Origin of the sequence: Dactylosporangium sp. NPDC000521 (assembly GCF_042898305.1) — a bacterium.
Classification (GTDB): domain Bacteria; phylum Actinomycetota; class Actinomycetes; order Mycobacteriales; family Micromonosporaceae; genus Dactylosporangium.
On sequence record NZ_JBIAYW010000004.1, the window covers coordinates 226,826 to 282,103 of the forward strand.

The window sequence follows — 55,278 nt, forward strand, 5'->3', positions numbered from 1 at the left end:
CCACCGGGCGGGACGGCAGGTCCTCGGCGAGGCGCGTGCCGTAGCCGTGCAGCGCGGGCACGAGCGACGCGGCGGCGAGCAGCAGCGCGAGCGGCAGGTCCCGGACCATGACGTCGAGGCCCGCCCACCGCTCACGGAGCCGCTGGACGTCGATCACCGGGCGAGCGTAGCGGGCTCGCGGCGCGGCAGCACGCGACCCCGGCGCCGGGCGAGGGTCATGAAGGCCACGGTGGCCGCCAGCCCGGCGACGACCGACGCCAGGCTCGCCTCGGGGCCGAACGCGCCGCCGGACAGCAGCACCGGCCCGGACAGCGCGCCGTCGAGCAGGCCCTGCGCCGTGTCGTTGCCGGAGACCTCGGTGCCGAAGACGCCCGCCTCCGCGAAGTTCCATGCCCAGTGCAGGCCGATCGGCAGCCACAGGGTCCGGGTGGCGGCGTAGGCGGCGCCGAGCATGCCGCCCGCCTCGATCGCGATGGCGACCGCGCCCCACAGGCTGGCGTGCGGGTTGAGCAGGTGCATGAGGCCGAAGATCGCGCCGGTGAGGGCGAGGGCGGGCCAGGTGCCGGTGCGGGCCTCGACGACGCGGAACAGCACGCCCCGGAAGATGAGCTCCTCGGTGACGGCGGCCGCGAGCATCAGTCCGAGCAGGGCGGCGGCGCCGGACAGCGATCCCCAGCCTTCGACGCGGTACCCGCCGAGGAGCGCGATCACCGCGATGACCGCCGTGAACAGGGCCGCGCCCAGGACGGCGCCGCGGCCGAACGCGGTGGACGCTCCCTCGCGGGGCAGGTCGGGTGACGGGCGGCGGCCGATCAGGACGTACGCGACGAGCGCCAGGACCGCGGTGCCGGCGCCGGCGAGCAGGGTGAGCCACGGGCTGCCGCCCGCGACGAGACTGCCGAGGAACGAGACCGCGAAGACGGCGGCGAGCTGCAGGAAGGATCGCATGCAGTGAACGGTATGGATTCCCGCCCGCCGGCGCGTCACCGCGCGGTGGACAGCTGCCCGTAGCTCGCACGGGGGACGTGGCCGGCGTCAGGCGAGTGCGGCGACACCGCGTTCGTCGCGCCGAGGACCTGCAGCACCTCCGCCTGTCCGTCGAGGCCGATCCGGAGCCGCTGCGCGTCCTGCGCGGCCTCCCGGGCCTCGAGGGAGTCGAACGCCCCGGTGGTGATCTGCTGCATGACCAGGAACGCCGCGGCGAGCCCGGCCAGCGGTCCTGCGAAACGTGTCAGTCCTGCCATATCGGGTCGTTCGGCGCCTGTTCGGACGACTTGAGGCCAAAAACGATGTTTACCACGTGTGCGGTGTCATGGACCGCACCGAACCGCGGCAGTGTGACGGTGAGCGCGTGCTCGTGCTCCGCCGCGGTCATCCCGCTCATCGCGTCGGCGGCGAAGACGACCTCGAAGCCGTGGTCGGCGGCAGCCCGGGCGGTCGACTCGACCCCCATGGTGGTGGCGATCCCCGCCATGACGACGGTGTCGACGCCGCGCTCGCGCAGCCGGTCGGCGAGGCCGGTGCCGTAGAACGCGCCGATGGTGCGCTTCACGATGACGACGTCGCCGTCCTGCGGCTCCATCTCAGGCACGAAGCCGCTGCCCGGCGGCTGCTCGGCGACGTTCGGCCGTTCGACGCGGACCAGCACGACGGTGCCGCCCGCGTTCCGCGCCGCCGTGGCGAGCTCGGCGGCCCGCGCCACGACGTCCGCGCCGCGGTGCGGGCCCATGTCCTGCTCGACGATGCGCGGCATCAGGTCCACGACGATCAGGGCGGTGCTCGATGCGGCGGACGTCATGCCCGGGAGCCTATCCGGCGTCAGAAACGGTGCCGACCGCCTGGCCGACGGGCATCGGTGACCAGGTCCGTCAGTGGCGGAACGAGGCGGCGAGGTCGCGCAGGTCACGCAGGTCACGCAGGTCGCCGGCCAAGGTGGCGAGGCCCGCCGCGGAGCGCTGCGCCGAGGTGGCCTCCGTGGTCGCGGCGGAGGCGTAGGCGGCGACGACGGCGGTCATGGTGTCTGCGGGGCGCACGGCCGAAGGCCGTCCCCGGCACTGCCGGGGACGGCCTTCAGGTCGGACAGGTCAGCCGCGCAGGCTGGTCATGCCCTTGGCGCTGATCTTGGCGAACCGCAGCGACTGGCCGGGGTCGGCGTTGCCGCCGGGGGCGTTGTCCTGCTCGTAGTTCGAGTTGTGGAAGCCCTTGGCGCCGATGTTGCGGTAGAACCCCTTGTAGTCGATGTCGCTACGGGGGTCGCCGAACGGGATCCACGAGTAGCCGTCGCCCACGCCGGGGGCCTGGCCGGTGGCGTCGCCGTCCTTGGCGTGGAACAGCGCGTACCGCTTGGTCTGCTTGGCGACCTGGGCGGTCGGGTCGAAGATGTCCTCGACGCGCTTGCCCTCCCAGTCGTAGCGCCAGCGGTGCTGGTGCTGAGCGACGTGGGCCCAGTAGACGTCCATCTCGATGACGACCAGGTCGGGGCTGGTGATGTCGAGGTAGTGCTGCATGAGCCGCTTGCCCGACTCGCCGCGGACCTGGGTCGGCGCGATCGGCGCACCGGTGATCCGGTCCTGGGTGACGGTGACCAGCGGGCCGTCCTGCAGGAAGTTGTAGGCCGGCGAGTGGTTGTGGGTGTACATGTGGATGCCCCACTGGCCCACGCTGATCTCGTTGAGCGCCGTCCACTTCTCGCCCGCGAGGGTCCACGGCTCGATGTTGCGGTTGTTGGCGCTCGTCGGGTCGCTGCCGGTGCCCATGAACGGCATGCCGAGGATCGACGCGAACTCCAGCTCGGTCTGCAGCCGGTCGTAGTCGGCGGTGGTCATCTTGCCGCCGGCGCTGCCCGGGCCGTTCCAGGTGTTCGGGACGAACCCGTGGTTGCCGATCGCCTGCAGGCCGTAGGCGTCAAGGAAGCCGCGCAGGGTGCGGGCGTACGCCAGGTAGGCCGCACGCGACTCCGGGGTGGTCACGCCGCCCGGCGCCGGGTTCGGCGCGGCGCCGCCCGGGTTCGAGGCGTGCTGGCCGTAGCCGGCGAACTCGATCTGCTTGAAACCGGCGTTCGACAGGAAGGCGAACAGCTCCAGCCAGCCACCCGGCAGCGGCACCAGCGGCCCGAGGTCGGTCGGGTCGTTGGGGAAGTCGGGACCGCCCAGGTAGCCCATCGTCGGCGCCACACCCAGCGCGGCGCTGCCGGCGATGCCGAGCCGGGTGGGGACGTCACGCTGGCTGTACGTGATGGTGCCGACCTTGCCGTCGGGGATGAGCCGGCCGTTGGCCGCGCTCGCCAACGAGGGGGAGAAGACGGAGGCCGGGCCGAGCGGGGAGAACGCGGCGGCCGCCGTGAGGCCGGCGCCGGCCAGTAACCGGCGGCGGTTGATCTTTCCGGACATTGTGTTGCTCCTTCTGGTGGTTGTGCGTGCGGTTCAGACCGGGGCGGGGTGCGGTCACTGCGGGGGTGTCGCACCCCGCCCCGGCGGGTGGTGCTAAGGCGCGCTCACGCCCTTGCCGCCGAACTCCACCCAGTTGAGGTTGAAGAAGTTGTTCGTCGGCCCGCCCGCGACGGGACGGAACACCAGGTACATCCGGTGCGCCCCGCCTGGGTCGGTGATCGGGAAGGTCTGGCTGGCGTACGTGGTCGCGTTCGCGGTGGGCGCGATCGTGACCGTGGTCAGGACCGGTCCGTCGACCGCGTCCAGGCGGACCTCGACGGATCCGGTGCCGGCCGCCCCGCTGCCGCCCGACGTGCGGAACGTCAGCGAGTTGATGTTCTGGAGGTTGACCGTGCCGTTGAGGGCGATCCAGTCACCGGCGCCGAGGCTGCCGCGCTGCAGCCCGCCGCCGGTGTCGGCGGTCGCCGCCGTGTTCGTGCCGGACTGGTCGACGGCCCACTCGACCTCCTGCTTCTTCTGCCGGATGGTCGTCTGTGCGACCGTGGTCAGCGCCGGGATGCCGCCGGGGCCACCCTTGTCGGTGTAGGAGACGCTGATCACACCGAACACGTTGCCGCCGTGGGAGACGTCCTCCTCCAGCGTGGGCAGCGTCCCGGAGCAGCCGGTCGCGGTGGACTCGGCGTGGCCGTGGGTGTCGTGCCCGAGCACGAACGTCACCTCGACCCGGGAGCAGTCGATCGCACCGTCCTGCGGGTCGGTGACCGTGACGTTGAACGGGATCGTGTCGCCGAAGGCGAACATCCCGCCCTCGACCGGCACGTTGACCTTGACCGTCGGCGAGGTGTTGCCGACGGTGATCGTCGTGTTCGCCGAGGCGGTCTTGCCGCTGGAGTCCGTGACGGTCAGCCGGGCCGTGTACACCCCATTGGTTGTGTAGGTGAACGACGGGTTGGGGTCGACGGAGTCGGTCGTGCCGTTGCCGTCGAAGTCCCAGGCGAACTTGATGGAGTCGCCCGGGTCCGCGTCGTTCGAGCCTTCGCTGGAGAACGCGACGGTCAGCGGCCCGACGCCGTCGGTCGGAGTGGCCGACAGCTTCGCGACCGGCGCCCGGGTGCCCTTCACGTAGCTGAACTTCACCAGCGCGGCGTCGGGGTTGACGTTGAAGAAGCCGTCACCGTAGGTCAGCAGGTAGAAGTTGCCGTCCTTGCCCCACTTCATGTCCATGGGGTTGTCGCACAGGAACGGGCGGGCCGCCGTCGCGGGACCCTGGCCGCAGCTGAGCAGGTCGTTGATCTTGAAGATCTGGTTGGACCCGTCCAGGCGGATCTCCCGCAGGTAGTCGCGGGTGAACTCGCCGAAGAAGATGGACTGGTCGTAGTACGCCGGGAACTTCGTCGGGTTGGGGTTCTTCGCGTCGTAGTCGTACTTGGCCGCGCCGTGCGGGCCGACGCCGCCGGTGCCGAGCTCCGGGAAGAGCTGCGGGCACTTGCCGGGCGGGTTCTGCATGTAGTACGCCGCGCAGGGCGTGCCGAGCGGGTTGGCCGCGTTGTTGTCCTGGAACGAGTACCACATGTCCGGCTGCGCGATCGGCGGCGCGTACGTCAGGCCGGTGTTCCACCGCGACGTGTTGGCCGGGCCGCGCTCCGGGTTGTTGCACTCGAACGGCTGCGCCGGGTCGTCCAGCGGCTTCGAGGTGTTGAAGTCCCACCGGTAGTACGGCAAGGACGGCGAGTAGCACAGCGGCCAGCCGTAGTTGGCCGGCTTCCGCACGATCTCCATCCGGCCGGTGCCCGCGGGACCGCGGTTCACCTGCGGCGTCGACGAGTCCGGCGAGTAGTCGGTGACGTAGGCGACGCCGTTCTTGTCCACGGTGATGCGGAACGGGTTGCGGAAGCCCATGGCGTAGATCTCGGGCCGGGTCTTGCCGCCGCCCTCCTCGTTGCCGGTGAACAGGTTGCCGGCCGGGATGGTGTACGAGCCGTCACCCTGGACCTTGATGCGCAGGACCTTGCCGCGCAGGTCGTTGGTGTTCATCGCCGAGCGCCGGGCGTCGACGTACGGGGCGTTGTACTGCCCGGTCGTGGTGAGCTGGTCGTTGAACGGCGCGAAGCCACCGGAGTTGCCGCCACCCGCCGGGGTGTCGTCGCCGGTCACCATCCAGAGGTTGTTGTCCTTGTCGAAGGTGATGTCACCGGCCACGTGGCAGCAGGCCCCGCGGTCGACCGGCACCTTCATGATCTTCTGCTCGGACGCCACGTCGAGGGTCGGGTTCGGCCCGTCGACGAACTTGAACCGGGACAGCTGGAAGTAGCCCTTCCACGGGTCCCAGACGCTCGGGTCGGCGCCCGTGGTCGGCGAGTTCGCGGTCGGCGTCGTCTGCGGGTACGGCGCCTCCTGGGTCAGCGGCGAGTAGTACACGTAGACCCAGTGGTTGTTGGCGAAGTCGTTGTCGATCGCCGGGCCGTACATGCCGTCCTCGCTGGCCATGTACACGGGGATCTGCGCCAGCAGGTGGGTGGTGTTGGTCGCCGGGTCGTGCAGGCGGACGCCGCCACGGCGGTCGGTCTGCACGACGCGGCCGTCGGGCAGCACGTCGAAGCCGATCGGCTCGCTGACGTTCGGCGGCGCGGCGATGTAGTCCATCTGGTAGTTGGCCAGCACGGTCGCGCCGCAGTCGCCGTCGGTCACGCCGGCCGCCCACTGGATCGCGCCACCGAGGTGGGCCTGCAGGTCGGGCGTGGCGAAGCTCGCCGGGGTGTCACCCAAGCCCGTGTAGAACGAGCGGCCGCCCTGGTAGTCCTTGCACCAGGTGATCGGGTGGTCGAACCCCATCGTGCCGCCGGTGTAGGTGTTCTCGTCGACGGTCGCCAGCACGTGCGAGAAGCCCCGCACGTTGGACGTGAAGTTGTACCACTGGTCGGTGCGGTTCCAGTACTCGGGCAGGTTCGCCGACGCCGGGTGCACCCGGTCCGCCACCTTGACCGTGGCCTTCGTGACGCCGGACGAGCCGGACGCCCTGGTGCCGAGGACATCGGTGAGGAACTTCCAGTTCGGCTGGGTCTCGATCGCCGAGTGGATGCCGACGAAGCCGCCACCGTCACGGTAGTACGACTCGAACGCGGCCTGCTGCGTCGCGTCGAGCACGTCGCCGTAGGTGTTGAGGAAGACGACCACCCGGAACTGCTTGAGGTGAGGCTCGTCGAACTTCCTGGCGTCGTCGGTCTCCTCGACGGTGAACCGGAGCTTGGTGCCCAGCTGCTTGAGCGCGTTGACGCCCGCCGAGGTCGCCGGGCTTTTCGCGCCGGTCGACTTGGTGAATGCCAGGACCTTGTACTGGATGCCATTGCTGGTCGGTTGGGGCGCGGCGACCGCCGGGGCGGACGCCGACACCGTCCCGACCAACATGGATGAAGCGAGCGCGAGCAGGCCGGCGTACGCGGTGGTGACGCGACGGCTCGGAGCTCTGGTCATGGGACCTCCTCCGCAGGGTGCAGGGCGAACGGACCGTCGAAGGCCGCGGCGGGGTGGCCGCGAGCGGACGACGTCCGTTCGGGTGACGGGTGTGGTGGTGCAGCACGCCCGGAGGGAGGCGTACGGGGTGTGTGTCAAACCGCAGTGGCGTGACCGAGCTGCGCGTCAGTGCTCGCCGGGATCCCGCTCAGCGGGGCGAACGTCTGGCTCGGTCAAGCTGTAGCCGACACCGTATAACTCGCCTCCATCAAAAAGAAAGAGCAGAACCAGCAAAAGTTCGGCATGATCGGTCCAAACTTTTAATCTTGCTCACAAAAGTCCCTTCATACCGGTGGCGGGGTTCACCGGTCATGAGATTGCCCCTGTTCGAAGGAGCGGAAGGCGAGCGATTCGCGTTACAGGTCGCACCGACGGATGATCGAATCCGTTGCGCCACATGGCGAACAGCCACCTGGCATTTACCGTTGAGGCCATTGGCAGTGGCGCGGACACATCGATTCCGGCGACGCCACGGACACGCCGCAGGGCGCCACCAGTGCACTTTCGCTGAATCGAACGAAAGTTGGTTCGTATCGCATCGAAGCTCTGGACATCGCGCGCAGAAGACTTCTACTGTGTCGGCCACGGGGCAGCACCGTTTCGACTATGTGAACGAGCAGCGCTGACCCGACGACCGTCCTCGAGGACGCTCCGCTGGGACCACCGCTGCGATCGACGCATGCGCACGAACCGGCGGCGCACGCGGCGGTACAGATAGCTCTCCGGCAACGCCGTCCAGAGGGTCCGGCTGTGGCTGCGCACCACAGCCGGAGGCGGCGAAGCAGGAGTGGTCGGCCGGTGCGGTCGGGGGGACGGGACCCTTCCGGCCGCACCGGAGACCGGCAGTGCCCCGTTCCCGTTCCTGAACTGGAAGGAAAGCCATGCCCAGTCAACCCCCGACCACAGGAGCCCTGGGGTCGCACCCGTTGAGCCGAGCACACAGAGACTCCCGCCGGCACCTGTTACGGTGCCTTGTCGCCGCCGTTCCGGTGGCGTCCATGTCCCTCGGGGTGCTCGTCGTCGCCACCCCGGCATGGGCCGCACCGACGAGCGCACCGGCCACCCTCACCCCGGCCACTGCCAGCGGCACCAACAACTACTACCGGGGCCCGGTCACGCTGAACCTCTCCGCGACCGACACGGCCAACGGTGTCCAGCGCCTGGAGTACCGGCTCGGCAACACGGCCCCGTTCCAGACCGTGGTGGCCGCGACCGGCTCGAACCCCACGACCCTGACCGGCTCGGTGCAGATCACCCAGCAGGGCACCACCACGGTCGGGTACCGCGCGGTCGGCGGCGACGGTGCGGCCGAGGCCGTCCGCACGATCACGGTCCGGATCGACACCGTCGCGCCGGTGGTGAGCTGGCCCGGTATCGTCGACGGGCACGTCGGCCACACCGCAACGCTGATCCCGACCCGGACCGATCCCGCACCCGGCTCCGGCGGCGTCTTCATCCACCGCATGTGGATCGACCAGACCGAGACCACCCCGCTGCCCGTCGCCACCTCCACCCTGGCCCCCGGAGCGCACACGATCAGCGCGGTGGCCAGCGACGCCGCCGGCAACGCGGCGCGGTTCGACCAGACGTTCGTGGTGACCACGTCGTTCGCCGACCTCGACACCCTGATCGGCGGCTTCGTCACCAGCGGCGCGATCAGCGCCGACCTCGGAGCCGGCCTGCGGGCCAAGCTGGCGGAGGCGGCGGGCCTCGCGGAGGCGGGCAACGCCAACCAGGCCAAGCGGGCCCTCAACCAGTTCGTCGCCGCCGCACAGGACGCATCGAGCTCCGGCGCGGCCCGGGACACGCTCGTTGGCGACGCCCGCTACCTGCAGGACAAGCTCGCCGGGAAGCTCCCCGCCGACCCGCAGACCGGCATGACGGTCACGCCGGCCATCGGGCCGAACCCGATCGCACCGGCGACGCCGCTCGCGGCCTCGACGAACTTCCCCGGCGCCACCTACCGGGTGCTGTACTTCTCGGCCACCAAGGGCTTCCGGCACGACCACATCGCGGACACCGCCCTGCTGGTCCAGCAGTGGGGTCAGCAGCACGGCTTCGACGTCGACATCTGGGACCCGAGGCTGGCCCCGGCGTCGCTGTCGAGCACGCCGTTCACCTCCGCCGCCGACCTGGCGAAGTACAAGACGATCATCTTCGGCTCCCCGGTGGACGGGACCAACCCCAACAGCGCACCGGCGGCCGACGCGCTCAACGCCGCCGAGCTGGCCGCGTTCCAGGGGTACATCCAGGCCGGCGGCGGGTTCGTCGGGCTGCACGGCGCGTCCGACGCGATCCACAACGTGCCCTGGTACCGCGACCTGGTCGGGGCGTGGTTCACCAACCACCCGGGCGGGCAGAACGGCGAGGGCACCTGCGGCAGCTGCATCAACGTGCGGGTCAACACCGAGGACCCGACGAACCCGGCCACGGCGCACCTGCCGAAGACCTGGCTCACCATCGACGAGCTGTACAACTTCGACCACAACCCGCGGGCCGAGGTGCACACGCTGCTGAGCCTCGACGAGTCGTCGTACCGGCGCAGCCTCAACAGCGGCAACGCCGCGAACAACCCGATGGCGCTGATGGGTGGCGACCACCCGATCGCATGGTGCCAGAACTACGACGGCGGCCGCGCCTTCTCGCTGATCCTCGGCCACGACCGCGCGCTGTACTACCGTGAGACCTTCACCAAGATCCTGCTGGCCGGCATCAACTGGACGGCCGGCCAGAGCGAGGCGAACTGCTCGACCTTCCGGCAGACCCGCACGCTCATCACCAACGGCGCCGGCGGCGGCACCCTGGACCCGGAGTCCGCCGCGGCGGTCACCGCGCTCCTCGACGACGCCCAGGCCGCCTACCTGCGGCTGGACTACAACGCCGCGACCACGTCGCTCAACAAGATCATCGCGCTGGCCGGCTCCCCCGCCGCCGGCACCGACGCGGCGCGTGGCGAGCTCGACCGCCAGGTCCGCCAGCTGCGGGACTGGATGATGGCCCTGAAGTAGCTCCGCACCGAACCGACCTGCCGCCGGCTCCCCAACGGGCCGGCGGCAGGTCCGTTTTTCGTGCCGGGCACGTCGGGTCGCGCCGACGGGTCCTCAGTCCGCCTTGGCCGCCTTCTCCGCGGCCCACTGGTCGAGCAGGGCCGGCAACCGGTCCTGGACCCAGGTGTAGAAGTCACGCATCCCGGCGAGCCGGGCGCCGGCGGTGGTGCCGGGTCCACCCGCCGCGGCCGCCCCCTGGCCGGCGGCGTCGGCGAGGGTCTTCAGCAGGGACATCTTGGCGACGGTCACCTCATACCAGGAATCGTCGACGAGCCGGTAGCGGTCGCGGCGGTCGCCGGGGACGTGCTCGCGGGCGATCATCGAGATCTGCGACAGGTAGCGCACGGCGCCGGAGATGGCGGCGGCGCTGACACCGAGGCGGTCGGCCAGCTCGCCGGCGGTCAGGGAACGCTCGTCGGCGGCCATGAGCGTGAAGACCACCCGGCCGGCCATGCGCGGGAAGCCCCAGTCGCCGAGCAGCCTGGCCATGTCTTCCACGAAGGCCCGTAACGCCGCCTCATCTCGCATATGGGATTCCATGAGTCAATTCTCCAACACGAACTTTCACACTTGTGTGAAACGAGTGTAGCGTCTGAAGCATGGAAAACTCCATTGAGGTCGCCGGACTGATCAAGCGGTTCGGCCAGACCACCGCGCTGGACGGCCTCGATCTGACCGTGGCGCAGGGCGAAGTGCACGGGTTCCTCGGTCCCAACGGGGCAGGCAAGACCACCACCATCCGCATCCTGCTCGGCCTGCAGCGCGCCGACGGCGGCACCGTGCGGCTGCTCGGCGGCGACCCGTGGGCCGACGCCGTCCAGCTGCACCGGCGGCTGGCGTACGTGCCGGGCGACGTCACCCTGTGGCCCGGCCTCTCCGGCGGCGAGGTCATCGACCTGCTGGGCCGGCTGCGCGGCGGCGTCAACCGGGCCCGCCGCGACGAGCTGCTCGAGCGCTTCGACCTCGACCCGCGCAAGAAGGGCCGCGCCTACTCCAAGGGCAACCGGCAGAAGGTCGGCCTCATCGCCGCGCTCGCCTCCGACGTCGAGCTGCTGCTGCTCGACGAGCCCACCTCCGGCCTGGACCCGCTGATGGAGGAGGTGTTCCGGCAGGTCGTCGCCGAGGAGACCGAGCAGCGTGGCCGCACGGTGCTGCTGTCCAGCCACATCCTGTCGGAGGTCGAGGCGCTCTGCGACCGGGTCAGCATCATCCGCCAGGGCCGCACGGTCGAAACCGGCACCCTCACGCAGCTGCGGCACCTGACGCGCACGTCCATCTCCGCCGAGCTGAGCACCCCGCCCAACGGCCTCGCGGACCTCGCCGGCGTCCACGACCTGCACGTGCACGACCACCAGGTGCGGCTCCAGGTCGACTCGGCGCAGCTCGACACCGTGCTGCGCCAGCTGACCTCGCACGGCGTGCGCAGCCTCGTCAGCCAGCCGCCGACGCTCGAGGAGCTCTTCCTGCGCCACTACGAGACGGAGCCGGCGAAATGAGCGCGTTCACCGGCACCGGCGCCCTCGCCCGTCTGATCGTGCGCCGCGACCGGGTGCTGCTGCCGATCTGGATGCTGCTGCTGGGCCTGCTGCCACTGTCCCTCGCGTCCGGCACCGCGCAGCTGTACCCGACCGACGCCGGGCGGCAGGGGTACATCGACAACCTCGCCGGCAACCCGATGCTGCTGCTGTTCTACGGGACGAAGCCGGACAACGCGAGCCTCGGGGCGCTGATCTACTGGCGCTCCGCGACCGGCATGGTGGTCATGGCGCTGATCGGGGTGCTGTTCGTCATCCGGCACACCCGGGTCGAGGAGGAGGCCGGGCGTCGCGAGCTGCTCGGCGCGACCGTCGTCGGCCGGCACGCCCCCGTCGCCGCGGCGCTGGCCACCATCTCCTGCGCGAGCCTGCTCGTCGGCGCGCTCGTCACGCTCGGCATGATCGGCCAGCGGACACCCGCCGGCGGCGCTGTCGCCATGGGACTGGCCTGGGCGTTCGCCGGCATCCTGTTCGGCGCCGTCGGCGCGGCCGCCGCACAGCTCAGCGAGGGCGCGGGCGCGGCCCGGGGCATCGGCGTCACCGTCGTCGGCGTCGCGTTCGGGGTGCGGGGCGTCGGCGACGTCGCCGGCGGCGGACTGTCATGGCTGTCGTGGGTCTCGCCGCTCGGCTGGATCTACCACGTGCGCGCCTACGCCGGCGACCACTGGTGGGTGTTCGCGGTCATCGCCGCCGCCGCGGTCGCCGTCACCGCGCTCGCGCTGCGCCTGTCGGCCCGCCGCGACGTCGGCGCCGGGCTGCTGCCACCGAAGCTCGGCCCGGCGTCGGCCGGCCCCGGCCTCGGCAGCCCGCTCGCGCTCGCCTGGCGGCTGCACCGCGGCTCCCTGTACGGCTGGCTGATCGGCCTCGGGGTCGTCGGCGGGCTGCTCTTCGGCGGCGTCGCGAAGACCTCAGGGGACCTGCTCGCCGACAACGAGCAGCTCAAGCAGATCATGGAGCGCCTCGGCGGTGCGTCCGGCGCCGGCGACGTGTTCATCGCCGGCTCGCTCGGCCTCGGCGCGATCGCGGTCGCCGCCTACGGCATCTCCGCGGCGCTGCGGATGCGCACCGAAGAGGCGGCGCTGCGCAGCGAGGCCCTGCTCGCCACCGGCGTGAGCCGGCTGCGGTGGGCGGCCTCGCACCTTGTCTTCGCCTTCCTCGGCCCCACCCTCGTGATGGTCGTGACCGGTCTCGCCGCTGGGCTCCTCTACGGTACGGCCACCGGCGCCGTCGGGCGGGAACTCCCCCGCGTCCTGGCCGGTGCGCTGGTCCAGCTGCCCGCCATCTGGCTCCTCGCCGCGCTCACCGTGGCGGTCTTCGGCCTGGCACCCCGCCGCGCTCCCGCGATCGGCTGGTCGGCGCTGTCGCTGTGCGTGATCCTGGGGCAGATCGGCGCCGCGCTGCAGCTGAGCCAGGCGCTGCTCGACGTCTCCCCCTTCACCCACATCCCGCACGTCCCGGGCGGTCCGGTCACCGCGGCGCCACTGCTGATCCTGACCGCGCTCACCGCCGCCCTGGTCGTCGCCGGCCTGGCCGGCTTCCGGCGCCGCGACGTCCCCATCACCTGAGCGGCGCTCCCTCCGCATCACCGGCCTGCCCCGGCTCCACCGCGTCGAGCGGCGCCCGGGGCAGGACGCCCGACCCGAACGGCACGACCCGACCAGCGCGCCGCGTGCTGTTGCCGGCCGAGGCGATCCACGCCGCGCCGCACCGGCGTCCATCGCCGCCAACCTCAGCTCGCTGACGTCCGCCTACGAGGCGGTGGCGGTCACCCGGATCGGTGCCGGCGCCTACGTTCCACCACCGTCCACTGTGGACAGATCCATCGCTCCCGTCACCGTCGCATCACCGCCGCCGGGCGGCTCATCACCCGTCGAGCTCTTCCAGCCCGCTCACCGCTGGGCAGCGCGGGGACAGCCCGCAGTTCATCACCACGCTGGGCCACACCCGGGTGACCAGCGCCGCCGAGGGCCGGCCACGGACCCGGCCGGACCGAATCCTGGCCGACAAGGCATACCACAGCCGGGCCGACCGGGAGCACCTGCACCGCCGTTCGATCGGCGAGCAGTGGCCATCCACCACGACAAGCTCGCCGAGCGGCACGAAACCACCACAACCATGAGCATCATCGACATCCGGCATCGCCGCTTGACCAAGCACGCATGACCTGACCAGCACGTATCGAATCACTGCAATATTGGCCTCATCATGATCAACCGCTGTGCAAGGCTTTGGCCGAAGCCATCAAACGCCCGAATCATGCGTTGTCGGCGTTCGTCCGAACGCCGCCTGGACTGAGGATCAGCCATGCCGTTGACAACGAGTGCCCCGAACGGTCGCGCCACCGACGTCACCCGCCGCCCGAACGTCATGAAGGGCGCCCAGACCCCGCCCCGCGGTGGGCAGAAGCCCGCCGACACCGAGGCCAGCCGCCGCCAGGCCCGCTCCGTCGCCAAGCAGCAGCAGGCGGCCGAGCGCATCGCGTCGGCGACCGCGGAGATCTCGGCCCAGAACGCCGAGGCATCCGAGGCCTCCCGGCAGCTGAGCGAGTCGATGCAGCAGATCGCCGCCGGCGCCGAGGAGGCCTCGGGCGCCACCCAGCAGAGCCTGGCGGTGATGACCCAGGTCGAGGAGCGGGTCGCCCGTCAGCAGACCGTCACCCGGCGGGTCGCCGACCTCAGCCAGGCGCTGCAGACGCTGCTGGTGGAGACCCGGGTCGGCATCAGCAGCCTGCTGGCCAACGTCGACCGGGCCTCGTCGCGGCAGACGGAGTCCGTCGCGACCATCTCGGAGCTGGAGAAGCAGGCCGACGAGATCGGCGAGATCGTCAAGACCGTCGCGCACATCGCCGACCAGACCAACCTCCTCGCGCTCAACGCCGCCATCGAGGCCGCCCGTGCCCGGCAGCACGGCAAGGGCTTCGCCGTCGTCGCCGACGAGGTGCGCACCCTCGCCGAGACCAGCGAACGCAGCGCCCGGCAGATCCGCGACCTCATCGACGAGGTCCGCACCAGCGTCACCTCCATCGCCTCGGCGGTGCAGCAGTCGGCCGAGACCGCTCGCACCGAGGTCGAGAAGGGCAAGGAGATCACGGAGCAGCTGGAGGGCGTCCGTGACGACATGGCCAACATCATGACCGCCGCGACCGAGATGGCCTCCGCCGCCGTCCAGGCGCAGCGGGCCGCCGGCGACGCCAAGTCCCGCTCCGAGGAGATCGCCGCGGCCGCCGAGCAGCAGTCGGCGGCGTGCGAGGAGTCGCTGCAGACCGTGGGCCAGCAGAGCCAGGCGCTGCAGCAGAGCGAGCAGGCGGCCGAGGTCCTCGCCGAGATCGCCGAAGGGCTGCGCACCAGCACCGACATCAGCAAGAGCGCCGAGGAGGTCGCCTCGGCGGCTGAGGAGCTCTCCGCCGCCGTCGAGGAGATCAACCGCGCGGCGAACCAGATCAGCACGGCGATCAACGAGATCAGCGCCGGCGCCCGTACCGCGGCGGAGAAAGGCGCACAGACCGCCGAGGCGGTCACCCAGATCGAGCAGGGCGCCCAGCTGTCCGCGACCCGCGGTGCCGCGGCCGTCGAGCGGGCCGGCAACATGCTGACCCAGCTCGGGAGCAACAAGGAGTCGGTCGAGTCGATGATCGCGGCGATCGAGCAGGCCGCGAAGGACGGCATCGAGAACGTGCGCAAGGTCGCCGAGCTCGAGCAGATCTCCCGGCGCATCGACAAGATCGTCGACGCGATCGCCAACGTGTCGATCCAGACCAACATGCTCGCCGTCAACGGCTCCGTCGAGTCGGCCCGGGCCGGCGAGTTCGGCAAGGGCTTCGCCGTGGTGTCCACCGACATCCGCAACCTGGCCCGCGACTCCGCCGAGAACGCCGACCGCATCAAGGACCTCGTGAAGGCGGTCCAGGACCGCATCGTCGAGGTCCGCGCCGACCTCGACGAGACCAGCCGGCAGGCCCTCACCGAGGTGGAGACCGCCCGCGCCACCACCGCCCGGCTGGTGGAGATCGAGCGCGACATGCAGGAGGTCCGCTCCGGCAACGCGGAGGTCCGCGACTCCGCCGAGCAGATCGCCTCCGCCCTCGGCGAGGTCAAGACCGGCCTGGACCAGATCGCCTCGTCCGCGAACGAGGCCGAGCAGCTGGCCGGCCAGGCGTCCACCGCCGCCCGGGAGCAGGCCCAGGGCGCCGAGGAGCTCGCGGCCGCGGTCGAGGAGATCGCCGCGCTCGCCGACGAGCTGCAGAACGGCTGAGTCGGCGCATCGTGGAGGACAGAGACATGACGCTCGACGCGGACCCCGACGCGGGCACTGTCGACGACGACAGCGCTGACTACGTCACCTTCGACATGGCGGCCGAACGCTACGCGTTCCCGATGAGCCGCGTGCAAGAGATCATCCGGATGCCCAGCGTGGTGAAGGTGCCGCTCGGGCCGCCGAGCCTGGAGGGGCTGGCCAACCTCCGCGGCCGGGTGCTGCCGGTGGTGAGCCTGCGCCGCTGCTGCGACCTGGAGCAGACGGCGCACGACGAGACGACCCGCGTGGTCGTCGTGGACAGCGGCGTGCCGCTGGGGTTCGTGGTCGACCGGGTCGCCAGCGTGATCAGCGTCGACCCCGGCGCCGTCGAGCCGGCCGAGTCGGTCCAGGCGACCGTGAGCTCCGACGTCCTGGTCGGGGTCATCAAGAGCGACGACGGTGCCATGACGTCGATCCTCGACGTGGACGAGCTGATCGGCGCCCAGTTCGCCGGCGTCGCCGCCGCGGCGCGCGCCGGGTCGGACACCGCCTCGGCCACCGCCCGCGAGGACGGCCAGACGGCCGAGGACGACGGCGACGACACCCTGGAGCTGGTCAGCTTCGCGGTCGAGGGCCAGGAGTACGCGCTGCCCATCGACCAGGTGCAGGAGATCGTGCAGGCGCCGGACGCGGTCAGCCACGTGCCCAACGCGGCGTCGAAGGTGCTCGGCGTGATGGACCTGCGGGGGCGGCTGCTCCCGGTGGTCAGCATGCGCCGGGTGTTCGGGCTGCCGGCCGCCGAGCTGGAGCCGCAGAACCGCATCGTGGTGGTGTCGCTGGACGGCGGCGTCGTCGGCGTCGTCATGGACACCGTGCGGGAGGTCCTGCGGGTCCCGCACGAGCTCGTCGCGCCGCTGCCCGGCGTGGTCGCGGCCGGTGGGCGCGCCACCGAGGTCGAGTCGGTGTGCCGCCTCGAAGGGGGCAAGCGGCTGGTGTCCGTGCTCAGCGTCAACCGCATGTTCGACTCGCCGGAGGTCCGGCAGGAGCTGCAGCAGCGGCAGGACGGCGAGCTGTCACCGGAACAGACCGAGGAGCAGGACATGGCCGACGACGGGCGCGGCGACGAGGAGCTGTTCGTCGTCTTCCGGCTCGACGAGGAGGAGTACGCCGTCGACGTCGACGCGGTCCAGGAGATCATCCGCGTGCCGGAGACGCTGATCCACGTGCCGAAGACGTACAACTTCGTCGAAGGGCTCGTGAACCTCCGCGGCACCGTGCTGCCCGTCGTCGACCTGCGGACCAGGCTCGGCGTATCCCGGGCGGCCCGCGACGAACGGCAGCGCATCATCGTGCTGATCCTCGGCGGGCTGCGCACCGGCTTCATCGTCGACTCGGTCGCCGAGGTGGCGCGGGTCCCCCGGGCCGCGCTGGAGCCCGCCCCGGAGCTGTCGCCCGAGCAGGCGAAGGTCGTGTCCCGGGTGGCGAATCTGTATCAGCGGCAACGGATGCTGCTGCTCGTCCAGGTCGACCAGCTGCTCGGCGCGGCGGACACGGCGGCGCTGTCCGACGTCGTCGCCGAGCAGGACCTGGCCACCGTCTGAGGACCGGACCATGGCCGCCAAGACGGTGCTCGTCGTCGACGACTCGGCGCTCATGCGCAGGATGCTCAAGCAGATGCTCGTCGACGCCGGCGGGTTCGAGGTGCACACCGCACGCAACGGGGTCGACGCGCTCGAGCAGATCGAGCGCGTCGAACCCGACGTCGTGACCCTCGACATCAACATGCCGGAGATGGACGGCCTCACCTGCCTGGCCCACATCATGCGCGAACAGCCGCGGCCGGTCGTCATGGTCTCCTCGCTGACCGAGCACAACGCGCTGGTCACCCTGGAGGCGCTGGAGCTGGGTGCGGTCGACTACGTGCCCAAGCCGGGCGGCACCGTGTCGCTCAACGTCGCCGACGTCGAAGAGGAGCTCATCGGCAAGGTCCGGACCGCGGCGGCCGCCCGGCCCAGCCGGGCCCGCGGCCTCACCCGCCGGCTGCAGGCACAACGGGAACAGACGACGGCCGAGGCACCGCCGCCATCGCGGACCCGCACGGGACGCGTGGAGCTGATCCTGATCGGCTCCTCCACCGGCGGGCCGGCCCTGCTGTCGGAGCTGCTGCCGCAGCTCCCGGGCACGCTGGCGGCGCCGGTGGTCGTCGCCCAGCACATCCCGGCCAGCTTCACCGCACCGCTCGCCCGCCGGCTCGACGAGATCTGCCAGCTGCGGGTCCACGAGGTCACCCGGATCACCCCGGTCCGCCCGGGCAACATCTACATCGGCCGCGGCGACGCCGACGTCCTCGTGGCCCGGCGCACCGACGGCCTCGTCGTGAAGTCGGTGCCGGAGAGCGCGGACCACCGCTGGCACCCCAGCGTGGACCGGCTCGTCGCGTCGGCCCTGCGCTGCTGCGACCCCACCCGGCTCGTCTGCGCACTGCTCACCGGCATGGGCGACGACGGCGCCGAGCAGATGGCCGCGGTCCGGCAGGCCGGCGGGCGCACCATCGCCGAGGCCGAGGCGACCGCCGTGGTGTGGGGCATGCCCGGCGAACTGGCCCGCCGCGGCGGCGCCACCGAGGTCCTGCCCGCGCCGGCCATCGCCGGCCGCATCGCCGAGTGGGCCGCCTGACCGCCCCGAAGGGACAGCAACATGGGACTGGTACGACGCCAAGCCGCCGGAGACACCCAGGAAGTCGACCCCGGCACACTGCAGGACCGGCTCGCCGACCCCGACGCCGAGCAGCGCCGGCGGGCGGCGCTCGACCTCGACGGGCACGCCGAGGCCGTGCCCGCGCTGCTCGCCCGGGTGCCGGCGGAGACCGACCTCGCGGTGCGGGACGCGGTGCTGACCACCCTGGCCGCGATCGACCACGCCGACGTCGCCGCGGGCCTCGTGCCGCACCTGTCCAGCGACGACGCGGCGCTGCGCATCGCGGTCGCGGGCGCCCTCGCCACGATGCCCGCCTCCGTGCCGGCGCTGCTGCCAGCGCTGCTCGCCGACCCCGACCACGACGTGCGGATCATGACGGCGATGGTCCTCGCCGACCTGCCCCACCCCGGGACGGCCGACTGGCTCGCCGAGATCGTCGCGACCGACCAGCACGCCAACGTCGTCGCCGCAGCGATCGACGCGCTCCTGCCGATGGCCGGGCCGCAGCACGCCGCCGTGCTGCGGTCCGCCCGGGAGCGCTTCCCGAAAGACCCGTTCCTGCACTTCACGATCGACGCCGCCCTGCCTGCGCTGGCGGAGGTGGAGACATGACGAGTGCCGCAGCGCAGGACTTCCGGCTCAGCACCGCGGAGTTCGAACGGTTCCGGGAGTACTTCTACAAGCGGACCGGCATCCAGTTCACCGCGGGCAAGCGGTACTTCGTCGACAAGCGCATCGAGGCGTGCGTCCGCGCGTCGGGCCACCACAACTTCGCCGCCTGGTTCAGCTCGCTGCGCGTCGGCGACCGGCCCGAACTGCTGCAGGAGCTCACCAACCAGCTCACGGTCAACGAGACGTACTTCATGCGCGAGGACTACCAGTTCGACGCGCTGCTCGACCCGGTGCTGCCGCAGGTGCTCGCCGCCGCCACGCAGGCGGGCCGCCCGAACGGGCCGATCCGGATCCTGTCGCTGCCGTGCTCGACCGGCGAGGAGCCGTACTCGATCGCCATGCGGCTGCTGGAGGAGTGGCCGCCGATCGACCGCGTCGACGTCGAGATCCACGCCGCCGACATCGACAGCGACGTGCTGGACCGCGCACGGCACGGCAGCTACGGCGAGCGGTCCCTGCAACGGGTGCCGAAACCGTGGCTGGCCAAGTACTTCCACGCGGTCGGCGCCGGCCGGTTCCAGATCGACCAGGGCATCCGCGACGCCGTGACGTTCCACCGGATGAACGTCTGCGACACGCCCTCGATGCGCTCGTTCACCGACTTCGACATCGTCTTCTGCCGCAACGTGCTCATCTACTTCGACGAGCTGTCCAGCCGCCGGGCCGCCGAGAACCTCTTCGGCGCGATGCGGCCAGGCGGGTTCCTCTTCCTCGGCCACGCCGAGTCGATGAGCCGCATCTCACCGATCTTCACCCCGCACCGCCTGCCGCAGGGCATCGCATACCAGCGACCGATGGGAGCACGCCCATGAATGAGACCGCCGACGCCGCCCGCGTCCTGGTGGTCGACGACGCCGCCACGGTCCGGATGTACCACAGCCGGTTGCTGACCGACGCCGGCTTCCGCGTCGAGCAGGCGGCCAACGGCCTGGAGGCGGTCGAGTCCGCGATGGTCAGCCCCTTCGACCTGTTCGTCGTCGACGTCAACATGCCGAAGATGGACGGCTACGCGTGCGTCGAGGCGCTGCGTGGGGACACCGTCGCCACGTCCGCGCCCATCGTCATGATCAGCACCGAGGACAGCCCCGGCGACGCCGACCGCGCCTACCGGGCCGGCGCCAACCTGTACCTCGTCAAACCCGTCGACGCCGCCCGGCTGGTCCGGGTCGCCACCATGCTCTCCGGTGCGCCGCTGTGAATCCACTGCTCGCTCAGTTCCTCGCCGAGGCCGACGACCTGCTCTCCCAGGTCGGTGACGGCCTGCTGCAGCTGGAGCTCAGCCCCGACGACCCGAACCGCATCAACGACGTGTTCCGGGCCGCGCACACGCTGAAGGGCTCCTCCGGGCTCTTCGACTTCCCGGAGCTGACCAGCCTGACGCACGCCGCCGAGGACCTGCTCGACGCGGTCCGCGCCGGCCGGGTGCGGCTGGACCCGACGATGACCGACGCGCTGCTGTCCGCGTTCGACCTCATCCGCGGCTGGCTCGCCCACGTCACCGTCCACGAGCAGCTGCCCGGCACCGCGCACGCCGACGCCGCCGCGCTCGTCGTGGCCCTGCGGGCGCCGATCGGCGGGGGCACCGCCCCGGCCGCGGCGGCGGTGCGGCCGGCCGCCCTGGCGACGCACGCCCCGGCGTGGATCACCGCGCTCGGCGAGCCGGCCGTCGCCGGGCTCGTCGACTGGCTGCGGGTCACGTCGGCCACCATGCGCTTCGTGTGCTACCAGCCGGACGAGGGCTGCTTCTTCCGTGGCGAGGACCCGCTGCTGTTCATCCGGCAGATCCCGGCCCTGGAGCGCCTGGGGGTGCTGCGCCCCGACGCGTGGCCGGCCCCGGACGACTACGACGAGTACGCCTGCAGGCTCGGCTTCGTCGTGGCCACCCGCGCGTCGGTCGCCGAGATCGGGTACGTGCTGCGCTACGTCATCGAACAGGTGGAGATCGTCGAGCTGGACGCCACGGCGCTGGCCACCCCGCCCCCGCCGGACACCGACCTGCCCGCCGCGCCGCCGGCCGAGGGCGCCACCGACGCGCTGGGTGTCCTGGAGGCGGCCCGGGCCACGCTCGCCGGACCCGCCCCGGACGGCCCGCACCTGCGCTCGATCGGCCGGGTCGTGGCCGGCGCGGCCCGCAGTATCGGCGCCGTCGTCGACGTCGACGACGCCGGCGTGCCGGAGCTGGCCGGCATCGTCGACGGCCTCATCGGCCGGGTTCGTGCGGCCGGCCCTGCCGCCGCGGACGGCTCCCCCACGGCCGGCTCTCCCATGACCGGCGCCGCGGCCGACCGGCGCACCGGGCCGGCCGACCGGCGCGCCGCCGAGCCCGACCATGAGACCGGACAGGTCGGCACGCGGGTGCTCAAGGTCGACCAGGCCAAGGTGGACCGGCTCATGGAGCTCGTCGGCGAGCTCAACGTGGCCAAGAACGGCCTCACGTACCTCGCCGAGGCCGCCGAGGAGGAGTTCGGCAGCCGCGTCATGGGGCGGCGTATCAAGGACCAGTACGCCGGGCTGCACCGCATCGCCGAGGAGCTGCAGTCGGCCGTCATGGACGTGCGGATGCTCCCGCTGTCGGTGTCCTTCTCCCGGTTCCCGCGGCTCGTGCGCGACCTGAGCCGCCGGCTCGGCAAGCGCATCGAGCTGGTCACCGAGGGCGAGGACACGATGGCCGACAAGGACGTCATCGAGGCCCTCGCCGACCCGCTCGTGCACCTCGTGCGCAACAGCCTCGACCACGGCATCGAGACACCCGACGAGCGCACCACCGCCGGCAAGCCGCCGCAGGCGTCGATCACGCTGTCCGCGGTCGCCGACGGCGACGCCGTCGTGGTCGAGGTCACCGACGACGGCCGCGGCATCGACCCGGTCCGCGTCCGGCAGAAGGCGTACGAGCGTGGCCTCATCGGCGAGGAGCAGCTGGAGACGATGCCGGACGCCGACGCGGTCAACCTGATCTTCCAGCCCGGCTTCTCCACCGCCGAGCAGGTGTCGGACCTGTCCGGGCGGGGCGTCGGCATGGACGCCGTGCGGGCCAGCGTGGAGCGGCTCGGCGGCACGGTGACGATGCGCTCCGAGCGCGGGGCGGGCACCGTCACCCGGCTGCGGCTGCCGCTGTCGATGGCCGTCACGCAGGTCATGGTGATCAGCGTCGCCGGGCAGCGCTTCGGCGTCCCCGTCGACCTCGTCGTGGAGACCGTCCGGGTGCCCCGCGACGACGTCGGGCGGGTCCTGCACCAGGACGTCGTGGTCCTGCGCGACCAGGTCGTGCCCGTCGTCGACCTCGCCGCCGAGCTCGGCCTGCCCTGGACCCCCGACCCCGGCGCCGACCGGGCGATCCTCGTGGTCAGCGTCGGCGGCGGCAGCGTCGGCCTGCTCGTCGAGCGTTTCCACCGCGAGGTCGACGTCATCCTCAAACCGATGGAGGGCCTGCTCAGCAACGCCGGCCACTTCGTCGGCACCGCGCTGCTCGGCGACGGGCTCGTCCTGCTCGTGCTGAACCTGAAGGAGGTGCTCAGCCTTGGCGCTCGAGCTGCGTGAGCGCACCGCCGTGCTCAGCGAGGCGGTGACCGTGGAGGAGGTGGAGGAGCTCGTGGCCTGGCTGCGGCGTACCCCAGAGGCCCGGGTCGACCTGCGCAACTGCAACCATCTGCATACCGCCGCTTTCCAGGCGATCTTGGCGTTCGGGCCGAAGTTATCCGCGACGCCGGTCGACAGCTTCCTCACCACCCAGCTGCTGCCGGCGCTCGAACCGCCAAAGGCCGCTGAACACGAGGAGAACGACGATGACGACGGTGATGCTGGTTGACGACTCCGCCACCATGCTGATGAGCCTGAAGACCATCCTGACCAAGGCCGGATACTCCGTCGAGACGGCCGGGCACGGCCGGGAGGCGCTGGACAAGCTGAGCGCCGGGCTGCGCCCGAACCTCATCATCAGCGACGTGAACATGCCGCAGATGGACGGCATCTCCTTCACCCGCGAGGCCCGCAAGTCCGCGGGCATGCGCTTCACCCCGATCCTCATGCTCACCACCGAGTCCGAGCAGTCCAAGCGGACCGAGGCCAAGACCGCCGGCGCCACCGGCTGGCTGGTCAAGCCGGTCGCGCCCGACCAGCTCCTGGGCGTCATCAAGCAGGTCATGCCCAACGCGTGACGGCGGCCCGCCCATCGACTGCCGAAGGGAACACCACGTGACATCGCTCAGGGCGCGGCTCACCGCGAAACGGCCGGACGGATCCGCCGACAACGGCTCCGTCCGCGCCGTCGTCGGTGAGGCGATGGCGCCGCTACCGGCCTACTGCGACGTCATCAACGCCCACCTCGACGACGTCGTCGAGCACACCGCCGAGGCGGCCGAGTCCATCGTCGCGCGGCTCGTCCGGGTCGACGAGCTCGCCGAACAGACCGCCGGCAAGGTCTCCGGGCTGGCGGGTGCGCTCGAGCACACCCGCCGGCAGGTCGGCGAGGCGGCCGAGGCCAACGCGCAGCTGGTCGACCGGCTCGTGCGGTACTTCATCGCCCGCGACCGCCAGGTCCGTGCCCTCGTCGAGCAGATCCGCGACATGCGCAGTCACGTAGCGGCCATCGAGGAGGTCAGCCGGGCCACGAACATCCTCGCCCTCAACGCCATGATCGAGGCCGTCCGCGCCGGCGAGTCCGGCCCCGGCTTCGCCGTCGTCGCGGGCGAGGTCCGCAAGCTCGCCGAGCGCTCCGCCGACGCGGCCGGTGGCATCGGCGCCAGCATCGCCGACCTCACCGCCCGCCTCGACGCCGTCCTGCAGGACGACACCGGCTTCGACCGGGTCGCCGACCAGGCCACCGACACCGTCGGCGCCGACACCGCCATCACCCGCCGCCTCGCCGGCATCGCCGACGCGCAGCGGGGCGTCGCCGGCATGATCGAGCAGGCCCTCAACGACACCGTCCAGGCCGCCGAGGACGTCCGGTACAGCTCCGACGCCCTCACCGCCGAGACCACCGGCGCCGTCGGGCACGTGCAGTTCCAGGACATCAGCCGCCAGATGATCGAGCACGTCACCGAGGCCGTGGTCGACGTGCGCCGCGCCGCCGACGACATGCGCCGCTACGCCAACGAGGAGCTTCCCGCCGACGAGCTCCTGCGCCGCGTCCTCGACGTCGAGGACCTCCAGCGCCGCCACGTCATGGCCCAGCAACGCACCACCCACGGCGCCACCGTCGGCACGGCCGCCACCACCAACACTCCGGCGACGGCTGCGATCGAACTGTTCTGAGCCCCGGCCCGCGCCCACCCCGATCTCGCGGCGTCCTATGGTGCGCCCATGCGGCGGACGACGACGCCGAGGAGGCGGTCGGTGGTGAAGTAGCCGGAGCGGCGGGAGTCGTGGGACAGCGCGAGGTTGTCGCCGAGGAGCACGACGCGGCCGGCGGGCACGTGGCTGCCCGGCGCGGCGCGGAGCGCGGCCACCGTGTCGCGCGGGATCGGGTCGTCCGGCTGGCGGCCACCCGCTTGACGATCCACGCCGGTCGCTGGGGCGCGGGCGGAGGTGGGGGCGATGCCTCGAACACCACCACCTGGCCGGTACGCAGCGCTTCGGGGGCGATCCTGCGCACCAGGAGCCGCCCGCCCGACCGGTACGTGGGCAGCACGCTCGGGCCGTCGACGGTGACCGTCAGGTACCGCCGGCGCAGCCACCACATGGCGACGACGGCGGCCGGCACCGCCACGGTGAGCGGGATCCACATCATCCGGTCACCACCGCGGCCGTCACGTCGCCGTCGCGGTAGCCGGCGGCCTGGCGGGCGAAGAGCCGCGCGTACCCACCGCCCGCGGCGACCAGGTCGGCGTGGGTGCCCTCCTCGGCCATGACGCCGTCGGCCAGCACCACGATCCGGTCGGCGTCGCGGACCGCGCCGAGCCGGTGCGACACGACCAGGCTGGTCCGCCCGGCCCGCAGGGTACGCAGGTGGGTGTGCACCTGGTGCTCCGCCTCGGGGTCCAGCCCCGCGCTCGGCTCGTCCAGGATCAGCAGGTCCCGGTCGCGGCGCAGGAACGCCCGCGCCAGCGCCACCCGCTGCCACTGGCCGCCGGACAGCACGGAATGGTCAGGTTCAGCCCGCGTAGCACCCACGGATGGTCGGGGCTGTAGCGGAACCAAACGTCGCGCAGCTCGATCCCCCGGCGCAGCCGTGGCAGCGGGCGGGGCGATGCAGGCACCGGCAGGTCGGGCTCGGCGGTGACCACCGCGACGTAGTGGTGGAACATCAGCAGGTGTTCGTAGGCCATCACCCCGGCCGAGACGACCGTACCCAGGGACGCCTGCACACCGGCCATCGCGGCCACGATTGTTGGCATCCGGCCAGCACGAGTGTTAGATAGACATCGCTGAGTCAGGCATTGACGCCGGGCGCTGCCAACGGGGGCGGTGGCATGGAGATTCGGTTGCTCGGGCCGGTGGAACTGCGGCTGGACCACCACGTGGTGTACGCCGGGCCACCGCAGCAGCGACCCGTCCTGGCGGTGCTGGCCGCCGACGCCGGCCGCCCGGTCACCCTCGAGCTGCTCATCTGCCGGGTGGCCCTGGACTGGTTCCCGGTCCGGCGACCGGTTCAACGAGACCAAGGTGCTCACCCACCTCGGCGACACGCATCTGGCGTCCGGCCGGCCGGACGCCGCGCAGGCCGCGTGGCGGGTCGCCGGGCAGATCCTCGCCGACCTCGGCGACGCCGACGCGGAGCAGGTGCGCGCCCGGCTCACCACCGTGACCGGCGTGGCCGGTTGACCACCGCACTGGAAGGTATCGGACGATGTCGTATCTCGCGTTGGGGTTGCTGGCGGTGCTGTGGTGCGTGTTCGCCGCCTCCGCCTGGAGCAAGCTCCGCAGCCGCGCCGCTCAGCAGGCGTTCGCGGAGTCGCTGCGCCCCGTGCCGTTCGTCCCGGCCGGCCACGTGAGCGCCGTGGCCACGGTGGCCACGGTGGCCGAGGCCGGCCTGATGGTGGGCCTCGGCGCGGCCGTGGTGGTGCTGGTCGGTGGGTGGCCGGCGGCGCGGCCCCTCGTCATGGTGGTGCTCGCCCTGACCGGCGTCCTGCTGGCCGTGCTCACCACCGGCGTGGCGCTCGTCGTCCGCCGGGGCACCGGCGCCCGCTGCGCCTGCTTCGGCGCGGCCGAGCGCCCGCTGAGCGCCCGCCATCTGGTCCGCAACGGGCTGCTGCTGGCGGCGGCCGGCGTCGCGGCGGCCGGCGTCGCCGTGGCCCGGACGCAGCACCTCGATCCGGCCGGCACGGCGGTGGCGCTCACGGCGGGTGCCGTCTGCGGCCTGCTGGTGATCCGCCTGGACGACCTCGTGGACCTGTTCGCGCCGGCCCCGGTACGCCGCCCGTCCGTGCGGACCGGTCAAGACCGGCGCGGCTGAGCCCCGCCGCGCCTCCTACCTGCAGCTGCCCGTCCAGGCGCGGTAGCCCGCTTGCCGGGACCGTGTCTCACGGGTGAAGCTGACCGCGACGGCGAACCTCGACCAACGGTGGTGGGGCATGATGAGCGGTGAAGCGACCCGGACGGCCTTCGGACCTGCCCGCTGTGCGAGGCCGTGTGCGGGCTGGAGCTCACCGTCGCCGGCGACCGGATCGTGGCGGCGCGCGGCGACCGGAAGCACGTGCTCAGCGCCGGGTTCGTGTGCCCGAAGGGCGCCACGTTCGGGCAGCTGGTCCACGACCCGGACCGGCTGCGCCGCCCGCTGCTGCGCGGCGCCGACGGCCGGCATCACGAGGTGAGCTGGGACGAGGCGTTCGTCGCGGCCGCGGCCGGGCTGGCCAAGGTGCGGGCGCGGCACGGGGCGGACGCGGTCGCGGTGTACCTCGGCAACCCCAACGTCCACACCATGGCCGGGCCGCTCTACGGCGGGCCGCTCGTCAAGGCCTTCGCCAGCCGCAACGTCTACTCCGCCAGCACCGTCGACCAGATGCCGAAGCACGTCTCGTGCGGCTACCTGTACGGCAACCCCGACGCCATCCCGGTGCCCGACGTCGACCGGACCGACCTGCTCGTCCTCATCGGCGCGAACCCTCTGGAGTCCAACGGCAGCCTGTGCACGGCGCCCGACTTCCCCGGGCGGCTCGCCGCCGTCCAGGCCCGCGGCGGGCGGATCGTCGTCGTGGACCCGCGGCGGACCCGGACCGCGGCCGTCGCCGACGAGCACGTGTTCATCCGGCCCGGCGGTGACGCGCTGCTGCTGTTCGCGCTCGTGCACACCCTGTTCGACGAGGACCTCGTCGCGCTCGGCCACCTCGAGGGGCACGTCCGCGACGTGGAGCGGGTCGCGGTCCTCGCGAAGGACTTCGCGCCCGAGACCGTCGCCGCCGCGTGCGGGGTGCCGGCCGCGGACATCCGCCGGCTCGCCCGCGACCTCGCCGCCGCGCCGTCCGCCGCCGTGTACGGGCGGATCGGCACCTGCACGGTCGAGTTCGGCACCCTGACCAGCTGGCTCGTCGACGTCGTGAACGTGCTCACCGGCAACCTCGACCGGCCCGGCGGCGTCATGTTCCCGCTCGCGCCGCACGCGCGGAAGGCCGCGGCACCGGGCGGCAAGGGCTTCCGGGTCGGCCGGTGGACCAGCCGGGTCCGCGGCCTGCCGGAGGTCAAGGGCGAGCTGCCGGTCGCGACCCTCGCCGACGAGATCACCACCCCCGGCGACGGGCAGGTGCGGGCGCTCGTCACCGTCGCCGGCAACCCGGTGCTGTCCACGCCCAACAGCGGGCAGCTCGACGCGGCGCTCGGCGGGCTCGAGTTCATGGTGAGCGTCGACCCGTACCTCAACGAGACCACCCGGCACGCCGACGTGATCCTGCCGCCGACCGACCCCGCCCGGGTCGGCCACTACGACTTCGCGTTCCTGACCCTCGTCGTGCGCAACACGGCCGCGTACTCACCGCCCGTGCTGCCGAAGGATCCCGGCGGCATGGACGAGGCCGACATCCTCGCCCGCCTCGCCGGGGTGGAGCACGAGCGCCTGCTTCTGCAGCTGCTGCAGCGTGCCGTCGACGACCCCGGCTCACCGGTCCACGGCCGGGACGTCGCCGAGCTGCGGGGCCTCGTCGGCGGCGACGGACCCGCGGAGCGGCTGCTCGACGTGCGGCTGCGGCTCAGCTCGTACGGTGAAGGCTTCGGCGCCGACCCGGACGGGCTGACGCTGCGGAAGCTCCTCGACCACCCGCACGGCGTCGACCTGGGCCCGTTGCGGCCGCGGGTGCCGGAGGTGCTGCGGACCCCGAGCGGGCAGGTCGAGCTGTGCCCCGCGCCGATCGCCGAGGACGTCGACCGGCTGCGGGCGGCCCTCGACCGGCCGAGCGACGGGCTCGTCCTCGTCGGCCGGCGGCACCTGCGGTCCAACAACAGCTGGATGCACAACGTGCCGGCGCTGATGAAGGGCAAGGACCGGTGCACGCTGCAGGTCCACCCGCACGACGCGGCCACGCTGCGCCTCGCCGACGGCGGCAGGGCCACGGTCGCCTCCCGCGTCGGCACGGTCACCGTCGCCGTCGAGATCACCGACACGGTCATGCCGGGCGTGGTGAGCCTGCCGCACGGGTGGGGGCACGGCGTGCCGGGCACGCGAGCCTCGGTCGCCGCCGCCACACCCGGGGTCAACAGCAACATCCTCACCGACGACCATGCCATCGACCCGCTGTCGGGCAACAGCGTCCTCAACGGCATCCCGGTGACCGTCTCCCCCGCCGCCTGAACGCCCCGCCACGACCACGTCACGGGCCGCAGGCGGTCCGGCGCAGGAGGTACTGCCGTTCGGGTTCGGTGCGCACCAGCCGCAGCGACTCGTCCCAGGCCGCACGGGCCTCGCCGGGCCGGCCGAGACGCTGCAGCAGCTCCGCCCGCACGGCCGGGACGAGGTGATGGCCGGGCAGCCGCTCGGCCGCCTCGTCGGTCAGCGCCAGCGCCAGCGCGGGGTCGCCCGCCTCCGCGACCGCGACGGCCCGGTTGAGCCGCACGACCGGCGAGCCGGTGCGCGCCTCCAGCCGCTCGTACAGCCCGGCGATCCGCGCCCAGTCGGTGCCCTCCGCTGTGGCCGCCCTCGCGTGCTCGGCGGCGATGAGCGCCTCCAGCGCGTACCGGCCGGAGCCCTCGTCGTCGCGGACGAACGCCAGCAGCTCGAAGCCGTGCCGCAGCTCGGTCCGGTGCCAGCGGGACCGGTCCTGCTCGGACAGGCGGACCAGCTGCCCGTCACCGTCGACGCGGGCGTCGCGGCGGGCGTGCTGCAGCACCATCAGCGCCAGCAACGCGACCGGCTCCGGCTCGTCCGGCAGCAGGACGCCCAGCTCGTAGCCAAGCCGGATCGCCTCCTGCGCCAGCCGCGGCCGCAGCAGCTCCGGACCGCCGGTGGCCCGGTAACCCTCGCTGAACAGCAGGTACACCGCCGTCAGCAGCCCGTCGAGGCGGCCGGCGAGGTCGGCCGGCGCCGGTGCCCGCAGCGGGATGCCGGCCTGCGCGATCTTCTTCTTCGCCCGGGTCAGGCGCGCCGCCATCGTCGGCTCCGGCACCAGACACAGCCGCGCGATCTCGGCCGTGGTCAGGCCCGCCCCGAAGCGCAGCATCAGCGCGGTCCGCGCGTCGGGCGCCAGCGCCGGATGGCAGCACGCGAACAGCAGCCGCAGCCGCTCGTCGCCGACCCCGTCCCCGTCCCCGGCGCCGGCATCGGTGCCGGGCGCGTCGACGACCAGCAGCGGCAGCCGGTCCCGGTCCGCCTCCTCCCGCCGCACCCGGTCGAGCGCCCGCCGCCACGCCGCAGTCATCAACCAGCCCGGCGGGTTCGCCGGCACGCCGTCACGATCCCAGCGCTCGACCGCGGCCGCGAACGCGTCCTGCAGGCTCTCCTCGGCGAGGTCGAACCGTCGCAGCCGGGTGACGAGCAGCGCGAGCAGGCGCGGCCAGTGCTCCCGGTACGCCTGCTCGACCGCTCCGCTCAGCTGGACTCCTTCGGGCCCGGCACCATCGGCCGCACCTCGACCACCCCGGACGGCAGCTCCCGGGCCAGCGCCAGCGCCTCGTCCAGATCGGCCGCCTCGATCAGGTAGAACCCGGCCAGCTGCTCCGCCGTCTCCGCGAACGGCCCGTCGGTGACGCTGACCGCCGCGCCGTCACGCCGCAGCGTTGTCGCCGCCCCGGTCGGCGCCAGCTCCGCCCCGCCGACCAGCGCGCCACGCTCGACGAGCAGCTTCATGAACCGCTCGTGCCTGGCGTAGATCTCGCGCCGGGCGGCCTCGTCCGCCTCCTGCCACACCCGTTCATCACCGTAGAGCAACAGCGCGTACTGCATGTCTCCTCCTTCGTCCGATGCCACCATGACGCGGTCACCGGCCCGAAATCGACAACCGGCCCGGAAAACATCGCGCGGCCGGTCCGGTTGCACGCCGGCTGCACGCGTGGGCGGACAAGGTGACGGCGTGTTCGCAACTATTCCAGCGGCGCCGCGCGGCCGCCCTGATCCTGTCGTGCCTGCTGCCGCTGGCCGCCCTGACCGCCTGCGACGACGGCGACGCACCGCCGCCGGCCGGCGGGGCAACGGCCACACCGTCGCAGGTCGGCGGAGTCGCAGCCAGACCGCCGGCAGCGGGCGAGGCCCCGTCGACACCGCCGGTCACAGAGCTCGTGACGGCGCTCGGCCGTCTCGCGGACACCGAGAACTTCCGCACGAGCATCCATTTCGCGGATGAGGCGGTCCTGGCGCAGCACGCGGGCAGCACCGGTGACAAACCCGTGAACTGGCGTGACCTCGCCGGCCGTGGCAGCTACCGGCTTCGCGCCGTGGCCGCCACACTGCCGGTCTACGACGTCCGGCCCGGCCGCAGCGACTACATCGTGACCGCCGGCGTCCCTTTGGGCGACGTGACGCTCGTCGCCGGCGGGCAGGACCAGGCCGCGGTGACCGGCACCCTCGTCGCGGCGGGCTGGCGCGCCGGCGACGGCACGCTGGTCGCCCCGCCGGAGACGAAAGCCAGCCGCGGGAGCTGCAGTACCTGATCCTTGCCTTGCCACGGGTGCACGGCGAGGGCGGTGACCTGCTCGTCGCGGCGGGGCGCTGGCTGAGCGCTTCCGCGACGTCACGGTCTCCGCGCTCGGCGGTGAGCAGCACCTGGTCCGCGCGACGTCGGACTCGAACGATCCCGGCGACATGTTCGAGCTGCACATCGAAGGTCAGGTGCCGGGGATGCGGCGCGGCTGACCGGCCCCGACGGCGGCATGCCGGTTGCACGTCCGCTGCACGCGCCGGGCGGCACAGTGCCGGTATGTTCGCACTTTTCTGGCGCCGGATACCCGCGCTGCTCCTGTCCTGCGCGGTCCTGCTCGGCACCGTGTCCGCCTGCAATCACCGTGAGGCGGCGCCGGGCGCGGACGGCGGCACCGAGACCGTCGAAGCGCCGGGTGCGGACGGCGGCGACACCGAGCTCGTCAAGGCGCTGAGCCGGCTCGCCGACACCGAGGACTTCCGCAAGAACATCCTCTTCGCTGACGAGGCGGTCGCGCTGCGGTTCCCACGCGTGACCAGCGACCGGGCGGTGAACTGGCGCACGCTCATCGGTCGCGGCAGCGCCCGCCTCAGGCCGGAGACCAAGATCCTGCCCGACTACGGCATCCGGCTGGACAACAGCGAATACGTCGTGACCGCCGGGACCCCGCTGCGCGACGTGACGCTCGTCGCCGGCGGGCAGGACCCGGCCGCGGTCACCGGCAAGCTGCTCGCGGCGGGCTGGCGGGCCGAAGACGGTGACCTCGTCGCCCCGCCGATCTTCACCGACGATTGGCACATGCGGTTCCTCAGCATCGCCCTGCCGCTCGTGCACGGCGAGGGCGTCGATCTGTTCGTCGGTGGCGACGACGCGAACTGGGACGACGCCCGGGTCGCTCCGGAGCGCTCGCTCGCGGCGAACCCGACGATCCGCGCGCTGGCCGACTGCCTCGGCGACGCAATCGCCGCGTACTTCCGGACCCGCACGCACGACGATCGGACTTTCGTGATCGCCGCCGGTGTGCAGCGGAAGGGTGCCGGCTCCGGCAAACCGGCCAAGGTCGTCGTGTGCTCGTCGTGGAGCACGGCCGAGGACATGGACCGCTCCGTCGCCGAGCAGCGGCAGCAGTACGCGCAGGGCCGGCCGGCCGAAGTGTTCCGCGACGTCATGGTCACCGCGGTCGGCGGTGAGCGGCACCTGGTCCGTGTGACGGCGGACTCCCGCGAACCCGACGCGATCCTCGCCATGGTCGACGACGCCAACGCACCCGGCATGCATCACAGCTGACCGCCGGTCCGCCCATCCGGTAGGAACGCTCCCATTGATATAGCGATCAAGATCGACCACCCTGCCTATCGGTATCCCCCCGATGGAAGAATGCATCGAGTACGCGCACGAGGAGGACGAAGAGCGCGGCGGAGCCCTGGCCGAGCGCTTCCGCGACGTCGGACTCGAACGATCCCGGCGACATGTTCGAGCTGCTCATCGAAGGTCAGGTGCCGGGAATGCGGCACGCCTGACCGGCACGCCGGCTGCACGTCCGCTGCACGCACGGGGCGAGACAGTGCCGGTATGTTCGCACGCTTCCGGCGGCGCCGGGTGCCCGCGCTGCTGCTGTCCTGCGCGGTCCTGCTCGGCACCACGGCCGCCTGCAACAATCGCGCCGCCGAGGAAACCGAGCTCGTCAAGGCGCTGGGCCGCCTCGCCGACACCGAGGACATCCGCAAGAACATCCGCTTCGCCGACGAGGCGGTCGCGATACGGTTCCCGCGTGGGTCGGCGAACTGGCGCAAGCTCATCGGTCGCGGCAGCACCCGGCTCCAGCCGGAGGTCACGGACCTGGCCGCGTACGGCATCCGGCTGGACAACAGCGAACACGTGGTGACCGCCGGGACGCCGCTGCGCGACGTGACCCTCGTGGCCGGCGGGCAGGACCCGGTCGCGGTCGCCGACCACCTGTTCACGGTGGGCTGGCGGGACGACGGCCGTGGCCAGGTCGCCCCGCGGGCCCTCACCGAGGACGGCCTGCGGTTCCTCCCTCTCGCCCTGCCACGCGTCCACGGCGAAGGCTTCGATCTGTTCATCGGTGGCGACGACGCGAACTGGGACGACGTCCGGGCCGCCCCGGTGCGCTCGCTCGCGGCGAACCCGACGATCCGCGCGCTGGCGGACTGCCTCGGTGATGTGGTCGCCGCGAACATCCGGACCCAGGTCCGGGACGAACGGCCGTACGTGCTCGCCGCCGGTGTGCACCGCAAGGGCGCCGGCTCCGGCAAACCGGCCGAGGTCGTCGTGTGCTCGTCGTGGAGCACAGCCGAGGACATGGACCGGTCCGTCACCGAGCAGCGGCAGGAGTACGCGCAGGGCCGGCCCGGCGAGGTGTTCCGCGACGTCGAGGTCACCGCGGTCGGCGGCGAGCGGCACCTGGTCCGCGTGACGGCGGACTCCGGCGAACCCGACGCGATCCTCGCCATGCTCGATCACGGCGACGCACCCGCGATGCAGGACGGCTGAGCACCGCGCTGGGCCGCAAGGAGCAACATCACCGGGAACGCTCCCATTGACACTACGCCCGATATCGATCAACCTGCCTATCGGTATCCCCCGATGGAAGGATGCATCGATGGTTCAAGCCATGGGTCGGCTCGCCGACCGCGTGCTCGCGCGCCTCGCCCCGACGACGGAGGCGGACGCGGGATGCGCGTACGAATGGGAGACGTGCTACTGCAAGGGTGGCCTGCGGTACCGCCGCAAGTGCATGTACGGCTGCTCCGGCGTGCCGAACCACTGCTACTCCTGCACGGTCACCGGCACGTGCTGAACCACACGACGGCCGGGCGCGCCCCGGCGGGTCACCGATGCCGGTGACCGCGGTCGCCGTCGGCGCCTTGGCCGTCGTGTTCGCGATGGCGGTCGCCGGGAAAGTTTCATCCCGGTCGTTCACCCGGTTCCGGCGCAGCGCGGCCGCGCTGCGGCCGGGGCCGGGACGCCCCCGCACCACCGCGGCCGTGCTCCTTGAAGGCCGCCCCGGCACCGCCGCCCCACCCCTGATCCGCGCGGTCGCCGGTGGCGCCGCCGGGCTCACCCCTGCGTCGCTGGAGGACATCGTGTCGCTGCTCAGCATCCCGCCGGCACCGGCGAAGGGAGCGGGCCGGTGACCACCGCGCTGCTCGTCGCGGTGCTGCTGCTCACCGCGCTGACCCTGTTCAACCTGGTCGTCGTCCTCGGCGTCGTGCGCCGGCTGCGGGCGTACGAGAACCGCCTCGGCGACCTGGCCGAGCCGCCGCCGGTGTCGACCGCGACCGTCGGCGAACCCGTCGCCGACTTCTCCGCGTCCACTGTGGACGGCCGGCGGGTCGACCGGTCCTCGCTCACCGGCCAGACCCTCATCGGGTTCTTCTCACCCGACTGCCCCGCCTGCCATGAACGGCTCGGCGACTTCCGGGCGGCCGCGGCCCGGCACCCCGGCGACGTCCTCGCGGTCGTCGTCGACGACGGCGGCGACCCGGCACCTGTCGTCGGCGCGCTCACCGGCGCCGGCGGCGTCGCGGTCATCCTGGAGGACCCCGAGGGCCCGGTCGCCGGCGCGTTCGGTGTGCGGGGCTTCCCCGCGTTCGTGCTCGTGCGGGACGGGGGTGTCGTCGAGTCCGTCGGCTACCAGGTGCCCGTGCCGGCGTGACCGCCGTGCTGTCCCGTGCCGGCGCGGCGCTGCTGCTCGCGTGGCGGGCCCGTCCGGTGCTGCTGTGCGGGTACGTCGCCGCGCGCCTGCTGTCCGGCGCGCTGCCGGCGCTCGCCGCCTGGCTGACGAAGGTCGGCATCGACCGGGTCGTCGCGGGCGATGCGGCCCCGGCCGTGCTGCCGGTCGCCGCCGCCCTCGCCGCCGCCGGGCTGCTCGCCGCGCTCGGGCCGCCCGTGCTGCGCCACGTCCAGGCGGAGCTCGGGCGCGCCGTCGCCGTCATCGCCAAGGACCGGCTCTACGCGGCCGTCGGCCGGTTCACGCTGCTGCAGACCCTCGAGGACCCGGCGTTCCGGGACCGGCTGCGGATGGCCGAGCAGGCCGGGAACGGCGGCCCGAGCCAGGTCGTCGACAGCGTCCTCGGCGTCGCCCAGGCCGTCGTGACGATCGCCGGGATGGCCGGCGCGGTCGCCGTCGTCTCGCCGTGGCTGGCCGCCGGTCTCGTCGCCGCCGCCCTTCCGGCGCTGGTGGCGGAGCTGCGGCTGAGCCGGCGCCGGGCCGCGCTCACCTTCAGTCTCAGCCCGGCCGAGCGGCGGGAGCTCTTCTACACCGACCTGCTCACCGACCTCAGCGCCGCCAAGGAGGTGCGGCTGTTCGGCGCCGGCGACCTGCTGCGCCACCGGATGCTCACGGAGCTGCGCGCCGTCAACGCCGGGTACCGCCGCATGGACCGGGCCGAGCTCGGCAGCCAGGTGACCCTCGCCGCGCTGTCGGCCCTGTCCGCCGGCGCCGCGGTCGCCTGGACGCTCGTCGCGGCCGCCGCGGGCCGCCTCAGCGCCGGTGACGTCGGCGCCGTGATCCTCGCGGTCGCCGGCGTGCAGGCCGCGCTGTCCGGCGGCGTGCAGTACCTCGCCCTGGCCCACCACGCGGGGCTGCTGTTCGACCACTACCGTGCGCTGCTGGCCACCCCACCGGACCCCGCGGCGCCGACGGGTGCGCCGGCCGCCGGCGAGACCGGGATCGTCCTGGACGACGTGTGGTTCCGCTACGGCGACGAGCATCCGTGGGTGCTGCGCGGCGTCAGCGTCACCATCCCGCCCGGGTGCGCGGTGGCGGTCGTCGGCGAGAACGGCTCGGGCAAGAGCACCCTGGTGAAACTGCTGTGCCGCCTGTACGACCCGACCCGCGGCGCGATCCGCTGGGACGGCGTCGACCTGCGGGACCTGCCCGTCGACGCGCTCCGCCGGCGGGTGGCGGCCGTCTTCCAGGACTTCATGTGCTACGAGCTGACGGCCGCGGAGAACATCGCGCTCGGCGACACCGACGGGCGCACGACCCTGGACACCGACCCGTCCCGGCTCGCGGAGCCGGCGGCGCGGGCCGGCATCCACGACACGCTGCTGGCGCTGCCCGGCGGGTACGACACGCTGCTGTCCCGCACATTCGTCGACTACGACCGGCCGGAGGGTGTGCTGCTGTCCGGCGGGCAGTGGCAGCGGCTGGCGCTGGCCAGGGCGTTGCTGCGCGGCCGGCGGGAGCTGCTGATCCTGGACGAGCCGAGCTCCGGGCTGGACGCCGCCGCCGAGCACCGCATCCACCGCACGATCGCCGCCCACCGCGACGGCCGCACCAGCGTGCTGGTCTCCCACCGGCTCAACACGGTCCGCGACGCCGACCGCATCGTGGTGCTCGCCGACGGTCGGATCGCGGAGACGGGGACGCACGCCTCGCTGATGGCGGCCGGCGGCAGGTACGCGGCACTGTTCCGGTTGCAGGCCAGCGGTTACGACCTGGACCCGGCGTCGCCATGACGTGGCTGCTGCGGGTCTTCCTTCGACGCTGGCTCGTGGTGACGGTCCGCGGCGGCAGCATGGAACCCGCGCTGCGCGACGGCGACCTCGTCCTCGCGCGGCGGCGGACCCGCCGCGATCCCCGGCGCGGCGACATCGTGGTGCTGCGGCGCCCGGACGCGACCGCACCACCGCCCGGCGCCGAGGTCGTCCACAGTGGACCGCGAGCGGCCGCTCCGTCTCAGTGGCTGGTCAAGCGGGTCGCCGCCGTGGCGGGCGATCCCATCCCGCCGGACGTGCCGTCGGCGGCGCCGGGTCCGGTCCCGGCCGGCATGATCGTCGTGCTCGGCGACCGCCCCGGCCTGGACTCCAGGCTGTTCGGCCCGACCCCGCTCACCACGGTCCACGCCACGGTCGTGCGGACCATCGCCACCGCCCGCTGACCCGCGGCGCGACCACCGGAGCCGGGCCGGCCGGGGTGCCGGCGGCTTGCTACCAGCGGGTGAATTCGTAGGGTTGTGGCAGATCCCCGACACCGCCATGGTCCGGCGGGCCGCCATCATCCGGGGCATGGGGCGGTGGTGGGTGGAGCGCCCTCCGGCCGTCCCGCCGGGTGTGGACCAGACCCGCGAGCAGCAGCTTCGCCAGGTGCTGCGAAACCGCCGGGCGGGCGGCGCCGACCGCTGCGGATCAGGGTTCGCGCAGGGTGCTCTCGATCAGGTCGTGGCCGAGGTCGAACCGGATGCCGTCGGGGTTGGTGAGGCCGACGTCGGCGTACCAGGACTGGTCCGCCTCCGGGTGCGGGCCGACCAGCCCGACGCGCCCGGAGCCGTAGCCGGTGACGACGGCCGCGGCGCCGCCGGTGTCGTACGTGGCCAGGACCGTGACCGACGCACCCGGGCGGGGGCGGAACAGCGCGCCGTCCTGGAAGAACATGTGCCGCCGCCGTCCCCGCCAGTCGACGCCGACGACGGTGTCGGCCGTGTCGTGGACCGTCGCCCCGGCGCTGTAGATGTACCCCTCGACCCCGACCCCGATCAGCAGGCCGAAGCCGGGGTCGGCGCCGGCGAGGTAGGCGCCCAGGCAGAACCCGAGATAGTTGCCGCCGCCGTGCACGAAGTCGCGGACGTCCTCGGCGTGCCCGCGCAGGCGGCGCCACGCCTGGCGGACGTCGCCGCCGCCGGGCTGCGCGTACACGGCGGCCCCGGCGAGCGAGTCCGCGGACAGTGCCCGCTCCTCGCCGGGGCCGCAGAACTCGGTCCGGAACCCGCTCGGCGTGCCGCGCAGCAGGGCCGCGACCGCCTCGGAGCAGCCCGCGCAGGCGGCCGGGCCGCGGTAGACGAGGGCGAGCGGCCGGTCGCCGGACAGCATCACGTATCCGGCGCCGGCCACCCCGCCGAAGGTGGCGAGGACGCCGGCGGCACCCGCGCCGAGCAGCAACCGCCGCCGGTTCACCGGCCGCTGCCCTGCCCTGCCCCGGGCTGCGTCCATCGCCGGGTGACGCGGCGGCGGCCGCTGCCGGGCCCGCGGGGCCGTCGCGGCGGCCGCCGCTGCCCCGACCCACCGGCCCCCGAGCCACCTGACCCTGACCCGCCTGACGCCGACCCATCTGACCCCGACCCATCAGGTGCCGGTCCACCGGACCCCGACCCATCGGACGCCGTCACAGCCGGTGCCGGTGCCGGTGCCGGTGCCGCCGACGCCGCCGTCGAAGCGGTCGAAGCCGTCGAAGCCGTCGAGGACTCCGAGGACTTCGCCAGAGCCGGCGCCGAAGCCGCCGGCACGGCCGAGACCGGCGCCGGCGAGGCCTGGACCGGGATGGTGGCGGTAGCCGTGGTGGCGGTGGCCTGGACCCCGCTGCGGGACGTGGTCCACCGCCGGGCGCGGGTGGCCAGCGCCGTGACCATCGCCTCCAGCGGGCCGCGGCCGACCGTTCCCCTGACCGCGAGGCCGATGAGCAACACGCCGACGATCTGCACGAGACAGCCGTTCCCGGCGCTGTACGTGTCGAATTCCGAGTTGATGAACAGGATGTGCAAGGAGTAGAAGGTCAGCGTCATGCTGCCGGCCGAGGCCAGCGCCACCAGGATGACCGTGCACAGCGGCCCCAGCACCCGGTGGGTGACGTGCGCGGCGAGCAGCATCAGCCCCAGCACCGCGACGGCGCAGCCGGCGGCGCCGAACATGTCGGGCGGTGTGCCCGTGTGCGGGGTGTTGACCGCCAGCCACCACCACGTGGAGGACGGGACGTTGCCGTTGCCGCCGAACGTGAGCAGTTCCGTCGTCTGCGCCGCCGTCAGGCCGCTGCGCGGCTGCGCGGCCCAGATGTGGGCCAGCCCCCCGTAGCGGTGCAGCAGCAGCGTGGAGGCCGCGTTGGCCGCGACGGCGACGACCGTGCCGACCGCCAGCAGCAGGGCGGCGATCCGTCGCCGGTTCAGGTCCTGCCGCCCGATGACGATGCCGGCGCACACGTACGCCAGCCATGTCGGCGACGGGTAGAAGCCGGTGAGCGTCAGCTCGGTGAGCATCCCGATCGGGTCCGAGACGAGCCGCGTGAACGACGGGTTGCCGAGCTCCGGCTCCGGCAGCCGCGGCAGCAGGAAGTAGTCGCCGACCGGGCCCGCGGTCGCCAGGAGCAGCCCCACCACGGCGACGGTCCAGGTGCGCAGGAACACCAGCGGGATCGCCAGCAGGAACACCACCGCCAGGTACGGCAGGATCACCGCCTTGAGCGTCGTGTCGGCGGCGCAGACCAGGAATCCGACCGCACCGATGACGACAGCCCGGGCGGCCATCCCGGCGGCCACGGTGGGACGGTCGGCCGCCGGGACCCGTCGCCGGCCGGACACGAACGCGATGCCGACGCCGGCGAGCAGCGCGAAGGCCGCCGCCGCCCGCCCGCTGAACATCTTCGCCGACCAGGTCGGGTTGCCGGCGGCGTCGGCCTCCCACAGCGCGTGCAGGGTGATCATGCCGAGCAGCGCCACACCCCGGGCGGCGTCGATACCGATGAGCCGTTGCCGGGTGCGTGGCGCCGCGGCGGGCGCGGACACCACCAGGTCGCCGGGGCGCGCCGTGCCGTCCCCCGCGCTTCGCTGCGGAGCGGTCATGTCGTCATCACCGCGTCCACCAGGTCGAGGCCCAGGTCGACGCCGAGGCGGTCGACGCGCAGGCCGGCATCGGCGTACCAGTCGCCGGTCGCCTCCGGGTGCGGGCCGACGACCCCGACCCGGCCGCGCCCGAAGCCGGCGACGAGCGCGGCGACGGTGCCGTTGGGGTACGTGGCGACGACCGTCGCACCGGCGTTCGGCCGCACCCAGAAGTACGGGCCGTCCTGGAAGAACAGCGTCCGGGTGCGGCCCCGCCACGCGACCTCGACGAGCGTGTCGTGCGGCTCGACGACGGTGGCGGCGGCCGAGGCGATGTACTGGTCGGTGTCCCCCGGCAGCAGGCCGAAGCCGGGGGTCGCGCCGGCCAGGTACCCGCCGAGGCAGAAGCCGAGGTACCGCCCGCCGTCGTGCACGAACTCGCGGATCGCGGCGCGGTGCCGGCGCAGGTGGCGGTAGCCGTGCGAGAGCAGGCCGCCGCCGGGCTGCGCGTACAGGACCGCACCGGACAGGGCGCGCGCCGACACCGGCACGTCCTCGCCGGGGCCGACGTAGCGAACGTCGAAGCCCCAGCGGCTGCCGCGCAGCAGCTCGGCCACCGCCTCGGGGCAGCCGGGCAGAGACGCCGGCCCGCGGTACACCAGCGCCACCAGCGGCCCGGCCGACCCGCCGGTGGAGTGCACTGCCGGCGCGCGGCACGCCGCGGCCGTGACGCGCCCGGCGCCGGTGCTCCGGACGCGCCGGGATGCGATCACCGTGACCCCTTCGGCGGCGGGTTGTCCAGGGTCAGGGCGGTGCACCGTACGCCGCCGCCGCCCTTGGCGAGCTGGGTCGTGTCGAGCTCGACCACGTGCAGCCCCCGCTCGCGCAGCGTGGCGGCCAGTCGCGGCGCCCCGCGGGTCATCGTCACGGTGCGGCCGTCGCTGACCAGGTTGAGCGCGAGGCGGGACGCCTCGCCGAGGCCGACCTCGATCAGCTCCAGCCCCAGCGCGCGCAGGCTGCCGCGGCTCGGCTCGTCGAGCGCCTGCGGGCAGTACGCGAGGGTGCGCGGGTCGATGACGGCGACGGCCAGGTCGAGGTCGTACCAGCGCGGGCCGACGGTGCGCAGCGGGATCACGTCGTATTCGAGCTCCTTGGCCAGGATGGCGTGCATGCGCTGGTCGGTGCGCTGCCCGTAGCCGGCGAGCAGCAGGTCGCCGCAGGCGAGGGCGTCGCCCTGGCCGCTGAACGGGTACGGCGCCTCGATCACGTCGTAGCCGCGGTCGACCAGCCACTCCTGGAAGTACGAGGTCTCCGCCTTGCGTTCCGGCGGTGGGAAGCCCAACACGGCCTGCTCGCCGCGGACCACCGCGGCGTTCGCGGTGAACACCATGTCCGGGCACTCGGGTGCGGCGGGGACGTACTCGACGAGGCGGCCGGCGGCCAGGTGCGCGGCGATGATCGCATCGTGCTCGGCATTCGCCGCGGCCGGGTCGGGCTGTACGTCGGTGTGCATGTACGGGTTGATCTCGTAGTCGATGCGGAAGTGGGTGGCGTCGGAAACCAGCAGTTCGTTGTTCATGGGGCGGTGTGCTCCTTGATCTGTGATGGGATTGCGAATCGGAAGGTGCGCGCGGCCGGTGAGCGGCGGGCCGGGCGGCGGTGGGTTCAGGCGGCGAGCGCCGGGGCGGTGGCGACGCCCTGTGCGGGGATGCCGCGCCATCGGCTGCCGGGCGTGAGGTGTTCGCCCTTCATGAGCAGCGACAGTGACCCGAGCGACACGCCGTCGCCGACGACGGCGTCGTACAGCACGATCGCCCGGGTGCCGATGCTGGCGCCGGCGCCGACGGTGACGACGGACATCTTCATCACCCGGTCCTCGAACAGGTGCGTCTGCAGCGACACCTCGGTGCCCACCGTGGCGTCGTCGCCGATCTCGACCAGGTCGAACTCGGTCAGGTACGTGGTGCCGATCCAGGTGCGCCGGCCGATGTGGGCGCCGAACCAGCGCAGCACCGGCGGCAGGAACGGGGTGCCGACGAGCATGCCGACCCCGGCCGGGATCGCCGCGGCCTCGTACAGGCCGGTGACGAACTCGGTGCGCCGCACGAACGTGCTCCACAGCGGCTCGACCCTGGGCCGGTAGGTGCCGATGATGCTGCGTTTCGTGGCCGCGCAGCACCCGATCACGGCGGCGCACGCGGCTATGACGACCAGCGGGGAGACCAGCGCCGGCACCGCCAGGTCCCGGCCGCGGGCCAGCGCCGACAGCACCCACAGGTACAGGTAGACGCTCATGCCCAGCAATGACGCGGGCGCGGTCGCGCGGGCGAACTCGACGGCGAGGCGGTGCGCCACCAGCCGCCGCGGCGGGCGGAACGTCTCCTGTTCGCTGAACGTGCCGCTGCTCTGCCGCTGCGGCAGGTGCATCGCGGGCGAGCCGAGCCACGAGGTGCCGTCGGGGACGTCGTCGTCCGGTGGCAGGGTCTGCACGCCGACGAGGCTGCCGGCGCCGAGGGTGGTGCCGGCCGGCACGAACGCGGCGTTGCCGACGAACGCCCGGTGCCCGACCCGGGTCGGCAGCAGCGCCATCCGCCCGTTGGCGAAGGTGGCGGCGCCGACGCTGGCCATGTCGGCCACGAAGCTGTCCGGGTCGAGGGTGAGCAGGTCCGGGTCGAGGTGCGCGGCGGTGGACACCTCGGCGCCCCGCCCGACGCGGGCGCCGAGCAGCCGCAGCCACGGCACCGTGTACAGCGTGGAGTACAGCGAGTTGGTGAACAGCAGGCTGAACTCCAGCAGCTTGTCGGCGATCCACTTGCGGACGCCGAGGCCGGAGCGGGCCGGGTGGATGCCGGCCGGCGCGTGCCGCAGCACGAGGCGTTTGCCGGCTGCGATGACCGCGCAGGTGGTCAGCACGTAGAGCGGCCCGGCGGGGACGGTGGCGGCGAGGCCGGCGAGCAGCCCCCACTGCAGCAGCGCCCACCAGACGAGGACCACGCTGGGCACGACGGTCGCGATGGCGCTCAGCTCGAGGCCGACGGCGCCGAGGCCGGCGGCGAGCAGATGCTTCGGGTGCCAGCCCTGGCGGTGGCCCCTGGCCGACATCATGACCTCCACCGTCGTGCACAGCGCGTCGACACGCGCCGCCGGGGAGCCCGCCCACCGCGCGCCGGGCGGGACGGTCTCGCCCTGCTCGAGCACGGACTGCTCGCCGAGCCCGGCACCGGCCCGCACCGATGACCCCGGCTCGAGCACGGCGTTGGCGCCCACGAACGCGTGCTGCGCGACCGTGATCGGCTCGACGACGACCCAGCCGTGCTCGACCCGCCACGGCCGCATCGACACGCCGTAGCCGATGGTGGCGTCGGCACCGATCTCGATCAGGTTGGGGACGCCGATCGAGCTGGTCGCGATCGTGGTCCGGGGACCCACGCGGGCGCCGAGCAGCCGCAGGTACACCGCCATCAGCGGGGAGCCGCTGAGCACGGGCATCGGCCCGAGCGCCAGCAGCAGGTCGAGCATCCACAGCCGCACGTAGGTCAGGCCCCACAGCCGGTACCGGCCGGGGCGGATGCCGGCGGCGACGGGCCGGGCGAGCAGGACCGGCACGATCCAGCGCACGCCGAGGTAGCTCACCAGGATCGCCATCATCAGCTGGACGAGGACCTCGACGGACACGCGGCCGTTGTTCCAGGTGTACACATAGGACACCGGCAGCGTGATGAGCAGCACCAGCAGGTAGATCACGAATGCCTGGCCGGCGCCGGCGGCCGCGATGCGGCGGCTGCCGTGGCGCAGCGGCGCCGGGCTGCGCGGCGCGGCCGGCCCGGCGACGGGCGCGGCGAGCCGGCCGGCCATGCCGCGCACCGTCGGGTTGCTGTACAGGTCGCGCACGGCGGGGCTCGCGCCGATGCCGCGCGTGCGCAGCATCGACACGACCCGCGCGGCGAGCAGCGAATGCCCGCCCAGGTCGTCGAAGAAGTGCGCCTCGACCGACAGCGCCTGCGGGTCCAGCCCGAACGCCTCGGCCCACACCGCGTGGACCTGCTCCTCGAGGTCGCCGTCGGCGGCGACGACGGTGCCGCGGGCGGGGCGCCGGTGCACCGGGGCCGGCAGCCGTTTACGGTCGACCTTGCCGCTCGGCATGGCGGGCAGCGCATCGACGACGTCGAGGTACGCCGGCACCATGTACCCGGGCAGGCGCTCCTGCAGCTGCTCGTACAGGCGGGGCACCAGCGACCCGTCCGCGGCACCGCCGGGTGCCAGGCAGACGATGTAGGCGGCGAGCTCCCGGGGCGCGTCGGCGCCGGTGCCGACCGGGACGAGCGCGGCGACCGCCTCGCTCACGCCGGGGTCTTCCAGCAGGACGCTCTCGATCTCGCCGAGGTCGACCCGGTGGCCGCGGATCTTGACCTCGGCGTCGGCCCGGCCGAGGTACTCGATCTCGCCGTCGGCGGTGAGCCGGCCGAGGTCGCCGGTGCGGTACAGGCGGGATCCCGCCGGCGCGAGGGGGTGCTCGATGAACCGGTCCGCGGTCAGCTCCGGCCGGCCGACGTAGCCGCGGGCGACACCGGGCCCGCCGATGCAGATCTCGCCGACGTCGCCGTCGCGGACCGGCCGGCGCTGCTCGTCCAGCAGCACGGTGGTGTAGGTGGGCAGCGGCCGGCCGATGGTGACGGTCCGCCCGGGCCGCAGCTCGCACCAGGTCGCGGTGACGGTCGCCTCGGTCGGCCCGTACGTGTTGAGGATGCGCCGCCCCGGCCGGCTCCATCGCTCGACGAGCTGGCCGGGGCAGGCCTCCCCGCCGACGAGGAGGTTGCGGATGCGGGGCAGCTCCCGGGGGATCGTCGCGAGCAGGGTCGGCACGCAGTACAGGACGGTGATGCCGGACGTGTCGAGGAAGTCGGCGAGCTCGGCGCCGAAGCGCCGCGAGTCGGTCGGCCCGGCGACGAGGGTGGCGCCGACGGACCACGTGGGCCAGATCTCCTCGATCGAGAAGTCGAACGCGATCGTCATGCCCTGGTAGACCCGGTCGCCGGGGCGCACGTCATACACCCGCGGCACGACGTCGAGGAAGTTGCAGATGCTGGACTGGGCCACCTCCACGCCCTTCGGGCGGCCGCTGGATCCGGAGGTGTAGATGATGTACGCGGTGGGGTCGCCGGCCGCGTCGGGGGCCGGGCGGTGCGCGGGCGCCTCGGCGGGACCGCCGTCCTCGCCGGCCTCCGCGGTCTCGTCGGCGCCGCCGGTGTCGTCGACGCGCAGCACCGGGCAGGACAACCCGTCTGCGCGGTCGGCGAGCCCCGCCGACGTCAGCAGCAGCGCGATCTCCGAGTCCTCGGCGATGTAGGCGACCCGGTCCGCGGGCGACTCCGGGTCGATCGGCACGAAAGCCCCGCCGGCCTTGCCGACGGCGAGCAGCGCCACGTATGTCGCGACGGAGCGCTCCAGCAGGATCGCCGTCCGGGCGCCGCCGCTGATGCCGAGGCCGCGCAGCCGGTGCGCGAGACGGTTGGCGCGCTCGTCGAGGTCGCGGTAGGTGAGGCGGATCCCGTCGCACTCCAGCGCGACGGCGGTGGGGGTGCGGTCGCACGCGGCCTCGAACACGTGGTGCAGGCGCCGGGCCGTGAGCTCGTGCTGCCGGGACGGCGGCACGGTCGTCCTGGTGGTTGCCTGGATCAAGGAAACTGCCCCATCTCTGCTGATGTCGCTTCGGCACCGGCACCGGCACGGGCCGGCGGCGCGGGTCGCCGCCAAGGCACGGCGGGCCACCGCGGCAGGTGTGCGCCGGCCGCGGGTCTCAGCGACAGTGATGAACCGGGGGGCGCGCCGGGACGGGTCCGGGCGTGCCGTGCCACAGCGTGGCCGGTGCGGCCAAACGGAGGCGGCGGCACCTGGGTGGGCGCCGCATCCTTAGATTGCCGTCTTGTTTCCGGTCGTGGGAGCGACGTCGGTGGTTCTCACAACGAGACCACCCGCGGCGGCCGCCACGGTGACCGCGGCGCCTCGCGCGCGTCACACGCCGCCTCATGCGATGCGGAACCGGCCGCGTCCCGCGGCCCAGGCTCCCGCGACGCCCGCTGGACGGGTCCGCCGGGTCAGCGGCGCCGGCGGCGACGCACCGCGACCTCGGTCAACCGCCGGCACTCGAGATGATCACCGGCGTCGACGCCGGGCGAGGCCGAGTTGAGCGCCGGGACGGGCCTGGACGGGTTCACAGGGCCGGTGGTCAGGTTGACGGCGTCATGGTGGCGCGGCATTGCCCGCACGACGTCCGGTGTGCGGGAGGCCGGCCGGTCGGCGTGATCGTGCTGCTCTGTGTGCCGCACGCGCATCGCCCGTCAGCGATGTTCATCCGCCGTTGCGGCTACCGGCTGCGTTCAGCTCCGGCGCGGCGGCAGTGCCGTCGTCAGGGTCGCCCAGATCACCTTTCCCGCCGCGGTCGGCGTGGCTCCCCAGGCGTTCGCCGATCGCGCGACGATCCCCAGCCCGATGCCCCGGACGTCCAGCGGCACGTCCTCGCGGTGCACCTGCTTGACCTTGCGGGGCAGCACCGGGTCGCCGTCCTCGACCGCGAGATGCAGCAGGTCCCAGCGCCGGGAGGCGGTCACGGTGAACGGCGTCCGTGCGTGCTGCACGGCGTTGGTCACCAGCTCCGAGATGATCGCGCGGGCCGGGTGCAACAGCGTGCGCAGGCCCCAGGAAAGGACCGTGTCACCGATGAACGTCCGCGCCTCCGACGGTGCCATGACTTCGGGCTGCAGGTCGAGCCTGACCCGGCCGAAGGGTGGTGTGCTGCGGCTGAGCGCGTGCCGCGCCGCGGCCATGGTGGTGTAGATCGGGATCCGTGTCTCGACCCCGGCGCCGACCAGCTTGCGCCAGGCGGCGTCGGATGCCACGAGCACGAGCGGGACCGGCGGGTGGACGGCGCCGCTGGTGCGCTCGGCCAGGAGGACCGCGCCGACGAGCGCAGGGTTGGGCGCCTTGACCGCGGTCAGGTTCAGCAGCAGCGCCCTCGGACGCTCCGCGAGGCCTTTCCGCACCGCGGCGGCGAGGTCGATCTTGACGCGCCCGTCCCACGGCCCGTCGACGATGACCTCGACCGTGCCCTGCTCGATGTCGCTGCGCAGACCCACCCTTGACTCGATCACCGCCGCCCCACTTTCCTATCCATCCCGATGGATCGGCACCTGCACCCGCAGACTCGGAGTGTGGCCATCATCCAACAAGAATTGCGCCGCGGCAGCGAAACGGCTAATCCGTTTGGTTGAAATTTGCACTGACGGACAGGCCGTAGCGGTGCAAATCCATTATTTTCCGGCAGTCTCCTTCCCGGCCGGTCACCGCACAGTTACTGGAACCCACAGCTCGACCTCGGTGCCGATGCCCGGGCGGCTCTTGATGGTCGCGGTGCCGCCGAGGTCGTGGATCCGGCCGCGGATCGACTGCTCCACCCCCAGGCGCCCGGACCGGGCCGCGTCCCGCAGCCGATGCGACTCGAAGCCGGCACCGTCGTCGCGGACCGTCACGCGCACTCCGTCGTCCTCGTCCTCCAGGAGGATCCAGGCCCGCGCCCCCGGGCCGGCGTGCTGCCGGACGTTGTCCAGGGCGGCCTGAACGGCCGCGAACAGCTCGGCCGCCAGGGAGGACGGCAGCATGACCGGGTCGGCGGGGGCCGCGACATCGACGGTGGGCGAGGACAGCGTGGTGAGCTCGGCCCGCAGGTCGGTCTGGGCGCCCGCCCCGGGTGGCGACGTGGTGCCGCTCAGCAGATTCCGCAGTGCCACCTCCTGCTCGCCGGCCAGTGCCGCCAGTTGCGCGCCGGTGCCGCCCAGCTCCGAGCCCTCGCGCTGCACCATGGCGAGGACCTGCAGCACGCCGTCGTGGATCGGCCGGGCCAGCCGGTCCCGTTCCGCGGCGGCCGCCTCCTGGCGGATCAGCTCGGCCTGTTTGCGCTCCGCCCAGCGCTCGGAGATGTGGTGCGCGATGCCCAGCCCGCCGATCGCCGCGGCCGACACCAGCAGCAGCATGCCGGCGGTGTCGAGGTGGAGCATCGCGTCGACCGACTGCGGCGGCGCTCCACCGCCCAGGTCGATCACCGGGGCGGTCTTGACGCCGGCGGCGACGAGCACGCCGGTGATCGGGCCGAGGACCGCGGGGAGCGCGCCGCGCGGGGCGAGCACCGGTGCGGTCGCGCCGGTGACCGCGGTCGCGGCCGCGGTGACCAGCACGATCATCAGCAGGGCGGGCGTGGCGCCGTACTGCCCGGCAAGCTTCTGCGGTTGGCCGCTCGTGCCCGAGAACGCGATGAACAGGCACGTCGCCGCGCCCACCGTGAGCGCGACCGTGGCCGCGGTCCGCCACCTGTTCGCCACGGCCGCGGCGCCGATCGCCACCCCCAGCAGCGCGCAGGACCAGCGCGCGGGGCCCGCGTCGCGGGTCGCGAGCAGCGCGATCACCAGCGGCGCGGAGACCGCGATCTGTGCCGTCGCCGCGGTCAGCGCCCCGGCCAGCGACCACACTCCGGCCAGCGTGGCCAGGATCGCCGCCGCAGCGAGGGTCATCCCGCCGAGAATGGCGGTCCTGGCGTTCGGATAGCTGACGAGCGTCCGCCAGCTGACGCCCAGCAGCTCCGCGAGCCGCTCGGTCGAGAGCATGGCGAACGGCAACGCCACGACCGCCACCAGCCCACCGGCGACGATCGGCCGCAGCCGCTTCCAGCTCCAGCCCTTCTCGTCCGGCAGCCCGATCGCGGCAGGATCTCCACGCCGCCACCACCAGGTCGCCGGGGCGACGGCGGCGAGACCGGCCGCGACCAGCAGGCCACGCCAGACGGGCAGCGCCGGGTCCAGGAACTGGTAGATCGTGCCTGGCAGGGACTGGCCGAAGAGGCCGAACCCGATGACGAGGCCGGCCACGGCGGCGCCCAGACCCGGCGCACCGGTGCACAGCAGCCGCTGCGCGGCACCCAGCACCCCGATGGCGAGGAGCGGGAACGCCGCGCCGCACACGAAGTAGAAGGTCATCGTGTCCGGGACGGGAATCACCTCCGGCCACGCGATCGGCACGCACAGCAGCCCGCCCGCCGCCACCAGGTAGGGCCACCACCGCAGCAGGCACAGCGCCAGCACGGTCGCCACGGTGGGGATCAGCGGCGTGTACGGGTCAGGCCCGTAGTACGCGTCGGGCCCCTGCACGCCGAGCCGCGGCGAGAATCCTCCCCCGTGCGAGGACTGCACCACCGCGATCAGCAGACTGCCGCCCAGACCCGCCAGCGCGATCCACCACCGCGACGTCCGTTCACGCATGCCCGTGATCATGACCGACGGGCCGCGTGCGCGACGGCCGGGTGTGCCAGGCGGGCCGGGCGGCCATCCGGGTGGTACTCGAAGTGCCACCACTCGTTGTCGTACATCCGGTACAGGCCATACCGCGCGCCGTGCACCTCGAGCCAGCGCGCACCCTCCGACGGCCGGACGTCGAGCGCCAGACCAGCCACGTGCCGCGACTCGTCCGGCGGCAGCGTCCACCGCCGGGCCAGCTCCTCCGAGCCGCAGCGTTCGACCTGCGCGGCGTACAACGCGGCCTGGGCGTCGGCGTCCCGGTGGCCGGAGGTCAGTCCGAGCAGTTCCCCGTGCCGCCACAACGCCTGCGTGCGTGCCGCCTCGAACGCCGCCCGCGTCGCGGGGGTGAGACCGGCCAAGTCCTCGGCCGGGAAGCGCAGGGTCAGCGCCCACTGGCAGGCGGTGTGCCGCGCCCGCCCCGGGGTGACCAGTGCGGCGACCGGCGCCAGCGAGACCGCCAGCAGGCGGGTGACGGCGCGGTACACCGGGTCACGGCGCCGGGCGACGCCGTGCCGCCGGGCGACCACCGTCGATTGATACAGGGCCATGCACAGACCATTCCGCAACGGCGGCGGCCGGGCATGAGTAGAAGTACTCAGTCGAGACCGTGCTCGAGTGCGTAGCGCACCAACGCGCTGCGGTTGTGCAGCTGCAACTTCCCCAGCGTGTTCTGCACGTGGTTCTGCACCGTGCGGACCGAGAGCCCCAGCTCCTCCGCCACCAGCTTGTACGGCAGGCCCTTGGCGACCAGCCGCAGGACCTCGGTCTCCCGCGCGGTCAGCGCAGGCCCGCCGCTCGTGGACCGGGCCAGCTTCCGGTACTCCCCGAGCACCAGACCGGCGAGCCCGGCGGTGAACACGGCCTCGCCCTCCGCCGTGCGTCGCACCGCCTCCAGGAACTCCTGCCGTCCCGCCGACTTCACCAGGTAGCCCGTGGCACCCGCCTTCAGCGCGTCGAGCACGTCGCGCTGCTCCCCGCTGGCGGACAGCATGAGGATGCGCACCTCGGGCAGCGCGTCGAGCAGCCCGCCGATCACCTCGACACCGGACAGGTCGGTCAGCTGCAGGTCGAGCACGACCACGTCGGGGCGGGCCGCCCGCGCGACCCGCAACGCCTGCGCTCCCTCGCCGATCACGGCGGTGACCAGGTAACCGGCGTCGGTCAGGTCCCGTGCCACCCCGTCCCGCCACATCGGGTGGTCGTCCACCACCATCACCCGCACCGGCACACCGGTCACCCTATATCGGCGAGGCCCTCCGGGGAGGTGACCGGAGCGCACCCGCAGAGCCTTCGGGTGGTTGCCGGGGGACCATCGGCCGGCCGCCGAGTCCGTCGCGCGCCCGCGAGCAGTTTCACCGAAACCCGATCGCCAGGTCACGACCTGGTTATGCTGCTGGCGAAGCTGCGGCGAGCCTCAGACGTCTGCCTGTTCGGACGGCGGCGTTGGCCGAACGTCGCTGCCCGGCGCCGCGGAAGGTTTCGCGCGCACGGGGTTCTCGCGACCGCAGGGCACATCTGCCACCACTTCACGCAGACGCTCGGAAACTGGCGGCCTGAGCGTTGGCGCATACCCATCACTGCGATTGAGGGTGAATTCGTGACGCTGAAAGTCGGCTACATCATCGGCAGTCTGTCGGCCTCGTCGATCAACCGGACACTGGCCAAGGCCATCGTCCGCCTCGCGCCCGCGGAACTCGACCTCGAGGAGATCCGCATCGCGGAGCTACCTGTCTACAACCGCGACTTCGACGCCGACTACCCGCCGGAAGGCACAGCGCTCAAGGAGGCCATCGCGTCGGTCGACGCGGTCCTGTTCATCACCCCTGAGTACAACCGCGACATTCCCGGCAGCCTCAAGAACGCGATCGACTGGGCCAGCCGACCGTGGGGGACGAACTCATTCGACCGGAAGCCGTCCGCGGTCATCGGCACCTCACCGGGAAAGATCGGCACCGCGGTCGCGCAGCAGAACCTCCGGGGAATTCTGAGCTACTGCAACGCACCGCAGATGAGTGCGCCAGAGGCGTACATCCAGTTCACCCCCGGCCTGATCAACGACGACGGCGAGGTCGCCGACGCCTCCACCGAACAGTTCCTGCGCGACTTCATCGACGAGTTCTCGCGGTTCATCACGCGAGCCCTCACGGTGCTCCCTCGTTAGAGGACGATCATGGCACCGCGGCTCAGACGCCGACCCGTTCCCGTTGCTTCACCCGAGGCAGAACCTCCTTGGCGTACAGGTCGAAGAACCCTCGGTGGTGCGGCCCGATGTTCGCCACGTACACCTCGTCAAAGCCGGCGTCGACGTACCGTTCGATCATGGCCAGGTGTCGGCCCGGGTCGGGACCGAGCGCGAACTGGTCGGTGAGCATCTCGGGCTGGACCAGCGTGGTCGCCTGCTCGAAGTGGCGTGGCGACGTCAGCACCTGCGCCAGTTCGCCCGGCAGACCCTGCTGGCTCCACCTGTCGGACGCCAGCCGGAGCGCCTCGTCGTCGGTCCGCGCGTAGCAGGCCTTGAAGCCGCCCTGTGCGGGTTTCGTGCCGCCGCCGTGGTCACGGAACCGTTGCACCAGTTGAGGTTCGATCTTCGTGGAGATGTACCCGGTTCGCCCGAGGCGGTGTGCAGGTGAATTGCCGTGAGACAGGGGGTACGTGCCGACAACGGGCACGCGCAGTCTTCATACACGGAAGGGCACCTTCAATGCTTCGACCGCGTGACACCGCGACCAGGGAACGCATCGGGCGACGGTGTGGGTGGACGACACCGAGGTCGTCTCCCACGAGGGTGGCTACACCCCGTTCGAGGCGGACGTCACCGCGCACGTCCGGGCCGGTGCCGAGGTCCGGATCACCGTCGCGACCGACAATACGCTGACCTTCCGGACGATCCCGCCGGGCGTCGTCGACGACACGCCGGACGGTCGCAAGCAGCGGTACTGGCACGACTTCTTCAACTACGCCGGCATCCACCGACCGGTCTGGCTCTACGCGACCGGCGCGGCTCATGTCGCGGACCTGAACGCTGACCACCGGCCTGGACGGCGCCGACGGCTCGCTGTCCTATCGGGCCGAGGTCCGCGACGGGCACGGCACGCAGGTGCGGATCGTCCTGCGGGACGCCGACGGTGCCGAGGTCGCCGCACGGTGCCCGGCGTGCACCGGTGGGCGCCCGGCGACGGCTACCTGTACGACCTGGAGGTGCGCCTGGTCGACGGGTCCGGCGAGGTCGTCGACGACTATCGTCAGCCCGTCGGGTTCCGCACGGTGGCCGTGGACGGCATCCGGTTCCTGATCAACGGCGAAGCGTTCCACTTCACCGGGTTCGGCATGCACGAAGACCACGCCGTGATCGGCAAGGCGCACGACGACGCACACATGCTCCACGACATCGCGGTGCTGCGGTGGGCAGGCGCGAACTCCTTCCGCACGTCGCACTATCCGTACTCGCAGGACGTCCTGGAGTACGCCGACCGGCACGGCCTGGTGGTGATCGACGAGGTGGCTGCGGTCGGCCTCAATATGTCGCCACCGGAGCGCTGACCGCGATCGGTGGTCTCGGCGTCGCCTTCTCCCCGCCCGACGTGCCGGCGGTGCCGCTGGTCTCGTTCGCCGTGTACGGCATGGGGATCGCCGCGGTGCAGTCGCTCATGTGGGCGTTGCAGGCCGACACCGTCGAATACGGAGACTGGGCCTCCGGCATGCGGATCGAGGGCGAGCACTTCGCTGCCTGGCTCGTGGGGGCAGGGCCGAGCGAGCGGTCCGGGTCCGATACGGTTGATCATCCGTTCGGGTGATGTCGGCAACCGGAGGTTGGGAACGGCAGATGGTGGATGCAGCGGCAATGCGGGTCGAGTCCGATGATGTGACCTCGGACTGGACCCGTCCGGGCGTGTTCGAGGTGGCCACCGGGGTGTATCGCATCCCGCTGCCGCTACCGCAGGACGGTCTGCGATCGGTGAACGTGTACGCCCTGGCCACCGGCGACGGCCTCGTGCTGGTCGACTCGGGCTGGGCCATCGCCGAGGCCAGACAGGCACTGGATGCGGCTCTGGCCGCCCTGGACGCGGGCCTCGGGGACGTACGGCGGTTTCTCGTGACGCACGTGCACCGGGACCACTACGCGATGGCGGTGGCCGTGCGGCGCGAGTTCGGCACGGCCGTGAGCCTCGGCGAGGGAGAGGAACCCGCGATCCGTGCGCTGTCGACTCCCGGCAGTCAGCCGATGTCCGGACACTGGCAGACATTGATCCGGTGCGGCGCAGGCGAGATCGTCGAAGCGCTCCGCGCGCGGGCTGAGCTGGCGCCGCATGATCCGGCGGACTGGGCGGCGCCGGACGACTGGCTGGCCGGCGGAACGGACGTCATGCTGCCGACCAGGACCCTCCGGGTGGTGGCGACCCCTGGACATACCCGTGGGCACGTCGTATTCATCGATCGCGACGCACAGCTGATGTTCGCCGGCGACCACATCCTTCCCCACATCACGCCGTCCATCGGCTTCGAAGCGGCTGCCGCGGCGCTCCCACTGGGCAACTATCTGGACTCGTTGCGGCTGGTCCGGTCGTTGCCCGACCAGCGGCTGCTGCCGGCGCACGGCCCGGTCGGCTCGAGCGTCCACACGCGCGTCGACGAACTCCTGCACCATCACGCCGAGCGACTGGACCATGCCTGCGCGGTCGCGCGGGACGGAGCGACGGCGTATGAGGCGGCGCGTCGGCTGACCTGGACCAGGCGTCAACGCTCCTTCACCGACCTCGACCTCTTCAACCAGATGCTCGCCGTCGCCGAAACGGCCGCCCACCTCGACCTGCTCGTGGCCCAGAGGCGACTGAAGGCCATCGACGCCGATGGAGTGCGTCGCTACGACCCGGCGTGACCTCGAACCGGTCCGGCCCGTCTCCCGCCGGCACCCCGACCAGAACTGGGACCCGGCCGTCGTGACCGGCTTCCGCCTGGCCGCCGATGCCCTCACGACCCTGCCGCCGCTTCCCACAGCAGCAGCTGGCGGTGGTGGCTGAACCCGTTGCGCGCGTAGAAGTCGACCGCCCGCCGTCCCGAGTGGACGGTCACGTGCAACAGCCCCTTCGCCTTTGCCTCCGCCAGGATCGCCGCCATCAGCGCACCGCCGATGCCCCGGTTCCGGTGCTCCTCGCGGACCATCACCGACTGCACGTCCCCGAACCGCCGGTCCGGCTCCCCGTCGCCGGGCACCCGCTCCGCGACGAACAGGAAGGCGCACCCGACCACGGCCCCGTCGACCTCCGCGACGAACGGCAGGTGCGTCTCCGCATGGGCGGCCAGCCATCCCGCGTACGCCTCGAACTGGTCCGGCCCGATCCCCCGCAGCCCGGCGAGCGCCGCCGCATCCGCCGCTCCGCCCATCCGCACGATCACCCGGCGGAGTCTATGCGAGCACGGACCCGGCACCGGTCAGGCACCGGCCGCACCGCGTCGCGGCGACCGCGGCGGCGCCTTCGAGAGGACCGGCGCAGGCGCCGCCGCGATGCAGCGTGACCGTCAGCAGGGGGTGAAGAACACCTGCCTGACGCCCGAGGTGACGCCCCAGCTGCCGGCGGGTTGGCCGCAGCCGGTCCACGACTGCCCGATGAGCTGGGTCTTCGCGGCGTCGGCGTAGTAGGCGAAGACGATGAGGAGGTCACCGCCGGGCGGGGGCGGCGGGATCGCCCCGGCGGGGGTCGCGGTGCCGGCGATCACGGCGCCGGTGACCAGCAGTGCGAGCAGCGAACGACGGATCATGTCCATCCCTTCGACAATGGTCTATGTCGTGACCATCATCGGCGCCCGCGCCCCGCACCACAATGCGCCAGCGCGCCGGGGACCCTTCAGAGTGCGGCGCGGGCGCGCATGGCCGACAGGCAGGACGCGTAGCTCCAGGTGAGGTTGTGGACGCTGCGCTCGTACCCCGTGGTGCCGTCGAACTGCTCGGAGATCTCCAGGTCGTCGCTGTGGTAGACGACGGCCCGCATCATCGCGTCGCCGGTCGCCAGCAGGGCGGTGGCGGCGCCCCGTTGAACGCGCCGCGAACAGCTCCCATCGCGCCGGCAGCTTCTCCCGCCCGGGGTGGAGGCCGCGGTGGCTCAGCCGGCCGGGAGCTCCACCGTCAGGTGCGTGCCGCTGCCGGCGGGGCTGTCCAGGTGCAGCAGGCCGCGGAGCGCCGCGACCCGGGCGGCGAGCATGACGATCCCGCCGCCGATGACCGGCCGTGCGCCGCCGTCGCCGTCGTCCGCCACGGCCACCTGCACCGTCGGGCCGTGCCGCTGGACCGTGACGACCGCCCGCCGC

55 protein-coding genes and 3 pseudogenes (2 of these 58 only partly in view) are annotated in these 55,278 nt (G+C 72.8%); 30 read left to right on the forward strand and 28 right to left on the reverse strand.

Annotated elements, in window-relative coordinates:
- The 7 genes from ACFY3L_RS15155 to ACFY3L_RS15185 all read right to left on the reverse strand — a co-directional run.
- Window positions 1–157 carry the 5' portion of a sensor histidine kinase gene (locus tag ACFY3L_RS15155; RefSeq protein WP_389323049.1) on the reverse strand. 1,031 nt of this gene lie to the left of the window's left edge, so only the first 157 of its 1,188 coding nucleotides appear in the window; it begins with the start codon at window positions 155–157; the stop codon falls past the left edge of the window.
- The gene (locus ACFY3L_RS15160) at window positions 154–948 is read right to left on the reverse strand and encodes a CPBP family intramembrane glutamic endopeptidase (protein WP_389323051.1); all 795 of its coding nucleotides are present in this window, start codon (window positions 946–948) and stop codon (window positions 154–156) included. The genes ACFY3L_RS15155 and ACFY3L_RS15160 overlap by 4 nt, the downstream gene beginning before the upstream one ends.
- Window positions 949–983: 35 nt before the next feature.
- Window positions 984–1,244 carry a hypothetical protein gene (locus tag ACFY3L_RS15165; protein ID WP_389323053.1) on the reverse strand — a complete coding sequence of 87 codons (261 nt, stop codon included), beginning with the start codon at window positions 1,242–1,244 and terminating at the stop codon, window positions 984–986.
- Entirely contained in the window at window positions 1,232–1,798 is a 567-nt protein-coding gene (locus ACFY3L_RS15170) for an isochorismatase family protein (RefSeq protein ID WP_389323055.1), read from the reverse strand. Before ACFY3L_RS15170 ends, ACFY3L_RS15165 begins: the two co-directional genes overlap by 13 nt.
- Before the next feature lie 70 nt (window positions 1,799–1,868).
- On the reverse strand, window positions 1,869–2,015 hold the full coding sequence (locus ACFY3L_RS15175) for a hypothetical protein (RefSeq protein ID WP_389323057.1): 147 nt from the start codon (window positions 2,013–2,015) through the stop codon (window positions 1,869–1,871).
- A 69-nt stretch (window positions 2,016–2,084) separates the two neighbouring features.
- Window positions 2,085–3,389, reverse strand: a complete 1,305-nt coding sequence (locus ACFY3L_RS15180; RefSeq protein ID WP_389323059.1) for a sugar phosphate isomerase/epimerase family protein — start codon at window positions 3,387–3,389, stop codon at window positions 2,085–2,087.
- Between the two features lie 93 nt (window positions 3,390–3,482).
- The gene (locus tag ACFY3L_RS15185; protein ID WP_389323061.1) at window positions 3,483–6,860 is read right to left on the reverse strand and encodes a ThuA domain-containing protein; all 3,378 of its coding nucleotides are present in this window, start codon (window positions 6,858–6,860) and stop codon (window positions 3,483–3,485) included.
- 1,037 nt (window positions 6,861–7,897) lie between these two features.
- On the opposite strand from ACFY3L_RS15185, the gene ACFY3L_RS15190 reads away from it, so the two are divergent.
- On the forward strand, window positions 7,898–9,907 hold the full coding sequence (locus ACFY3L_RS15190) for a ThuA domain-containing protein (protein WP_389323063.1): 2,010 nt from the start codon (window positions 7,898–7,900) through the stop codon (window positions 9,905–9,907).
- A gap of 93 nt (window positions 9,908–10,000) precedes the next feature.
- On the opposite strand, the gene ACFY3L_RS15195 is transcribed toward ACFY3L_RS15190, so the two are convergent.
- Window positions 10,001–10,474: a GbsR/MarR family transcriptional regulator gene (locus ACFY3L_RS15195; protein WP_389323065.1), complete on the reverse strand. Its 474-nt coding sequence runs from the start codon at window positions 10,472–10,474 to the stop codon at window positions 10,001–10,003.
- Window positions 10,475–10,545: 71 nt separating this feature from the next.
- Between ACFY3L_RS15195 and ACFY3L_RS15200 the strand changes: the two genes are divergently transcribed.
- The 13 genes and pseudogenes from ACFY3L_RS15200 (at window position 10,546) to ACFY3L_RS15260 (ending at window position 24,336) form a co-directional block, all read left to right on the forward strand.
- Entirely contained in the window at window positions 10,546–11,442 is an 897-nt protein-coding gene (locus tag ACFY3L_RS15200) for an ATP-binding cassette domain-containing protein (RefSeq protein ID WP_389323067.1), read from the forward strand.
- Window positions 11,439–13,046: an ABC transporter permease gene (locus ACFY3L_RS15205; protein ID WP_389323069.1), complete on the forward strand. Its 1,608-nt coding sequence runs from the start codon at window positions 11,439–11,441 to the stop codon at window positions 13,044–13,046. The genes ACFY3L_RS15200 and ACFY3L_RS15205 overlap by 4 nt, the downstream gene beginning before the upstream one ends.
- 323 nt (window positions 13,047–13,369) lie before the next feature.
- A pseudogene (locus tag ACFY3L_RS15210) lies at window positions 13,370–13,537 on the forward strand (IS5/IS1182 family transposase); the annotation flags it as partial.
- Between the two features lie 248 nt (window positions 13,538–13,785).
- Window positions 13,786–15,732, forward strand: coding sequence for a methyl-accepting chemotaxis protein (locus ACFY3L_RS15215; protein WP_389323071.1), 1,947 nt, complete (start codon window positions 13,786–13,788; stop codon window positions 15,730–15,732).
- A gap of 26 nt (window positions 15,733–15,758) precedes the next feature.
- Window positions 15,759–17,315, forward strand: coding sequence for a chemotaxis protein CheW (locus tag ACFY3L_RS15220; RefSeq protein ID WP_389323073.1), 1,557 nt, complete (start codon window positions 15,759–15,761; stop codon window positions 17,313–17,315).
- A 10-nt stretch (window positions 17,316–17,325) separates the two neighbouring features.
- Window positions 17,326–18,390, forward strand: coding sequence for a chemotaxis-specific protein-glutamate methyltransferase CheB (gene cheB, locus ACFY3L_RS15225; RefSeq protein WP_389323075.1), 1,065 nt, complete (start codon window positions 17,326–17,328; stop codon window positions 18,388–18,390).
- Window positions 18,391–18,411: 21 nt separating this feature from the next.
- Window positions 18,412–19,023, forward strand: a complete 612-nt coding sequence (locus ACFY3L_RS15230; protein ID WP_389323077.1) for a HEAT repeat domain-containing protein — start codon at window positions 18,412–18,414, stop codon at window positions 19,021–19,023.
- On the forward strand, window positions 19,020–19,895 hold the full coding sequence (locus tag ACFY3L_RS15235; protein WP_389323079.1) for a CheR family methyltransferase: 876 nt from the start codon (window positions 19,020–19,022) through the stop codon (window positions 19,893–19,895). The genes ACFY3L_RS15230 and ACFY3L_RS15235 overlap by 4 nt, the downstream gene beginning before the upstream one ends.
- On the forward strand, window positions 19,892–20,281 hold the full coding sequence (locus ACFY3L_RS15240) for a response regulator (protein ID WP_389323081.1): 390 nt from the start codon (window positions 19,892–19,894) through the stop codon (window positions 20,279–20,281). Before ACFY3L_RS15235 ends, ACFY3L_RS15240 begins: the two co-directional genes overlap by 4 nt.
- Window positions 20,278–22,620 carry a chemotaxis protein CheA gene (locus tag ACFY3L_RS15245; protein ID WP_389323083.1) on the forward strand — a complete coding sequence of 781 codons (2,343 nt, stop codon included), beginning with the start codon at window positions 20,278–20,280 and terminating at the stop codon, window positions 22,618–22,620. The genes ACFY3L_RS15240 and ACFY3L_RS15245 overlap by 4 nt, the downstream gene beginning before the upstream one ends.
- Window positions 22,601–22,888, forward strand: coding sequence for a hypothetical protein (locus tag ACFY3L_RS15250; RefSeq protein WP_389323085.1), 288 nt, complete (start codon window positions 22,601–22,603; stop codon window positions 22,886–22,888). The genes ACFY3L_RS15245 and ACFY3L_RS15250 overlap by 20 nt, the downstream gene beginning before the upstream one ends.
- On the forward strand, window positions 22,866–23,237 hold the full coding sequence (locus ACFY3L_RS15255; protein WP_389323087.1) for a response regulator: 372 nt from the start codon (window positions 22,866–22,868) through the stop codon (window positions 23,235–23,237). Before ACFY3L_RS15250 ends, ACFY3L_RS15255 begins: the two co-directional genes overlap by 23 nt.
- A gap of 37 nt (window positions 23,238–23,274) precedes the next feature.
- The gene (locus tag ACFY3L_RS15260; protein ID WP_389323089.1) at window positions 23,275–24,336 is read left to right on the forward strand and encodes a methyl-accepting chemotaxis protein; all 1,062 of its coding nucleotides are present in this window, start codon (window positions 23,275–23,277) and stop codon (window positions 24,334–24,336) included.
- Between the two features lie 35 nt (window positions 24,337–24,371).
- Here the strand turns inward: ACFY3L_RS15260 and ACFY3L_RS15265 are convergent, their stop codons facing one another.
- From ACFY3L_RS15265 to ACFY3L_RS15275, 3 genes are all read right to left on the reverse strand, one after another.
- On the reverse strand, window positions 24,372–24,584 hold the full coding sequence (locus ACFY3L_RS15265; RefSeq protein WP_389323091.1) for a S26 family signal peptidase: 213 nt from the start codon (window positions 24,582–24,584) through the stop codon (window positions 24,372–24,374).
- A 223-nt stretch (window positions 24,585–24,807) separates the two neighbouring features.
- Entirely contained in the window at window positions 24,808–25,134 is a 327-nt protein-coding gene (locus ACFY3L_RS15270; RefSeq protein ID WP_389323093.1) for a hypothetical protein, read from the reverse strand.
- Window positions 25,089–25,397: a hypothetical protein gene (locus ACFY3L_RS15275; protein ID WP_389323095.1), complete on the reverse strand. Its 309-nt coding sequence runs from the start codon at window positions 25,395–25,397 to the stop codon at window positions 25,089–25,091. Before ACFY3L_RS15275 ends, ACFY3L_RS15270 begins: the two co-directional genes overlap by 46 nt.
- Before the next feature lie 289 nt (window positions 25,398–25,686).
- Between ACFY3L_RS15275 and ACFY3L_RS15280 the strand changes: the two genes are divergently transcribed.
- The 3 genes from ACFY3L_RS15280 to ACFY3L_RS15290 all read left to right on the forward strand — a co-directional run bounded on the left by ACFY3L_RS15280 (window position 25,687) and on the right by ACFY3L_RS15290 (window position 28,801).
- A complete protein-coding gene (locus tag ACFY3L_RS15280; protein ID WP_389323097.1) occupies window positions 25,687–25,845 on the forward strand; it encodes a hypothetical protein in 159 nt (52 codons plus the stop codon).
- Window positions 25,846–25,870: 25 nt separating this feature from the next.
- Window positions 25,871–26,476, forward strand: coding sequence for a MauE/DoxX family redox-associated membrane protein (locus ACFY3L_RS15285; RefSeq protein ID WP_389323099.1), 606 nt, complete (start codon window positions 25,871–25,873; stop codon window positions 26,474–26,476).
- Window positions 26,477–26,638: 162 nt separating this feature from the next.
- Window positions 26,639–28,801 carry a molybdopterin-dependent oxidoreductase gene (locus tag ACFY3L_RS15290; RefSeq protein WP_389324558.1) on the forward strand — a complete coding sequence of 721 codons (2,163 nt, stop codon included), beginning with the start codon at window positions 26,639–26,641 and terminating at the stop codon, window positions 28,799–28,801.
- 19 nt (window positions 28,802–28,820) lie between these two features.
- Here the strand turns inward: ACFY3L_RS15290 and ACFY3L_RS15295 are convergent, their stop codons facing one another.
- Both ACFY3L_RS15295 and ACFY3L_RS15300 read right to left on the reverse strand, forming a co-directional pair.
- Entirely contained in the window at window positions 28,821–30,038 is a 1,218-nt protein-coding gene (locus tag ACFY3L_RS15295) for an RNA polymerase sigma factor (protein WP_389324561.1), read from the reverse strand.
- Window positions 30,035–30,388: a YciI family protein gene (locus ACFY3L_RS15300; RefSeq protein ID WP_389323101.1), complete on the reverse strand. Its 354-nt coding sequence runs from the start codon at window positions 30,386–30,388 to the stop codon at window positions 30,035–30,037. Before ACFY3L_RS15300 ends, ACFY3L_RS15295 begins: the two co-directional genes overlap by 4 nt.
- A gap of 119 nt (window positions 30,389–30,507) precedes the next feature.
- On the opposite strand from ACFY3L_RS15300, the gene ACFY3L_RS15305 reads away from it, so the two are divergent.
- From ACFY3L_RS15305 to ACFY3L_RS15340, 8 genes are all read left to right on the forward strand, one after another.
- The gene (locus ACFY3L_RS15305; protein ID WP_389323103.1) at window positions 30,508–31,092 is read left to right on the forward strand and encodes a hypothetical protein; all 585 of its coding nucleotides are present in this window, start codon (window positions 30,508–30,510) and stop codon (window positions 31,090–31,092) included.
- 266 nt (window positions 31,093–31,358) lie between these two features.
- On the forward strand, window positions 31,359–32,366 hold the full coding sequence (locus tag ACFY3L_RS15310; protein ID WP_389323105.1) for a hypothetical protein: 1,008 nt from the start codon (window positions 31,359–31,361) through the stop codon (window positions 32,364–32,366).
- Window positions 32,367–32,651: 285 nt separating this feature from the next.
- Window positions 32,652–33,593: a hypothetical protein gene (locus ACFY3L_RS15315; RefSeq protein ID WP_389323107.1), complete on the forward strand. Its 942-nt coding sequence runs from the start codon at window positions 32,652–32,654 to the stop codon at window positions 33,591–33,593.
- Between the two features lie 109 nt (window positions 33,594–33,702).
- The gene (locus ACFY3L_RS15320) at window positions 33,703–33,900 is read left to right on the forward strand and encodes a hypothetical protein (protein ID WP_389323109.1); all 198 of its coding nucleotides are present in this window, start codon (window positions 33,703–33,705) and stop codon (window positions 33,898–33,900) included.
- Between the two features lie 37 nt (window positions 33,901–33,937).
- Window positions 33,938–34,237, forward strand: a complete 300-nt coding sequence (locus tag ACFY3L_RS15325) for a hypothetical protein (protein WP_389323111.1) — start codon at window positions 33,938–33,940, stop codon at window positions 34,235–34,237.
- Entirely contained in the window at window positions 34,234–34,758 is a 525-nt protein-coding gene (locus ACFY3L_RS15330) for a TlpA family protein disulfide reductase (protein WP_389323113.1), read from the forward strand. The genes ACFY3L_RS15325 and ACFY3L_RS15330 overlap by 4 nt, the downstream gene beginning before the upstream one ends.
- On the forward strand, window positions 34,755–36,566 hold the full coding sequence (locus ACFY3L_RS15335) for an ABC transporter ATP-binding protein (protein ID WP_389323115.1): 1,812 nt from the start codon (window positions 34,755–34,757) through the stop codon (window positions 36,564–36,566). The genes ACFY3L_RS15330 and ACFY3L_RS15335 overlap by 4 nt, the downstream gene beginning before the upstream one ends.
- Window positions 36,563–36,988, forward strand: a complete 426-nt coding sequence (locus ACFY3L_RS15340; RefSeq protein WP_389323117.1) for a S26 family signal peptidase — start codon at window positions 36,563–36,565, stop codon at window positions 36,986–36,988. The genes ACFY3L_RS15335 and ACFY3L_RS15340 overlap by 4 nt, the downstream gene beginning before the upstream one ends.
- Window positions 36,989–37,037: 49 nt before the next feature.
- On the opposite strand, the pseudogene ACFY3L_RS15345 reads toward ACFY3L_RS15340, so the two are convergent.
- From ACFY3L_RS15345 to ACFY3L_RS15390, 10 genes and pseudogenes are all read right to left on the reverse strand, one after another.
- Window positions 37,038–37,226: pseudogene (locus ACFY3L_RS15345) on the reverse strand (hypothetical protein); the annotation flags it as partial.
- A 9-nt stretch (window positions 37,227–37,235) separates the two neighbouring features.
- Window positions 37,236–38,000, reverse strand: a complete 765-nt coding sequence (locus ACFY3L_RS15350) for a BPL-N domain-containing protein (RefSeq protein WP_389323119.1) — start codon at window positions 37,998–38,000, stop codon at window positions 37,236–37,238.
- A complete protein-coding gene (locus tag ACFY3L_RS15355; protein WP_389323121.1) occupies window positions 37,997–39,655 on the reverse strand; it encodes a heparan-alpha-glucosaminide N-acetyltransferase domain-containing protein in 1,659 nt (552 codons plus the stop codon). The genes ACFY3L_RS15350 and ACFY3L_RS15355 overlap by 4 nt, the downstream gene beginning before the upstream one ends.
- Complete coding sequence (locus tag ACFY3L_RS15360) at window positions 39,652–40,407, reverse strand: BPL-N domain-containing protein (protein WP_389323123.1); 756 nt, start codon at window positions 40,405–40,407, stop codon at window positions 39,652–39,654. The genes ACFY3L_RS15355 and ACFY3L_RS15360 overlap by 4 nt, the downstream gene beginning before the upstream one ends.
- Window positions 40,404–41,213, reverse strand: coding sequence for a dimethylarginine dimethylaminohydrolase family protein (locus ACFY3L_RS15365; RefSeq protein ID WP_389323125.1), 810 nt, complete (start codon window positions 41,211–41,213; stop codon window positions 40,404–40,406). The genes ACFY3L_RS15360 and ACFY3L_RS15365 overlap by 4 nt, the downstream gene beginning before the upstream one ends.
- A gap of 86 nt (window positions 41,214–41,299) precedes the next feature.
- A complete protein-coding gene (locus tag ACFY3L_RS15370; protein WP_389323127.1) occupies window positions 41,300–45,313 on the reverse strand; it encodes a Pls/PosA family non-ribosomal peptide synthetase in 4,014 nt (1,337 codons plus the stop codon).
- 698 nt (window positions 45,314–46,011) lie between these two features.
- Entirely contained in the window at window positions 46,012–46,782 is a 771-nt protein-coding gene (locus tag ACFY3L_RS15375) for an ATP-binding protein (RefSeq protein WP_389323129.1), read from the reverse strand.
- A gap of 189 nt (window positions 46,783–46,971) precedes the next feature.
- Window positions 46,972–48,939: a sensor histidine kinase gene (locus ACFY3L_RS15380; RefSeq protein ID WP_389323131.1), complete on the reverse strand. Its 1,968-nt coding sequence runs from the start codon at window positions 48,937–48,939 to the stop codon at window positions 46,972–46,974.
- Between the two features lie 8 nt (window positions 48,940–48,947).
- The gene (locus ACFY3L_RS15385) at window positions 48,948–49,523 is read right to left on the reverse strand and encodes a D-alanyl-D-alanine carboxypeptidase family protein (protein ID WP_389323133.1); all 576 of its coding nucleotides are present in this window, start codon (window positions 49,521–49,523) and stop codon (window positions 48,948–48,950) included.
- 47 nt (window positions 49,524–49,570) lie between these two features.
- Window positions 49,571–50,188 (reverse strand): response regulator, encoded by a 618-nt coding sequence (locus ACFY3L_RS15390; RefSeq protein ID WP_389324564.1) that lies wholly within the window; start codon window positions 50,186–50,188, stop codon window positions 49,571–49,573.
- 174 nt (window positions 50,189–50,362) lie between these two features.
- Between ACFY3L_RS15390 and ACFY3L_RS15395 the strand changes: the two genes are divergently transcribed.
- Window positions 50,363–51,136, forward strand: coding sequence for an NADPH-dependent FMN reductase (locus ACFY3L_RS15395; RefSeq protein ID WP_389323135.1), 774 nt, complete (start codon window positions 50,363–50,365; stop codon window positions 51,134–51,136).
- Between the two features lie 22 nt (window positions 51,137–51,158).
- On the opposite strand, the gene ACFY3L_RS15400 is transcribed toward ACFY3L_RS15395, so the two are convergent.
- Window positions 51,159–51,545, reverse strand: a complete 387-nt coding sequence (locus ACFY3L_RS15400) for a hypothetical protein (protein WP_389323137.1) — start codon at window positions 51,543–51,545, stop codon at window positions 51,159–51,161.
- Window positions 51,546–51,720: 175 nt separating this feature from the next.
- Here ACFY3L_RS15400 and ACFY3L_RS15405 point away from each other — a divergent pair.
- From ACFY3L_RS15405 to ACFY3L_RS15420, 4 genes and pseudogenes are all read left to right on the forward strand, one after another.
- Window positions 51,721–51,954, forward strand: a pseudogene (locus ACFY3L_RS15405) (sugar-binding domain-containing protein); the annotation flags it as partial.
- A complete protein-coding gene (locus tag ACFY3L_RS15410) occupies window positions 51,940–52,515 on the forward strand; it encodes a glycoside hydrolase family 2 TIM barrel-domain containing protein (RefSeq protein ID WP_389324567.1) in 576 nt (191 codons plus the stop codon). The pseudogene ACFY3L_RS15405 and the gene ACFY3L_RS15410, both read left to right, overlap by 15 nt.
- A gap of 5 nt (window positions 52,516–52,520) precedes the next feature.
- Window positions 52,521–52,769, forward strand: coding sequence for an MFS transporter (locus tag ACFY3L_RS15415; protein ID WP_389324570.1), 249 nt, complete (start codon window positions 52,521–52,523; stop codon window positions 52,767–52,769).
- Window positions 52,770–52,816: 47 nt separating this feature from the next.
- The gene (locus ACFY3L_RS15420) at window positions 52,817–53,851 is read left to right on the forward strand and encodes an MBL fold metallo-hydrolase (RefSeq protein ID WP_389323139.1); all 1,035 of its coding nucleotides are present in this window, start codon (window positions 52,817–52,819) and stop codon (window positions 53,849–53,851) included.
- Between the two features lie 92 nt (window positions 53,852–53,943).
- Here the strand turns inward: ACFY3L_RS15420 and ACFY3L_RS15425 are convergent, their stop codons facing one another.
- The 4 genes from ACFY3L_RS15425 to ACFY3L_RS15440 form a co-directional block, all read right to left on the reverse strand.
- On the reverse strand, window positions 53,944–54,369 hold the full coding sequence (locus ACFY3L_RS15425; RefSeq protein ID WP_389323141.1) for a GNAT family N-acetyltransferase: 426 nt from the start codon (window positions 54,367–54,369) through the stop codon (window positions 53,944–53,946).
- 123 nt (window positions 54,370–54,492) lie between these two features.
- Window positions 54,493–54,732, reverse strand: coding sequence for a DUF6289 family protein (locus tag ACFY3L_RS15430; protein WP_389323143.1), 240 nt, complete (start codon window positions 54,730–54,732; stop codon window positions 54,493–54,495).
- A gap of 86 nt (window positions 54,733–54,818) precedes the next feature.
- Window positions 54,819–54,965 (reverse strand): hypothetical protein, encoded by a 147-nt coding sequence (locus ACFY3L_RS15435; RefSeq protein WP_389323145.1) that lies wholly within the window; start codon window positions 54,963–54,965, stop codon window positions 54,819–54,821.
- A gap of 108 nt (window positions 54,966–55,073) precedes the next feature.
- Window positions 55,074–55,278, reverse strand: partial view of a hypothetical protein gene (locus ACFY3L_RS15440; RefSeq protein WP_389323147.1) — the 3' portion only. It continues 386 nt past the right edge of the window; the window shows 205 of its 591 coding nt (coding positions 387–591); its start codon lies beyond the right edge, outside the window — the gene reads right to left on this strand; it ends in the stop codon at window positions 55,074–55,076.

What these genes read in the sequence shown, in the direction of transcription:
- ACFY3L_RS15160 (WP_389323051.1), bottom strand. Translation starts at nt 948, where the DNA reads ATGCGATCCTTCCTGCAGCTCGCCGCCGTCTTCGCGGTCTCGTTCCTC.
- ACFY3L_RS15165 (WP_389323053.1), bottom strand. Translation starts at nt 1,244, where the DNA reads ATGGCAGGACTGACACGTTTCGCAGGACCGCTGGCCGGGCTCGCCGCG.
- ACFY3L_RS15170 (WP_389323055.1), bottom strand. Translation starts at nt 1,798, where the DNA reads ATGACGTCCGCCGCATCGAGCACCGCCCTGATCGTCGTGGACCTGATG.
- ACFY3L_RS15175 (WP_389323057.1), bottom strand. Translation starts at nt 2,015, where the DNA reads ATGACCGCCGTCGTCGCCGCCTACGCCTCCGCCGCGACCACGGAGGCC.
- ACFY3L_RS15180 (WP_389323059.1), bottom strand. Translation starts at nt 3,389, where the DNA reads ATGTCCGGAAAGATCAACCGCCGCCGGTTACTGGCCGGCGCCGGCCTC.
- ACFY3L_RS15185 (WP_389323061.1), bottom strand. Translation starts at nt 6,860, where the DNA reads ATGACCAGAGCTCCGAGCCGTCGCGTCACCACCGCGTACGCCGGCCTG.
- ACFY3L_RS15190 (WP_389323063.1), top strand. Translation starts at nt 7,898, where the DNA reads ATGTCCCTCGGGGTGCTCGTCGTCGCCACCCCGGCATGGGCCGCACCG.
- ACFY3L_RS15195 (WP_389323065.1), bottom strand. Translation starts at nt 10,474, where the DNA reads ATGCGAGATGAGGCGGCGTTACGGGCCTTCGTGGAAGACATGGCCAGG.
- ACFY3L_RS15200 (WP_389323067.1), top strand. Translation starts at nt 10,546, where the DNA reads ATGGAAAACTCCATTGAGGTCGCCGGACTGATCAAGCGGTTCGGCCAG.
- ACFY3L_RS15205 (WP_389323069.1), top strand. Translation starts at nt 11,439, where the DNA reads ATGAGCGCGTTCACCGGCACCGGCGCCCTCGCCCGTCTGATCGTGCGC.
- ACFY3L_RS15215 (WP_389323071.1), top strand. Translation starts at nt 13,786, where the DNA reads ATGCCGTTGACAACGAGTGCCCCGAACGGTCGCGCCACCGACGTCACC.
- ACFY3L_RS15220 (WP_389323073.1), top strand. Translation starts at nt 15,759, where the DNA reads ATGACGCTCGACGCGGACCCCGACGCGGGCACTGTCGACGACGACAGC.
- cheB (WP_389323075.1), top strand. Translation starts at nt 17,326, where the DNA reads ATGGCCGCCAAGACGGTGCTCGTCGTCGACGACTCGGCGCTCATGCGC.
- ACFY3L_RS15230 (WP_389323077.1), top strand. Translation starts at nt 18,412, where the DNA reads ATGGGACTGGTACGACGCCAAGCCGCCGGAGACACCCAGGAAGTCGAC.
- ACFY3L_RS15235 (WP_389323079.1), top strand. Translation starts at nt 19,020, where the DNA reads ATGACGAGTGCCGCAGCGCAGGACTTCCGGCTCAGCACCGCGGAGTTC.
- ACFY3L_RS15240 (WP_389323081.1), top strand. Translation starts at nt 19,892, where the DNA reads ATGAATGAGACCGCCGACGCCGCCCGCGTCCTGGTGGTCGACGACGCC.
- ACFY3L_RS15255 (WP_389323087.1), top strand. Translation starts at nt 22,866, where the DNA reads ATGACGACGGTGATGCTGGTTGACGACTCCGCCACCATGCTGATGAGC.
- ACFY3L_RS15275 (WP_389323095.1), bottom strand. Translation starts at nt 25,397, where the DNA reads ATGGCCGGTGTGCAGGCGTCCCTGGGTACGGTCGTCTCGGCCGGGGTG.
- ACFY3L_RS15285 (WP_389323099.1), top strand. Translation starts at nt 25,871, where the DNA reads ATGTCGTATCTCGCGTTGGGGTTGCTGGCGGTGCTGTGGTGCGTGTTC.
- ACFY3L_RS15300 (WP_389323101.1), bottom strand. Translation starts at nt 30,388, where the DNA reads ATGCAGTACGCGCTGTTGCTCTACGGTGATGAACGGGTGTGGCAGGAG.
- ACFY3L_RS15310 (WP_389323105.1), top strand. Translation starts at nt 31,359, where the DNA reads ATGTTCGCACTTTTCTGGCGCCGGATACCCGCGCTGCTCCTGTCCTGC.
- ACFY3L_RS15315 (WP_389323107.1), top strand. Translation starts at nt 32,652, where the DNA reads ATGTTCGCACGCTTCCGGCGGCGCCGGGTGCCCGCGCTGCTGCTGTCC.
- ACFY3L_RS15320 (WP_389323109.1), top strand. Translation starts at nt 33,703, where the DNA reads ATGGTTCAAGCCATGGGTCGGCTCGCCGACCGCGTGCTCGCGCGCCTC.
- ACFY3L_RS15325 (WP_389323111.1), top strand. Translation starts at nt 33,938, where the DNA reads ATGCCGGTGACCGCGGTCGCCGTCGGCGCCTTGGCCGTCGTGTTCGCG.
- ACFY3L_RS15340 (WP_389323117.1), top strand. Translation starts at nt 36,563, where the DNA reads ATGACGTGGCTGCTGCGGGTCTTCCTTCGACGCTGGCTCGTGGTGACG.
- ACFY3L_RS15355 (WP_389323121.1), bottom strand. Translation starts at nt 39,655, where the DNA reads ATGACCGCTCCGCAGCGAAGCGCGGGGGACGGCACGGCGCGCCCCGGC.
- ACFY3L_RS15365 (WP_389323125.1), bottom strand. Translation starts at nt 41,213, where the DNA reads ATGAACAACGAACTGCTGGTTTCCGACGCCACCCACTTCCGCATCGAC.
- ACFY3L_RS15380 (WP_389323131.1), bottom strand. Translation starts at nt 48,939, where the DNA reads ATGCGTGAACGGACGTCGCGGTGGTGGATCGCGCTGGCGGGTCTGGGC.
- ACFY3L_RS15385 (WP_389323133.1), bottom strand. Translation starts at nt 49,523, where the DNA reads ATGGCCCTGTATCAATCGACGGTGGTCGCCCGGCGGCACGGCGTCGCC.
- ACFY3L_RS15390 (WP_389324564.1), bottom strand. Translation starts at nt 50,188, where the DNA reads ATGGTGGTGGACGACCACCCGATGTGGCGGGACGGGGTGGCACGGGAC.
- ACFY3L_RS15395 (WP_389323135.1), top strand. Translation starts at nt 50,363, where the DNA reads ATGCTGCTGGCGAAGCTGCGGCGAGCCTCAGACGTCTGCCTGTTCGGA.
- ACFY3L_RS15420 (WP_389323139.1), top strand. Translation starts at nt 52,817, where the DNA reads ATGCGGGTCGAGTCCGATGATGTGACCTCGGACTGGACCCGTCCGGGC.
- ACFY3L_RS15430 (WP_389323143.1), bottom strand. Translation starts at nt 54,732, where the DNA reads ATGATCCGTCGTTCGCTGCTCGCACTGCTGGTCACCGGCGCCGTGATC.
- ACFY3L_RS15435 (WP_389323145.1), bottom strand. Translation starts at nt 54,965, where the DNA reads ATGATGCGGGCCGTCGTCTACCACAGCGACGACCTGGAGATCTCCGAG.